This is a genomic window from Mesorhizobium sp. WSM4828 (genome assembly GCF_055811175.1).
This window is the reverse complement of the sequence record NZ_JBVVQK010000008.1, coordinates 169,998-227,668: the sequence shown is the minus strand read 5'-3', so window position 1 is coordinate 227,668 and position 57,671 is coordinate 169,998. Positions and strand designations below refer to the sequence as shown.

The following is a 57,671-nucleotide window of genomic DNA, read 5'->3' as shown; positions in this document are numbered from 1 at the left end:
CTGGCGAGCGTCGCACCGGCGATCGCCGACGTGAACGCGGCAATCGAAGCCACCACGGAGTTTCTGGACCGCCCGCGCGGCCGCCTGCGGATCGCAGTTTCGTCGATCGCAGAGGCCTTTCTGTCAGGACCGTTGCTGGCGTCCTTTGCAGAAAGGTTTCCCGAGGTGCATCTGGATATTGTCGTCACCGACGAGGAATTCGACATCGTCGCCGAAGGTTATGATGCGGGAGTGAGGCTCGGCGAAGTGATCGAGCAGGACATGATTGCCGTGCCCGTCTCAGGCGATCAGCGACAGATGGCCGTCTGCGCCCCGCGCTATCTCGAAAAGTTCGGCGCACCCGCCCATCCGCGCGAGCTTGTGGCGCATCGCTGTATCGGCTGGCGGCCGGCGCCTGGAGTTTCGCCCTACCGGTGGGAGTTTGGCGAGGACGGGCGCGAGTTCGATGTGGCGGTTGCGCCCGAGATCACGACCAATGATATGTGGCTGATGATCCGGCTGGCCGTTGCAGGCGCCGGGATCACGTTCGGCATGGCGGACACATTCCGCCCCTGGATCGACCGCGGCGAGCTCGTGCCAATCCTCGACGGCTATTTTTCGCCGTTTGCGGGTTTCTATCTTTATTTTCCCAGCCGACGGAATATCGCGCCGAACCTGCGAGCGCTCGTGGATCACCTGCACGGTGCGCGCCAGGCGCGGGACCGTGGGTGAGCGCTACGGGATCGTAGAGATCGCTTGGTGCTATTGCTCAGAAACCTGGCTGAGCTGAATGGTACCGTTGGCTGGGATCGAACCAGCGACCTCCGGATCCACAATCCGGCGCTCTAACCATCTGAGCTACAACGGCACACTTGCCCGAGCGAGATCCAGACGGAACGTTCATTCTCCGGGACCCGCTCTGTCGTTCGGCGATGCGTCCATACGGGCTATCGGAGTTTAATTCAAGGCTTTTGGCAAAGCAAAAGATCGCTCCGGCATCGCATCATTTTCGCCGGACAAAGAAAAAGGCCGGCGGGAGGAGGTGCCGGCCTTTTCCTGTTACGAGCCAGCGGGAGGAGGTGCTGGCTGGTCATCCCGGTGAGCAGAGGGAGGAGGTTCCACCCGCCGGGTATTCACTTAAACCACTATATCGCACACCTATTTGTCTGACGAAATGCGACCTTTTGATGCATCGTCAATTTGTGCGCAAATATTAGGCGATCTTGATTTCTTTCACGGCCTTCTCGAAGGCGGTCTTGATCGGCTTGGATACGTCCTCGGCCGCCTTGGCAGCAACCGCCTGGAAGTCCTTGGCCTGCTCGACGGTCATTTCGACGCCTTTGCGCAGGAACGCGGTCTGCAGTTCGACGACTTCCGACAGCGACTTGGCGCCGATCAGGGCTTCGAAATGCGAGAAGCCGGCTTCGGCATTGGCGCGCAGGGCGGCGATGGTCTTGAGCGACAGCTCGCTGGAAGCGGTCTTGGCGGTCTCGTAGGTCGACTCCAGAGCCTTCTGGGTCTCCTCGGCGCCGGTCTTCAGCTTGGCATAGGCCTCTTTCGACTGCTCGACGCCCTTTTCGGCGAAGGCACGGATCTGGTCGGTGGCCTTGGAAGCGTCGAAGCTCGGGAATTCAACGTTTTCAATCGTTTCAGCGGTCTTGGTCCTGGACATTTTCCATCCTTTTCAGCGGCAGCGACTTTGACGAAAAGCCGTCTCGTTCATGTATCATGGCAATATAAAGGCAATTTTTGTGCGATGCAACATGTTTGTTGCATCGCACCATAAATTGTTTGTTCGTGGCGTTAACCACGCGCCTAGAGATTCCATTGGTTGCACGCTATGACTTGTGGACCTTCGCGCCGTCGGCTTTTATTAACAAAGCGTTAACCGCAAATTGCCCGCTCTGTGAGGGTCGCCAAGCGCATGCCGGCTGAAAACTACTCCTTCCTCGATGTCGCCGTGCTCGACGCCGTCCGCCTGCGCTTCGCCGCAGGCGACGCGATCGCCATTCTGTCGGCAGATCTCGAGCAGGTGATCTGGGCCAACGGCCCCGGCGCAGCGGTATTCGGCTATCCCGACATCGGTGCGATCATCGGCGCCTCGGCAGGTTTGCCGCTGATCGCCAGGCGCCAGATCATGGCGACCAGCGGCTTTCCGCGGATCGGCCGCGACCGTGCCATCACGGTCCGGCTGGCGACCGGCCTGACCAGCCGCGCGGTCGGCTTCCTGGCCAGCGCGGTGACCATGCCCGATGGCGAGGAAGCAATCATGCTGGCGCTGCCGGCGGCGCAGACCGGCTCGCGCAGCGCGGCCGAGATCGCCGATCGCGCCATCGGTGGCTTTACCGAAGACGGCCACTACATCGCCTTTGTCGACGCCAAGGGCAATATCGACGCCGCATCGGACGGCTTTTCGGCGCTCGGCATCCGGCCCGAGACGCTGGCCGCGCTTGTCGCCGACGTGGCGAACGAGAGCGACCGCATCGTCAAGCGCCTGGTTCCGGGTGGATCCAGCTCCTATCCGGCGGGCCTTGCCCGGCTGACGGACGAGCGGCACCTGCTGGTGGTGATCGACGAGGACCGGCTTGACGGCGAGGCCCCTGATGGCGAGCGCGCCAGCGCGGAAACCGAGGCAGCACCGGCACCGAGCGGTGGCGATCTTCCCCAGCCAACGGATCAGGACAACGAGCAGCCAATCGCCGGCACCGGCGCGGCGGAGATCGACCTTGCAGCGATGGAAGGCACTTCGGCGTCGGCGCAGCACGAACCTGTCGACGCTGCCGACGATCAACGCACGGTTGGCGAAGCGCCGACGCAGCATGACCATTGGTACTTCAATGCCGGCGACGGCGCGCAGGTCCCGCCCGGGGCAGCTGCGTCCGGCAAAGTCGAGACCAGCCCGGACGCTTCGCAGGCCGGCGCGGATACTTCGCCGGAAAGTGCCGCAAAAGCCACCAAAGCCGCCTCCCCGGCAGAACACCGCGCTTCGGCGATCGATCGCACCGCCGCGCCCATGCGTTTCGTCTGGCGTACCGACGCGGAGGGCCGGTTCAGTGCCCTGTCGCCGGAATTTGCCGAACTCGTCGGCAAGTCTGCCGCCGACGTGATCGGCCGCCGCTTCGAGGATGTTTCGGCCGCCTATGGCCTCGATGCTTCTGGCGAGATTGCCGGCCTGCTCGAACGGCGCGACACCTGGTCCGGCCGCTCCGTGCTGTGGCCGGTCGCCGGCACCGATCTGAAGATACCCGTCGATCTGGCGGCGCTCCCGGTTTACAGCCGCAGCCGCGTTTTCGAAGGTTTTCGCGGTTTCGGCGTGGCCAGGAGCGGCGATGCGGTGGCCGATCCCGATGCCGTCGGCATGGCCCTTGTCGCCGAGGAGAAACCTGCCGCGACCATCGGGCCGAAAGCCGTCGAACCTCTCCCCGAGACACCTAAACCCGCCGATCCGTTCAGGGGCGAAGTGCCTGCATTGACCATCGTGCCAAAGCCCGAGCGGCGCTTCGCCGACAAGGTGATCCGGCTGGCCGAGCATCGGCAGCCGGCCAACGACAAGGGCCTGTCAACGCTGGAACGCAGCGCGTTTCGCGAGATTGGCGAGCGTCTCAAGAAGGACAGCACCCCGGCCGAAGAACAGCCCAGCGCCGGAAAGCAGAAGCCGGTTGAGAAAGTCGAGGCAGCCGGCAAGGCCGACGAGCCAAAGCTGAAAGAAGCCGGCCCGACGGACAAGGGTGAGATGCCGGCGCCAGCTCCGGAAAGCGAGGCTGCTGCCGCCGAACCGCCCGAGGCCGATGCCGAGGACCGGAAGGATCTTGCCCGGCTCGACGGCGAGCAGCCCGATGAGGCGGAAGCAGAGGTGCAAGCCGGCGAACCCGTCATACGCCCTGTTTCCGGATCGCTGCTCGACTATGCCGACCGCGAACCAAGCGATGAAGCACAGGAAGGCGTTGAGCCCAGCACGAACCGTCGAACGATCGTCGCCGAAGCGCCGCGGGATGACGACGACAGCATGACGGCCGAAGATTTCCGTGACGCCGAGGACAGCGAGGATTGGTCCGAGGATGGCGCAGCCGCAGCCGAAATTGCCGGCCAGGTGCCGCCCAGCGAGCGGCCGCAGGCACCACCGCTCAAACTCGACGGCTTCGTGCCGTCGGCGTTTGCCGGAGAGGACAACAAGGGGCCGGATACCTCGATCCTCGGCAAGCTGCCAGTGCCGGTGCTTATCCATTCCGGCGACCAGCTGCATTACGCGAACGACGAATTCCTCGGCTTGACCGGCTATGCAACGCTCAATGACCTGGACGAGGCCGGCGGGCTCGGCGCGCTGTTTGCCGACCCTTATGCGGACGACGGCAGTTCCGACGGCGGCGACCGCGCTCTGCGGCTGAAGACGCGCGACGGTCAGGAGTTTCCGATCGACGCGATTTTACGCTCCGTCCCCTGGGGAAACGGCAAGGCGCTGATGCTGGTCGTACGCCGTTCCGGCGACGACGAGGCAGCAGCCATTCCACATGGCGCCGCCGACGACCAGACGCAGCCGGATGTTTCCGAGCTCAAGGCACGCATTGCCGAAATGCGCACCATCATCGACACCGCCACCGACGGCGTCGTGCTGATCGGCCGTAACGGAACGATCCGTTCAATTAGCCGTCCGGCGGAGGCGCTGTTCGGCTTCGACAGCGACGAGGTGACCGGCAAACCGTTCGTCTCGCTGTTCGCGATCGAAAGCCAGCGCGCGGCGCGTGACTATCTCGAGGGCTTGTCGGAGCCCGGCGTTGCAAGCGTGATGAACGATGGCCGCGAGGTGATCGGACGCGAGGCGCAGGGGCGCTTCATTCCGCTGTTCATGACCATCGGCAGGCTGCCCAACGACAGCGGCTTCTGTGCGGTGGTGCGCGATATCACCCAGTGGAAGCGCGCCGAAGAGGACCTGACCCAGGCGCGCGCGGTCGCCGAACGCGCCTCGTCGCAGAAGACCGATTTTCTGGCCCGCATCAGCCATGAGATCCGCACGCCGCTCAACGCCATCATTGGCTTTTCCGAGCTGATGGTCGACGAGAAATTCGGGCCGGTGGCCAATGACCGCTATCGCGACTATCTGCGCGACATCAATCGTTCGGGCAACCACGTGCTCGATCTGGTCAACGACCTGCTCGACATTTCGAAAATCGAGGCCGGCCAGCAGGAGATGGCCTACGAGGCGGTGTCGCTCAACGACACGCTGGCCGAAACCGTGGCGATGATGCAGCCGCAAGCCAACCGGGAACGCGTCATCATCCGCTCCAGCTTCGCCTCGCGGCTGCCGGAAGTGGTGGCCGATCTGCGCAGCGTGCGGCAGATCGCGCTCAACATCCTGTCGAACGCCGTCCGCTACACGCAGGCCGGCGGCCAGGTGATCGTGTCGACGGCCTACGAGATCTCCGGCGATGTCGTCATGCGCGTGCGCGATACCGGCATCGGCATGAGCCAGTCCGAGATCGAGCAGGCGCTGAAGCCGTTCAAGCAAATCAATGCGCTGAAGCGCGGCCGAGGCGACGGCACCGGTCTCGGGCTGCCGCTGACCAAGGCGATGGTCGAAGCGAACCGGGCCCGGTTCACCATCAACTCGACGCCCGGCGAGGGAACCCTGGTCGAAGTCGCCTTTCCCTCGACCCGCGTGCTCGCCGGTTAGCTATGGTTGCGCAAAGAAAAAAGGCGTCCAACAGGACGCCTTGAATGATAGAATTGCTGTCACAACGGGGCTTGAGCGAATCAGATCCTCTGGGGCTGGAGGACGGGATTTCTCCCTCAAGTTACGCACGACTATCGATGCCGGGCCTTAACAAATCCTTACCGCCACGCCGGAAAATTTACCAATGTGTACCACTCATGAAATCTAGGTAAATTCCGAAGAGATAATTCGTTAACGATATCGGAGACCTCAAAACGGGCTCCACCTTGGACGCCAGGGTCAGTCGGCAAGCTGCGGCAGGTTGCGGAAGAGCTCGAGCGCTTCGGGATTGGCGAGCGCTTCCTTGTTCTTGATGGCGCGGCCATGGACCATGTCGCGTACCGCGAGCTCGGTGATCTTGCCCGATTTGGTCCGCGGAATATCGGCGACGGCGACGATCTTGGCCGGCACGTGGCGCGGGCTCGCCCCGGTGCGGATTTTCGCGCGGATGCGTTTTTCCAGCTCGGCATCGAGCTCGACGCCGGCCGCCAGCCGCACGAACAGCACGACACGAACGTCATTGTCGAAATCCTGGCCGATGCATAGTGCTTCGAGGATTTCCGGCATTTGCTCGACCTGATTGTAGATCTCCGCTGTGCCGATCCTGACACCGCCCGGGTTGAGCGTGGCGTCGGAACGGCCATGGATGATCAGGCCGCCGTGGGCGGTCCATTCGGCGAAATCGCCGTGGCACCAGACATTGTCGAAACGTTCGAAATAGGCGGCTTTGTATTTCCTGCCGTCAGGGTCGTTCCAGAAGCCGATCGGCATCGCCGGAAACGCCTTGGTGCAGACGAGCTCGCCCTTCTCCTGGCGGAGCGGCCGGCCGTCATCGTCCCAGACATCGACGGCAAGGCCGAGGCCGGGCCCCTGGATCTCGCCGGTCCATACCGGTTCGATCGGCACGCCGAGCACGAAGCAGGAGACGATATCGGTGCCGCCGGAAATCGAAGCCAGATGCACGTCCCTCTTGATGCCGTCATAGACGAAGCGGAAATCTTCCGGCGATAGCGGCGAGCCGGTCGAGGAGATGGTGCGCACGCTGGAAAGATCATGCGTGCGGATCGGCTTCAGGCCGGCCTTGCGCACGGAATCGATGAATTTGGCCGAGGTGCCGAAATAGGTCATCTTTTCGGCGTCGGCGAAGTCGAACAGCGCATTGCCGTCCGGGTAGAACGGCGAGCCGTCATAGAGCAGCAAGGTGGCGCCCGATGCCAGGCCCGACACCAGCCAGTTCCACATCATCCAGCCGCAGGTGGTAAAATAGAAGAAGCGGTCGCCGTCGAGCAGGCCGGCATGCAGCCGTTCTTCCTTAACGTGCTGGATCAGCGTGCCCCCGGCCGAATGGACGATGCATTTGGGGATGCCGGTGGTGCCTGACGAAAACAGGATGTAGAGCGGATGCGAAAACGGCAGCCTTTCGAAGGCGACGGACTTAGCGGCGAAGGGTGACAGCGCATCTTCCAGCGCGGCCGCCTTGCCGATGGTCGCCGCGACGTCGAACGAGGTGCCGAGATAATCGACGATCAGGACCTTGCGCACGGTGGCGAGCTTGCCCGCCACGGCCGCGATCTTGTCGGCGACTTCGATCGCCTTGCCATTGTACCAGTAACCGTCCGGCGCGATGAATATGACAGGCTCGATCTGGCCGAACCGGTCAAGCACCCCCTGCTCACCGAAATCCGGGGAGCAGGACGACCAGACGGCGCCGATCGAGGCGGCCGCCAGCATCGCCGCAACAGTCTCCGGCATGTTGGGCATCATCGCGGCGATGCGGTCGCCTTTCTTCACCTTGAGCGACAGGAAAAGCTGCTGCAGGCGCGAGGTCAGCGCATGCAGTTCGTTCCAGGACAGCCGCCGCTCGACCTTGTCCTCGCCGCGAAAGACGATTGCGTCGCCAGGCCCGGTTTTCTTGAGGAGATTCTCGGCGAAGTTCAGCTTCACGTCAGGGAAGAAGGTCGCGCCGGGCATCTTGTCGCCATCGACCAGCACGCGTTCGCCCCTATCGCCGACGATGCCACAAAAGTCCCAGACCAGGCCCCAGAAGGTCTCGCGGTCATCGATCGACCAGCGATGCAGGTCGGTATAGGAGGAGAAAACCTCGCCGGCCATACTCGCCGCGGCGTTCATGAAGGCGGTCATCGGCGCCGCGTCGATCTGCTCTTGCGTCGGGATCCAGAGCGGTGCGTCGTCAGCCATCATTGTTCCTCCGCAGCCTGTATCGCTTATGCATATCGCGATGCAGCAGAGCAAGATTTTGTTGGACCGTGCCGGTCAGGGTGTGCGCAAATGCCATCGCCGGGCCATAAAGACTTGAAATGCGTCAGCCGTCGGTTACACCCGTCGGGCGATTTTGTCGGAATGGAAGCATACGGGGCGATATGCCATCACCTTTGATCCGACGCGGAATATGGGCGATCGGCGCGGCCGTCATCGTCATCGCGCTGGTTGTCGCAGCCTTGCCGTTGATCGCCTCGACCCGCATCGTACGCGATCGTATCGCGTGGGAAATGAGCGCCTGGAGCGGTTTCCGGGTCACCATCGACGGCGCGCCGCGCATCGAGGTCTGGCCGAATTTCCGGGCGATCCTGAGCGACGTGACACTGTCGCAATGGACAGAGACGGATGCGCCGCCGGTGGTCGAAGCCGAACGGGTCGAGGTCGACCTCTCGGCCATGGCGGCGCTGCGTGGCGACGTGGTGTTTTCGACGGCGCGGCTGGTGCGACCGACGATCAGGGTCCAGCGTACCGCGAGCGGGTTTTTCCTGCCTGCGATTCCCAGCGGCGGGCGCATTACGCGTTCGATCGATGCTGCCCGCGCGGTGATCAACACAAATCCCGCCAAGCCGGATCTCGGCAAGCTGCCGACAGATCCGTTCGGCACAGTCGAGTTCAGGGACGGCCGCGTGGTGGCTGCCATCGGCGGCAAGGACCAGGAGATATTGAGCAGCCTGAGCGGCCAGGCGAACTGGGCGGCGATGAACAGCAATGCGACGCTGTCGGCGACCGGGATATGGCGCGGCGAAAGCGTTGCCATCGACGCCGCATCGCCGAACCCGCTCGTGCTGTTTGGTGGCGGCACAGCACCGGCCACATTTTCCTTCAAGGCGGCACCGGCCAGTTTTTCGTTCGACGGCCGCGCCAGCATGTCGGAGAACGGCTATTTCGACGGCCAGGCAAAATTCGCCGCACCTTCGCTCCGACGCGTGCTCGAATGGTCGCAGGCCGGCATCGCGCCCGGTGCCGCAATCGGCTCGATCTCGGTTTCAAGCAAGATCACGGCGACGGCCGGGCGGGTCAAATTCGAAAACACGGCCCTGACCCTCGACAACAACCCGGGAATGGGTGCGCTGGACTTCACCTATGGTGAGGCACTGCCGGTGATCTCCGGCACACTTGCCTTCGATACGCTCGACCTCAGATCGTTTCTCTCCGCCTTTACGCCGGTGCCGTCCGCCGGCGGCACCGGTCCGGGCGAAATCGACACAAGCTTCGCCGACCGGATCAATCTCGATCTCAGGCTGTCGGCGGCGCATGCCACCGCCGGCGCCATCCAGCTTGCCGACGTCGCCGCCACCGCCCAGGTCAAGAACGGCCTTGCCGTCTTCGACATCTCGGATGCATCCGCCTTTGGCGGCAACGTCCAGAGCAGCGTCCGTTTCGACCGCAAGCCCGCCGGCACGGAAGTCGAGATCCGGCTGCTTGCTTCCGATATCGACGGCGGCGCTTTCGGCACCGCGGCCGGAATGACGCGGCTGGTGCCGATCGGCACTGGAACCGTTTCGGTCATCCTCAAGGGGCCTGGCAGAACCTGGGACTCGATTTTCGACAACGCCAATGGCTCGCTGTCGGCGACGTTCGGCGCGGGTGCGCTGAGCCGGCTTAACCTGCCGGCGTTCCTCAAGCACACCGAACAGGGCGGATTCTTCGCGCTGGACGACGTCTCGGACGGAACGCTGCCGATCGACGGGGCCGAGCTCAAGGCGAGCATTTCGAACGGCGTGGCGCGCATCGACAAGGCCGAGGTGAATTCCGCGCAATACAAGATCTGGCTTTCCGGCATCGCATCCTATGCCGGACGCGGGCTGGCGCTGTCCGGCGGCATCGTCCAGCCCAGCCAGGCTGCCACGCAGACGGACGGCCAGGCGCCCAAGCAGTCGTCGTTCTTCGTCGGTGGCACGTGGAGCACGCCGTTCATCTCGCCGATAAGCCGCGGCGTCTCGGGAGAGTAGCGAGCCTTCAACCTCGCTGCGCGGCCCGCTCGTCGCGCTGGCGCTGCACCTCGCGGCGTTTGTTTGCGAGTGAAGCGATGATCACGCCAACTGCGACGACCGCGATCAAGATAGTGCAGGCCGCGTTGATTTCCGGCGTCACGCCAAGGCGAACCTGGCTGTAGATCTTCATCGGCAGCGTCGTGGCGCCGGGTCCAGAGGTGAAGCTGGCAATAACCAGATCGTCGAGCGACAGGGTGAAGGCCAGCATCCAGCCGGAGACGATAGCCGGCATGATAACCGGCAGCGTGATCTGGACGAAGGTCTTCACCGGTGGCGCGCCGAGGTCCATCGCGGCCTCTTCCAGCGAACGATCGAAAGTGATCAGGCGCGACTGAACCACCACCGCAACGAAGCACATGGTAAGCGTGGTGTGGGCAAGCGTCACCGTGAGAAAGCCGCGGTCGAGGCCGACGGCGACGAAGAGCAGCAGCAGCGACAGGCCGGTGATGACTTCCGGCATGACCAGCGGCGCAAACACCATGCCCGAAAACAGCAGCCGGCCGCGAAAGCGCGTGTAGCGTGTCAACGTGAGCGCCGCCAGCGTGCCGAGCACGGTCGCCACGGTGGCCGAGATGACGCCGACGCGGGCCGTGACCCAGGTGGCGTCCATCAGACCCCGGTTGTGAAACAGCGACACGTACCATTTCGTCGAGAAGCCGCCCCAGACGGTGACCAGCTTCGACTCGTTGAAAGAGAACACGACGAGCAGGACGATCGGCAGGTAAAGAAAGGCAAAGCCGAGCACGATCGATGTGATGTTGAAGCGGCTCCAGGTCGCGTTCATTGGTCCTGCTCCTGGGCACGCGCCTGGGCTCGCTGGAAGAGCATAATCGGCACGATCAGCAGCAGCAGCAAGATGACGGCAACCGCGGACGACACCGGCCAGTCGCGGTTGGCGAAGAACTCGTTCCACAGCGTCCTGCCGATCATCAGTGTCTGCGAGCCCCCGAGCAGGTCGGGAATGACGAACTCGCCGACGGCAGGAATGAACACCAGCAGGCAGCCGGCGATGACGCCGGGCAGCGACAGCGGAAAGGTGATCTTCCAGAAGGCGCTGGTCGGCGGGCAGCCGAGATCCTTGGCGGCCTCGATCAGTGAATAGTCCATCTTCTCCAAGGACGAATAGAGCGGCAGCACCATGAACGGCAGATAGGAGTAAACGATGCCGATGAAGATCGCCGTATAGGTGTTGAGGATGATCAGCGGCTGGCTGATGATGCCGGTGGCGAGCAGCAGCTGGTTGAGCAGGCCCTCGGGCTTGAGGATGCCAATCCAGGCGTAGACACGGATCAGGAACGAGGTCCAGAACGGCAGGATCACCAGCATCAGCAAGGTCGGGCGAATCGTCGCCGGGGCGCGCGCCATGCCATAGGCTATGGGATAGCCGACCAGCAATGTCAGGACCGTCGAGATGGCGGCGACGATGACGCTCGTCACATAGGCATTGAAATACAGCGCGTCCTGCGTCAGCCAGGTATAGTTGTCGAAATTCAGTGCGCCGAATTCCGAAACAAACCCGGAAATGCCGCTGCGGAAATCAAGCACCGGCGTGTAGGGCGGCATGGCGATCGCCGTCTGCGACAGCGAAATCTTGAAGACGATGATGAAGGGAACGAGAAAGAAGAACAGCAGCCAGAGATAGGGCACGATGATGACGAGCCGGCTAACGAGGGCCGCTCCCAGCCTGACCAAGGCGGATTTGCCGGCAGCGCTTGCCGGAGAGCTTGTTGCGGCGGTGACAGCGGACATGATCAGTCCCTACCGTGTCAGGACGACGCCGGCGTCGGGGCGGAAAGAAACCCAGGCGCGGTCGTTCCAGGTCAATGGGTCCTCGGTGAGGCGTGCCGCGTTCATGGTGCTCGCCCGCACGACCTGACCGTCATCCAGCCTGACGTGATAGACGGTCATGTCGCCGAGATAGGCTATGTCGTAGACCTCGCCCTCGATGGCGTTGACGGCACCGGCCGGTTTCATGGAGGACACCTTGATCTTCTCCGGCCTGATGGCGAAGGTGACGGATGTTCCGGCGGCGGCACTGCCCGCATTTTCGGTCCGGATAGTGATGCCGTTGCCGGCATCGATGCTCGCACTGCCGGCCTCGCCAGCCGCGATCTTGCCGTCGAACATATTCACATTGCCGACGAAGCCGGCGACGAAGCGGGAACCCGGCGCCTCGTAGACCTCGGCCGGCGTCGCCACCTGCATCACCTCGCCCTTGTCGATGATGGCGATGCGGTCGGCCATCGTCATCGCCTCTTCCTGATCATGGGTGACGACGACGAAGGTGAGGCCGAGGTTCTGCTGCAAATCCATCAGCTCGAACTGGGTTTCCTCGCGCAGCTTCTTGTCCAGCGCGCCAAGCGGCTCGTCGAGCAGCAGGACTTTCGGCCGCTTGGCCACCGAGCGGGCGAGCGCGACGCGCTGGCGCTGGCCGCCCGACAATTGGTGCGGCTTGCGCTTGGCGAACTGCTCGAGCTTGACCAGCTTCAGCATCTCGGCGACGCGCTTGTCGATGTCGGCCTTGGCCATACCTTCCTGCTTGAGGCCGAAGGCGATGTTGTTCTCGACCGTCATGTGCGGAAACAAGGCGTAGGACTGGAACATCATGTTGACCGGCCGCCGGTAGGGCGGAATGCCGCGCAGATCCTGGCCGTCGAGCAGGATGCGGCCGGCGGTCGGCTCCTCGAAGCCGGCGAGCATCCTGAGCAGCGTCGATTTCCCGCAGCCTGAGGCTCCGAGCAAGGCAAAGAATTCGCGTTCGAAGATGGTCAGCGACAGATTGTTGACCGCAGTGAACTCACCGAATTTCTTGGTGACGTTGTCGAACTGGATGTATGGCTTGGCGTTCGGATCGTTCCATGGCGCGAAATCCCTGCGGATGCTGCCAAGCGATTTCATGTCCCACTCCGTCCTGCTGCTTGCCCCACGAGAAAGCGCCCCGGCAGCCGGCTGCCGGGGCCTGGTCAGATTGTTATTGGCCGGTGACGATCTTGGTCCAGGTGCGGGTGATGATGCGCTGGGTCTTGGGATCGTAGGGCGAGACGGTGTAGAGTTTCTGCAAGGTGGCGGCGTCCGGATAGATCGCCGGATCTTCCAGGATCGCCTTGTCGATGAACTGCTGCGAAGCCTTGTTGCCGTTCGCGTAGAGCACATAGTTCGACGATTTGGCGATCACTTCCGGCTTCATCATGTAGTTCAGGAACTCATGCGCTTCGGCGACATGCGGCGCATCGGCCGGGATCGCCATCTGGTCGAACCACATCTGGGCACCTTCCTTCGGCACGGAATAGCCGATCTCGACGCCCTGCTTGGCTTCGTCGGCGCGGTTGCGGGCCTGGAAGACGTCACCCGACCAGCCGACCGCCAGGCAGATGTCGCCATTGGCAAGGGCGTTGATATATTCGGACGAGTGGAACTTGCGGATATAGGGCCGGACCTTCAGCAAGGTTTCTTCGGCCTTGGCAATCTCATCGGGCGACGTGCTGTTTGGATTGAGGCCCAGATATTTCAGTGCTGCCGGTATGATGTCGGCCGGCGAATCCAGCACATAGACGCCGCAGTCCTTCAATTTGGCCAAGCTTTCGGGATTGAAGAACACGTCCCAGCTGTCGATCTTGTCGGTGCCGAGCGCTGCCTGCACCTTCTTGATATTGTAGCCGATGCCAACCGTACCCCACATGTAGTTGATCGAATATTCGTTGCCGGGATCATATTTGGCGGTCCGTTCCATGACCGTGTCCCACATGTTTGAAATGTTCGGCAGTTTCGACTTGTCGAGCTTCTGGAACACATTCGCCTGGATCTGGCGTGCAAGGAAATTGCCGCTGGGCACGACGACATCGTAGCCGCTGCCGCCGGCGAGCAGTTTCGTTTCCAGGATCTCGTTGGAATCGAAAGTGTCGTAGACGACCTTGATGCCGGTTTCCTTGGTGAAGTCGTCGATGATCGAACTGTCGATATAGTCCGACCAGTTGAAGACGTTGACGACGCGATCCTCGGCATGCGCGCCCAAGGTAAAAGCTGCCAAAAACGCCGAAGTCGCCGAAAGCCAGAGCGCTTTGCGGATCATGCTATTCTCCTTTGATGAGTGTTCCGTCGCCAGCTCGTCGCGGCGTTCGCGCGGCTGGGCATTTGCTTCAGGGTATTGGGCTTGCAGGCAGGCGACAAGCGGGAATTGCCGGCGCCATTATGGTCCGTCGACGAGCCGACAGTGAAGATCTGGCGTGGCGTTGGTGGTGTTCCGGCGCCGTCGGAAGCTTTCGCTACGGCGCGGGCAGGAAGACGACGATGTTGTCCGGCCTCGATGCGGCCGGCATGGAGACTTGGCAAGATAAGCCTGTCTTGTTGTTGCCGTGATCGCAGCCTGCCCGCGCGGCTGCGACATTGTCAATGGTTCATCTCGCTTTGACGCGTGCGCTGCATCAATTAGGCGACGGCACACCGGTGACGCCCGCTCGCTCGGGCCGCGTCTGACGCTTGAACTCGAGCCCGATGTGGACGAGCAGCGCGGTGACGACGACCGCACCGCCGACGATGGTGCGCGCCGACGGCACCTCGGAATGGATGAGCCAGACCCAGATCGGGCCAAGGATCGGTTCGAACGTGCCGAGTAGCGCCGCGACAGCGGCCGGCACAAGCCGGGCTCCGGTGGCGAAGAAGGCGAGGCCGAGCCCCAGATTGATCACGCCAAAGGCAAAGAGGAAGCCCATATCGTGGCTGGAAACGCCGAGCGCCGACGCCTGCGATGCCGCAAAGGCGGCCGCCAGGATCGTGCCGAGGCAGGTCGCCGGGGTCATGCGCACATGGGCAAAGCGGCGCGTGATGACGGTGGCGATCGAGAACATGACAGCGATGAGCAGCGCCAGCCCGTCGCCGATCGGCGACACGGCGCCATCGAGCGATTCCGACACCATGATGGCGACGCCGGCAATGACGGCGGCGATCGCCACCCAGGTCGCCACCGCCACCCGTTCGCGAAACAGCGCCCAGGCAAACAGCGCCGCCAGAAGCGGCACGCCGGCCTGCATCAGCAGGATGTTGGCGACGGTGGTATAGGCAAGCGCCACGACGAAAGAGGTCGAGGCCGTGGCGAAGCAGAATGCCACCGCAAGACCAGCCAGGCCCATGCCGCGAAACAGCTTCAGCGTGCCACGCCAGCCATCGCGCCAGACCATGAAGCAGAGCAGGAAGGCGGCGGCCCAGACCGAACGCCAGAACACCACCGTCCAGCTGTCTCCGGCATCGATGAAACGGGCAATGGTACCGCCGAGGCTCCACATCAGCGCCGACAGGAACACCAGCAGGAAACCGATACGCTCCTCATTTCGCGGAGGCGAAACGGCGATCTGTGGTGATGATATGTCGGTCATGACTACGACTGTCGGCGATTTCGGGGCAGCACGATGAACACGACAGAAACGTGCCTTAATCGCGTAACGCAAAGACGGAGATCGGGCGTGATCCAGCGCGGTGTTCCGTTTGGGGCACCCAGCTATCAGCAGGCGTGAGAGAGGCGTGAGAGTTGAGCCGATGAAATCGATCTAGGAGGTTGTCTTGTTGCCGCGAATGAGGCGCCAGAGACCTGCCAAGGGAATCAGCAGGATAAGACCGAATTTTTTCAGCGCGATGAGCGCTACCACCAGAAATCCTGCCTTTGCCGCCAGTTTGCCGGCAATGAGGCCACCGATGCCAATAGCCGCAACCGTATCGACGCCTGGTCTGAAGTCCAAATATGTCTTGCCGGGCTTGAAGACAGCAAGATCAAGCACTTCATCGAGACTCTGCTTGATTTCCGGCAACTGGTCCACAGTTGCGATGTAGCTCATCACGAAAACGCCCTCCCTGCCGAGAAAGCGAACGTCGTAGTTAAGCGTGTGGACTGCATCGTTTCCGAACTGCAGTTCCTTGGCCCAGTGCAGACGCTTGTTGACTGCGTCGTACACGGGCGGTGATGCCCAGCCGATCAGAGTGATGGGCGAATAGCCGTCCTTTACCCTTTGATCGTTGCCCGACAAGGTATCCGCCCGCATGTTGCGCAGCAGTTCATTGTAGTCGATGGATCCCGCCTCGCTGTCGTCGACGTAACCTATCTTCTCCCATCGCAGCTCTATTCCCCAATTGTTCTCGGCAATGGGGTCATTGCTGACTGGAAAGATCATGCCGAGCGCTTCGGAAGCGGCGTCGGGTGGATTGCCCCAGGCTTCCGTCAGGACGGAGGCAGTATCTTTCTTGTTCAGAAAATAGAATTTGTCCTTGAGGTCCAGGTGCACGCCTTCGGCTAGGTCTATCGCGCCAGTCTTCGGATCGATCTTGTCCAGGAACGCTTTGCCGGCGTCATTATACTGTTGATAGGATTTGAAGAAGTCCGCGGACTTTTCCGCAAATGCGGGGCAGATCGAAAAGGCAAGCACCAAGCCAAGCCAAAAAAACGTCCTGCCCATCCCTGATCCCCCGATCGTCGCCCAATTCGTCTTTTGATATCTCACGGCCGATGCTGAATCAATACTTCGACGATCAATGTCCCAAGGGACAACTTGTTATTTTCCTGCCGTGAAACCGCGTATGATCTTCTCTGGCCAGCAAGCTGCCACGGCCTCACTGGAAATCGAAAGCCGACAGTCCCGTCACCATCTCGTCGAGGCCGAGCGGACGTGTCACGGGTGGCTCGGCGCGGGCGAGGCAGCCGATGCGCTCGCACAGCCGGCAGGCAGGGCCTATCGGCGTCGCCGGCGCGGCGGCGCTCTGTCCGCTCTTGCCGATGGCGGCCGGCCCCGGCAATGCCGCTCCATAGACGACCTCGTCGCGAAAGCCGATGTCGCAGCCGAGCAGCAGCGCCGTGCGCCGCGGTCGCTCAGCAAACGAGCCCTGCGGCCCCTCGAGCGTGCGAGCCATGCAGAGAAACGCTGCGCCGTCGGGCATTTCCACTGCCTCGACCAGGATCTGACCGGGCTGGGCGAAGGCGGCATGGACCGGCAGCTTCGGACAGCCGCCGCCGAAGCGGCTTTGCGGAAAGCCGTGGCTGCCCGCCTTGCGGAACCGATTGCCGGCACTGTCGACCTCGAGCATGAAGAACGGCACACCCGACGCACCTGGTCGCTGCAGCGTGGTCAGCCGGTTCGCCGCCTGCTCGAAGGAAACGCCGAAGCGCGACCGCAACATGTCGATGTCGTAGCGGGCACGGACCGCGGCGGTGTGAAAAGGCTGATAGGGCATCATCAGAGCGTGCGCGGCATAGCGGCCAAGCTCGAAACGCGCCAGCCGGCGGGCTTCGTCCGTGGTCAGCTTCAGCGCCTGGATCTCGGCGGCGACAGCGACGCTCATGCGGATCAGGCAGGCCTCCATAGCCACCTCGCGCAGCTGATCGAATGGCGACAGGCGCTCGGATAGGAACAGGCGCTGCGAGTGACGGTCATAGCGACGGCGCCAGTTGGGCATGGTGGCGACCGGCAGTACCTTGACGACGATGCCGAATTCACGCCGCAGCCAGGCCTTCAACGCACTGAACAGATCGTCGCCGGGATCGAGCACCGACGTGAAAGCCTCGGCTTCCTCTTCGAGCGCGGCAAAATGGTTCGGCCGGCGTTCGAAAATCTCATGCACCTCGTCGATCGGCAGCCTGGCACCGGAGAGTGCGGTGGCCTTGCCCTCGCGCGCGAGCAGCTCGTTGAGATCCGATAATCGCTCGGCCTGCTCGCGATAGGCGCGAAACAGCTTTATGACAGCGGCGGAAGCGTTTGGCGCCGCCTCGGCAAGCTCGATGAGTTCCTGGTCGCCCGGCAGTTCGCCGGCCAGCAACGGATCTGAAAACACTTCCTTCAAATCGGCCACCGACCCCCTCGCCTCGCCCTGCAATTCGTGCGGGTCGACCTTGTAGACGGATGCCAGCCTCAGGATCAGTTGCACCGTCAGCGGCCGCTGGTTGCGCTCGATGAGATTGAGATAGGACGGCGAGATGCCGAGCCCTTCGGCCATCGCCGTCTGGGTCAGCCCCTTGGCGTTGCGGATGCGGCGAATGCGCGGCCCGGCGAAGATTTTATGGTCGGCCAATCGACTGCCCTTGACAGAAATTTACATCCGCCAATGACATGGCGGTCTTTTACAATCATGACAGATTTACAGCTCTCATTAGTCAAACACAACACAGGTTTTCTCTTATTTTTTGACCAATCTGAAGCTTTTTCTCGCTTGCATCGTGCCGGCATGTAAATGGTGTCACACATATGGCGCAGTTATTTTTCCCTCTGCGGCGCCTTCCGAAATCGGCATCAAAACGGCCTGGAGTGACCAATGACCGACTTTTACAACCTTGTCCCGTCGGCGCCGCAAGGCCGCTTTGATGGCATCGAAAGGCCCTATTCGCCGGACGACGTGAAACGGCTGCGCGGCTCGGTGCAGATCCGGCAGAGCCTTGCTGAAATGGGCGCAAACCGGCTGTGGCAGCTCATCCACGGAGAGGATTTCGTCAATGCGCTCGGTGCCATGTCGGGCAACCAGGCGATGCAGCAGGTGCGGGCCGGGCTGAAAGCGATCTATCTGTCGGGATGGCAGGTCGCCGCCGATGCCAACACGGCTTCCGCCATGTACCCGGACCAATCGCTCTATCCCGCCAATGCGGCGCCCGAACTGGTCAAGCGCATCAACCGCACCCTGCAGCGCGCCGACCAGATCGAGATTTCGGAAGGCAAGGGGCTGTCGGTCGACACCTGGTTCGCGCCGATCGTCGCCGATGCCGAAGCCGGCTTCGGCGGGCCGCTCAACGCTTTCGAGATCATGAAGGCGTTCATCGAGGCGGGTGCGGCCGGCGTCCATTACGAGGACCAGCTGGCTTCGGAGAAGAAATGCGGCCATCTCGGCGGCAAGGTGCTGATCCCGACCGCCGCACACATCCGCAACCTCAACGCGGCGCGCCTTGCCGCTGACGTCATGGGTACGCCGACGCTGGTCGTGGCGCGCACCGACGCGGAAGCGGCAAAGCTCCTGACCTCCGACATCGACGAACGCGACCGGCCCTTCGTCGATTATGGCGCCGGCCGCACTGCGGAGGGCTTCTACCATGTCAGCAACGGCATCGAGCCCTGCATCGCCCGCGCCGTCGCCTATGCGCCCTATGCGGACCTGATCTGGTGCGAGACCTCCAAGCCCGATCTGGCGCAGGCCAGGACGTTTGCCGAGGGTGTGCGCAAGCATCATCCAGGCAAGCTGCTTGCCTATAATTGCTCGCCGTCTTTCAACTGGAAGAAGAATCTCGACGACGCGACGATTGCGAAGTTCCAGAAGGAACTCGGCGCCATGGGCTACAAGTTCCAGTTCATTACGCTTGCCGGTTTCCACCAGCTCAACTTCGGCATGTTCGAGCTCGCCCGCGGCTACAAGGAGCGGCAGATGGCAGCCTATTCGGAACTGCAGGAGGCGGAATTCGCCGCGGAAGCCAATGGCTACACCGCCACCAAGCATCAACGCGAGGTCGGCACCGGCTATTTCGACGCCGTCTCGATGGCGATCACCGGTGGCCAGTCTTCGACCACGGCCATGCATGGATCGACCGAGCACGCCCAGTTCAGGCCGGCGGCGGAATAGCGGAATAGCAGACAAACAGAGGGAACGCCCAAACGGGCATGGCAACACAACAGACATGGCAACACAGGGAGAAGACCAATGGCATCGATAAGCCGCGTCAAGGAACGGGCCGAAGAGCAGGCCACCAGCATGAATGTCGACCAGCAGGCGACCATCCGAATGCTGGCAAACGATCTGCACAGGCTCAATCAGTCGGTGATGAAGGCGGTCGAGGCCGGCGTCTCGGTCGAGCTGGTGCGCTCGGCACGGCACCATGGCGGCGACGGCAACTGGGGCGATCTGCTGATCCCGGTCATCGTCACGCAGCGGAGCCACGGCTGATGAACTCGATAGCACGGCGCCTCTTTTGAGCGCATGCTATCGCACCTCGCAGGCAGCGGCTGTGCCTAATCCGGCAGAGCCGCTAATGCAACGATTTCAATGACAAGATCAGGCTGCGCAAGCGCTGCAACGCCAATAACTTCCGAGGGCGGCGGGTTGTTGTAGCTGCAGTGCTTCGGGCAGTGCTCGGCAAAGAATTCGTCCAAGACGTCCAGGCGAAAATTGGGCGAGCTCAGCACGCCGCCATCGGGAAATGGCCCCTTAACAAAGAAGGTCAGCCTAATGAGATGGTCGAGCGCACTGCCAAGCTCTTCCAGATCTGATTTGATGTTGGTGAGAATTGCGCGCCACTGCGCGGCCGCATCGCCAACGGTGCCGCCGCCGCTTTTGCCGATCGGATCGTAGTCCTCGGCGGTCGCGGTGTTTCCGGAAAGGTAGACAAACCCCTTTGCGCCGGTAACGACCGTACCCTTTCCCCATGGCATCAACCGGCCATTTTTGAATTTCTTGTGAGTCACGAGTTCCATTGTCATCTCCCGTCGCTCAAAGAGACGTGCCTAGCCAACGAGGAAGGGTAGTCCGGCGAGGCGATACGACAAGCTCGCGACAGACCTGCCTCGCCTTCGTTCAACCTTACGTCAAACCGGCTACAGCTGCGAGTTGGTCGTTCGCGCTGCAAAGCCAAACTTCGCTGAAGCCTGCCCGGTTGTAGTGACAACTTCTCCTTCGGGAGGCGGCAAAGAAAAGCACTTAATTTTAATTTTAATGTTTCTTGCGATATTCTCCTGATATGCCATTTGAGCTTGACATGAGCAGTGATCTCACGCCAATTACCTCTCGAGTTTCAACCCTGCATTGAAACATTGAACAACGGCCTGCCCCCGCCATGTGCCCAGCGAATCGCGATATCGAGACTGCAAAACAGCTGCCTTTCGTTAGCCGGGACATGGAGACGCGGATGCTCCCGGATTTCTCGCGGGTGCTGGTGGTCGGAAAATCACCGATCAACCGTGTCGTGGTTTCAAAGATCGTGGAGCGGTCCGGCCTCAAACCGGTCTCGGAAACTCCCGAAACCGCGGCAAAGGCCTTGCACGCGCTGATTCCCGGGACTGTCGTTCTCGACGGCGGTGCGGAGAACGGGGACTGCGACGCCTTGCTGTCGGGTATCGATGCACTGCGAAGAGCGTCAGGCAGATCGCTTCCGTCGGTGATCCTGCTTTCAGTCAAGAGCGGCACTCCGGAGAGCCTGGGCCTGTCCAGCGTCATCGATGCAGTGGTCGTCAAGCCGATCACCACCGAACGGCTGCAGCCGGTGATCGACCGGCTGATCGCAATTAGCCGCAATTGACGCCTACCGCGATGCCTCGGCTGCAGACCTGATCAATCAGTCTCGCCGATATGCTCGATCAAGCCCGGCAGTTCACCGAGATTGGCTATCTGGCGAAAGCGTGGTGCCGAGACCGGCGGCTCGACATGTTCCAGCACCCAGGTCAGCTCATGCGGAACGTGGATGCCCCAACTGCCGGCTTCGATGGCCGGCACGACGTCCGATTTGAGCGAGTTGCCGACCATCATGCCCTTTTCCGGGCCGTCGCCGTGGCGGCTGAAGATGCGGCTATAGGTGGCCGCGCTCTTGTCGCTGACGATCTCGACGGCATCAAACAGCTCGCCCAGTCCGGATTGCGCCAGCTTGCGTTCCTGGTCGAACAGGTCGCCCTTGGTGATCAGCACCAGGCGGTAGGCGCCGGTCAGCTTTTCCACGGTTTCGCGCGCATGCGGAAGCGGCTCGATCGGATGGCTGAGCATCTCGCGGCCCGCGGCGAGAATTTCGGCGATAGTCGAGGCCGGCACCAGGCCGTTGGTGACCTCGATCGCCGTCTCGATCATCGACAGCGTGAAGCCCTTGATGCCGAAGCCGTAGACCGCGAGGTTGCGCTTCTCGGCCTCCAGCAATCTTGCCGAGATCCGGTCCGCCTCGGCGTGGTCGGCGAGCAGTGCGGCAAAGCGCTTCTCGGTCACGCGGAAGAACTGTTCGTTCTGCCACAGCGTGTCATCGGCGTCGAAGCCGATCGTCGTCAGTTTGCGGCTGTGTTGCATGCGGCCCATTAATTGCAGCGTTGCGGGGAGGCCGACCCTAAACCAGGAGGCTTTTATCCGGAAGTCGTTGTGTTCCCCGGGGTTATCGAGGCGCACGCCAGCCGGCTCCCCTTCCCTTTCGTCGTCGGCAACGGCTATACTCCACAATCTGCAACAAATCTGGTGATTGATGCCGCCTGCAAAAAAGGAAGTCCGTCCGTCGAGCCGCGGAGGACGCGCCCGCACGCCTGCCTTCGTGAAAAACCAACGTGGCGTCAAGAACTGGAAGGAAGTCAGCGCCTGGCTGGAATGGCGCGGCATCGAAGATATCGAATGCATCACACCCGACCAGGCCGGAGTTGCGCGCGGCAAGATGATGCCATCGAAGAAGTTCACCTCCAACACCTCGCTGGCGCTGCCTTCGGCGGTATTCATGACAACGATTTCCGGCGGCTATCCGGAGGACGGCAACGGCTTCCACTATCCGGAGGACGATGGCGACCTCAAGCTGATGCCTGACCTCTCAACGCTGACGGTGGTGCCGTGGGAGGAGGACCCTACCGCGGCGGTTATCTGCGACCTCGTCCACCAGGACGGCCGCTCGGTCGAATTCACGCCGCGCAACGTGCTGAAGCGCGTGCTTGCCGCCTATGACAAGCGTGGGCTGAGACCGGTCGTGGCGCCCGAGATCGAGTTCTACCTGGTGCGCAAGAACCCCGATCCGGACTACCCGCTCACCCCGCCTGTCGGGCGCTCCGGGCGGCCGATCGGCGGCGGCGCCGGCTATTCGATCGCCGGGGTCAACGAATTCGACGAACTGATCGACGACATCTACCATTTCTCCGAAAGCCAGGGCCTGGAGATCGACACGCTGATCCACGAGGAGGGCGCCGGCCAGCTCGAAATCAATCTGCGTCACGGCGATCCAATCGAGCTCGCCGACCAGGTGTTCATGTTCAAGCGCACCATCCGCGAGGCGGCGCTGAAACACGAGATCTACGCCACGTTCATGGCCAAGCCGATACAGGGGCAGCCCGGTTCTGCCATGCATATCCATCAGTCGATCATCGACAAGAAGACCGGCAAGAACGTCTTTTCGGCGGAGGACGGCTCGGAGACCGAGGCCTTCTTCCATTTCATCGGCGGTATGCAGAAACATGTGCCGAACGCGCTGGTGATGTTTGCGCCCTACGTCAATTCCTACCGGCGGCTGACGCAGTCGGCCTCGGCGCCGGTCAACAACAAATGGGGCTACGACAACCGCACCACCGCCTTCCGCGTGCCCCGCTCCGACCCGGCAGCGCGGCGCGTCGAAAACCGCATCCCCTCCTCGGACGCCAATCCCTATCTGGCGATGGCGGCATCGCTCGCCTGCGGGCTGATCGGCATGATCAACAAGATCCAGGCCGAGCCGCCGGTTCTGACGACCGCCAACGAGGACCAGATCGACCTGCCGCGCAGCCTGCTTGAAGCCGTCGACCTGTTCGAGGCAGACGAGGAACTCTGCGCGCTGCTCGGCAAGTCATTTGCCGCCACCTATGCGGCGATCAAGCGAGCGGAATTCGAGACCTTCATGGAAGTGATCAGCCCGTGGGAGAGGGAGTATTTGCTGCTGAACGTGTAGTAGGGGAGTAGGGGAGTAGGGGAGTAGGGCAATGTGGCAGTAGGGCAGTAGGGCAAGGATGACGGACAAGATCGCATCGTACGGGGATCTGATCGTTTGGCAGCAAGCCATGGACCTAACAGTTGCAATCTACCAAGTAACAAGGACTTGGCCGAAAGACGAGATCTACGGGCTGACGGGTCAGGTGCGTCGGGCAGCAACGTCGGTGCCCGCCAACATCGCCGAGGGTTACGGCCGAGAAAGCCGAGCTTCCTACCAGCAGTTTCTCAGGATCGCCCAGGGATCACTCAAGGAACTGGAGACACACCTTTTGATCGCGCAAAGGGTTGGAATTACCTCTCGCGAGGCGGTCGAGTCATTGATGCCCCACAGCGAGAGCGTAGGAAAGCTCCCTGCGGCTTCTGATCCGCAAGCTGTCGGCTGAATAGACACCTACTGCCCTACTGCCCTACTGCCCTACTGCCCTACTGCCCTACTGCCCTACTGCCCTACTGCCCTACTGCCCTACTCCCCTACTCCCCTAGCCGAGCATCATGACTTACCAATCCCCAATCTCTCCCGGCCGCTCCTGGTACGAAGACACGGCCGGACCAAGGCCCGAATATCCGGCGCTCGACGGCGACCGGACATGCGATGTGGTGATTGTCGGCGGCGGCTTTACCGGCCTGTCGGCCGCGGCTCATCTCGCCAAGACAGGCGCGAATGTGGTGCTGATCGAAACGCATCGTTTCGGTGACGGCGCATCGGGCCGCAATGGTGGCCAGCTCGGCACCGGACAACGGGCCTGGGCAGAGGAACTGGAAGCGGAATACGGCTTTTCCCGCGCCAAGGCGCTGTTCGAGCTGGCCGAAGAGGCCAAGGCGCATCTGCTCGATTTCGCCGCGATGCACGAGATCGAGATCGACTATATGCCCGGCCAGATGTCGGTGGCGCACAAGAAGCGCTATGTCGACGACTACAAGGCTCATGCCGAGATCATGGCGAGCCGTTTCGGCTATCCGCACATCTCATTCATGGATGCCGCGGAGACAGCCGAGCGGCTGGGCTCGACGCATTATTTCGGCGGCACCCGCGACACCGGCACCGGCCATATCCATCCGCTGAAACTGGTGATCGGCACCGCAAAAGTCGCGGCACAGGCCGGCGCAAAGCTTTTCGAGCAGACGCCGTCGACCGGCATCACCTTCGGCGGCGGCAAGGTGATGGTTGTGACGCCGAAGGGCACGATCACCGCCGCTAAATGCCTGATCGGGGTCAATGCCTATGGCGGCACGCTCGAACCGGTGAGTGCCGCGCATATTATGCCGATTGGCTCGTTCATCGGCGCGACGGTACCGCTAGGAGCCGATTCCAAAGTGTTGCCGGGTGGCGAGGCGGTCGACGATTCGCGCTTCGTCGTGCGCTATTTCCGCAAATCGAAGGATGGGCGGCTGCTGTTTGGTGGGCGCGAGATCTACGCGGTCAACGACCCCAAGGACATCCACATCCACATCCGCCGGCAGATCGCCGAGATTTATCCGGCATTGAAGGACGTCGAGATCACCCATGGCTGGGGCGGTTATGTCGGCATCACCGTGCCGAGAAAGCCGTTCGTGCGCGAAGTGATGCCCAATGTGATCTCGGTCGGCGGTTATTCCGGTCACGGCGTCATGCTGTCGAACTTTTTCGGCAAGCTTTATGCCGAGACGGTCGCCGGCAACCGCGACCGGCTGAAGCTGATCGAGGACCTGAAAATTCCACCCTTCCCCGGCGGCCGGCGTTTGCGCGCGCCACTGCTCTTTCTTGCGCTCAACTGGTACGCGTTGCGGGACAGAATCTAACCAGACGTTGCAGAATCCTTAACCAGGGCGCAGAATTCCCGCCAAGGGCGCAGTGATGCCACAATCGCGGGCGAAAGATGATGCTCGTGGGCAGCTGAACGGGGAATTTTTGCGGGCCTGCCCGCTTTTGGTTTGGGACCGATGCCGATCGAAATGCCGGCTCTCCGGCATCGGTCGTAAGAACATCGGCCCGCAAATGGAGGTGGCAAGAGTGAGAGAGCCCTTCAGTTTCGGCGCGCCGGAACGACGGCGCCTTGCGATGCAATTCGGTTACGATATGCGGCCGACGTTCTGGCACGGGGTCCGGTCGAACGCGCATCTGGTAATCGCCGCGCTTGGCACGGCCGCACTGCTCGGCGTTGCCGCGGTGGCGCTGTGGCTGGCATTGCCGGCAAATGAGCGACAAGCGGCCGCAAGCCCTGAGCAGATCGTTCCGACCATCCCGGTCAAGACGACGAAGATCATGCCTGCCAAGGTTGCTGCGGCGCCGAGGACGACGGGCAAGGCAGATGCAGTTTCCCCAGCGGTGGCCGCAGCGGAAGCCGAGATACCGGCGCTGGCTCCCAACAATCCGCGCTGGACGGGGCCAAAGACGGCATCGGCCGCCGCCACGGCAGCATCCGACCAGCTGGCAAGCCAGACCGAGCAGGCGGCCGATAAATCGTCTGCTTCGGTGGCATTCGCCGACCCGGCAGCAAAACCCGACGCTGCGGCATTGTTTGCCAAGGTGGCGGCTCCCGGCAGCTCGACGAAGAACACAGGGCCTGACGGCGCGCAGACCGCCGCCATTCCAACGCCCAAGCCGCAACCGGCGGCGCAGACCGCGAGCGAAGACGACAACAGCACCAAGGCAAAATCCGGACGGATCCTGAGATCCGTTACCATGCGCACCGGCCCAAAGAAGAATGCGGCCGCCATTCTCACCGTGCCGGCCAAGACCTCGGTGCAAGTGATGAGCTGCAAGCAATGGTGCCAGATCGTCTACAACGGCAAGCGCGGCTGGGTCTACAAGAGCTACGTCAAAACCGGGGCGTAGGGCCGGCAGAGCAATCGGGGGTCGCTCGCCATCAGCCCGTCCTCCGCCGGATGACTGGACCGTTCAAATACAACGCCCGCCATCGACTTCCAGCGCCACGCCGGTGATGAAAGCCGCCTCGTCCGAAGCGAGCCAAAGCGCGGCATTGGCTATGTCGAGCGGCGTCGAAAGCCGGGCGAGCGGGATCGACGCGCGGAACTTCTCGCGGATCTCGGGTGTGTCGGCGCCCATGAATTTCGCGAGCATGCCGGTCTCGCCGGCAACCGGGCAGAGGCAGTTGACGCGGATGTTCTTCGGCGCGAGTTCCACCGCCATCGATTTGGTCGCGGTGATCGCCCAGCCTTTCGATGCGTTGTACCAGGTGAGGCCAGGCCGCGGCCTGATACCGGCCGTAGAGGCCGTCGTCAGGATGACGCCACCGCCTTGCCGCTCCATCACCGGTACCACGGCAAGCGCTGCGTGGTAGATCGCCTTCATGTTGACTGATGTGATCAGGTCAAAGGTCGCCTCATCGACTTCCAGCATGTCACCGTTGCGATGGGTGTAACCGGCGTTGTTGACCATGATGTCGATGCGACCGAAGGCGCCCATTGCAGCATGGACCATGTCGTCGAATTCGGACCGCAGCGAGACGTCGGTCTGGGTCCAGATCGCGTTTTCGCCGATCTCGCCGGCGACGCGCCCTGCGCCCTTGGCGTTCAGGTCGGCGACGACTACCCGCGCGCCCTCCTCGGCAAAGCGCCTGGCCATGCCCTCGCCAAAGCCCGAGGCAGCGCCGGTGATGATGGCGACCTTGTTTTTGAGGCGCATGCTTTTCTCACTCATCGTTGAAGGCGATCGACGACGTGTTTGGCCATGGCCATCGAAAGATGTGTGTCCATTGCCGATTTCTCCTTTGGCTTTCGCCTTGATCCCGCTCTATGCTGCACCTGCGAACGCTCCCGGAAGCATCGCTTGCCGACAAGCCTCCGGCTAGCGCCCGTGTCAAGAGCACACGCGGATGTGACGCAATGGTACTGGCAAGTTTAAATCGATTAGATTATATCAGCCGCGTTATCGCGACCGGCGTCAGAGCGGACACACCATGACCAGCCAGATCATCCCCGTCGATCCTTTCGACTTCATCATCTTCGGCGGCACCGGCGATCTGTCGGAACGCAAGCTTCTGCCGTCGCTGTACCACCGGCAGCGCGACCACCAGTTTTCCGAGCCGACGCGCATCATCGGCACATCACGTTCGAAGATGACCGACGAGGAGTTCCAGTCTTTCGCCAGGCAGGCGATTGCCGATCATGTGAAGCCGGAAGATATCGACGCCAAGGAACTGAAGACGTTCCTCGCACGGCTTTCCTATGTCCCGGCAGATGCAACCACTGGCGCCGGGTTCGACAGGCTGAAGGAGGCGATCGGCAACAGCGAACACATCCGCGCTTTCTATCTGGCGGTGGCGCCGGCGCTGTTCGGCGACATCTCGCACAAGCTGAAGGAGCACGGGCTGATCACGCCCAATTCGCGCATCGTGCTGGAAAAACCGATCGGCCGCGATCTCGCTTCGGCGCGGACGCTCAATGACCTGGTCGGCGACGACTTCCATGAAAGCCAGATTTTCCGCATCGACCACTATCTCGGCAAGGAGACGGTGCAGAATTTGATGGCACTGCGCTTTGCCAATGCGCTCTACGAGCCGCTGTGGAACTCCGCCAATGTCGATCATGTGCAGATCACCGTGGCCGAGACAGTCGGCCTGGAAGACCGTGTCACCTACTACGACAAGGCCGGCGCATTGCGCGACATGGTGCAGAACCACATGCTGCAACTGCTCTGCCTTGTCGCCATGGAGGCGCCATCGTCGATGGACGCCGATGCCGTCCGTGACGAAAAGCTGAAGGTGCTGCGGGCGCTGAAGCGCATCAACGGCAACGAAGCGCCGAAGCACACGGTGCGTGGACAATACCGTGCCGGCGCCTCGGCCGGCGGGCCGGTGAAAGGCTATGTGGAGGAGCTCGGCAAGAACAGCAACACCGAAACTTTCGTTGCGCTCAAGGCCGAGATCGGCAACTGGCGCTGGGCGGGCGTGCCGTTCTACCTCCGGACCGGCAAGCGGCTGGCGACCCGCGTTTCGGAGATCGTCATCGAATTCAAGCCGATTCCGCATTCGATCTTCGGCGAGAGCGCCGGGCCGATTTCCGCCAACCAGCTGGTCATCAGGCTGCAGCCCGACGAAGGCGTCAAGCAGTTCATCATGATCAAGGATCCGGGGCCGGGCGGCATGCGACTGCGCCAGATTCCGCTCGACATGAGTTTTGCGCAATCCTTCGACGGCCGCGCCCCCGATGCCTATGAGCGGCTGATCATGGACGTCATCCGTGGCAACCAGACGCTGTTCATGCGCCGCGACGAGGTCGAGGCGGCGTGGAAATGGATCGACCCGATCCAGGACGCCTGGGAAAGCGGCAGGCAAGAGGCGCAAGGCTACACCGCCGGCACATGGGGCCCCTCGGCCTCGATTGCGCTGATCGAACGCGACGGGCGGACATGGCACGAGAGCAATTAGGCGGCGCCTACAACTGGCACGAATTTGCCGGACGCCAGGAGTTGGCGGCAGCGCTTGCCGGCCACGTCGCCGGCTGCCTGTCAAAGGCGATCGCCGAGCGCGGCACGGCACTGCTTGCGGTCTCGGGCGGCACGACGCCGGCGAAATTCTTCGCGGCGCTTTCGACCGTTCCTATCGCCTGGGAAAAGGTGACGATAACATTGGTCGACGAGCGCTTCGTGCCGCCCTCATCGCCGCGCTCCAATGCCGGCCTGGTTGCCGCCAACCTGCTGCAGAACGCCGCCGTCGCCGCGAAATTCGTGCCGCTCTATCATGACGCGGCAAGTATCGAGGGCGCAGCGGTCTCCGACAGTAAGGCGCTGCAAGCGCTGCCCTGGCCACTCGACGTCGTTGTGCTCGGCATGGGAACTGATGGCCACACAGCCTCGTTCTTTCCGGATGCCGATAACCTGGCAAGATTGCTCGACCCGTCGTCGCAAAGGATCGTGCTTCCGGTTCACGCCGCAAGCGCGGGCGAGCCACGGCTGACGCTGTCACTGGCGCGGATTATCAATGCCGGCTTCATCGCGCTGCACATCGAGGGCGCGGAAAAACGCAGCGCATTCGAGGCCGCGCTTGGAGCTGGGACACGAAAGCCCATTCGCGCCGTGCTCGATGCCACTCAAAAGCCCATAGAGGTTTTCTGGGCACCCTGATCTCAACTTGGCTGCAGGTCCCGGCAACAGCCGGAAGGTGTTTGCGGGACCTCGCCTGAAAGGACCGACCGCCATGACCGCAAGACGCGACATCGAAGCCATCACCCAGCGCATCCGTGAGCGCTCCAAGCCCGGTCGCGAGGCCTATCTCGGCCGCATCGCCGAAGCCTCGAACCGCACCGCCAACCGGGCCGTGCTGTCCTGCGGCAACCTGGCCCACGGCTTTGCCGTCTGCAGCCCTTCCGAAAAGATAGCGCTTGGCGGCGACCGGGTGCCGAACCTCGGCATCATCACCTCCTATAACGACATGCTGTCGGCGCATCAGCCTTTCGAGACATTTCCGGCGCTGATCAAGGACGCGGCGCGTGAGGCCGGCGGCATCGCCCAGGTGGCCGGCGGCGTGCCGGCGATGTGCGACGGCGTCACCCAGGGCCAGCCCGGAATGGAGCTGTCGCTGTTTTCGCGCGACGTGATCGCCATGGCCGCGGCGATCGGCCTGTCGCACAACATGTTCGACGCCGCCGTCTATCTCGGCGTCTGCGACAAGATCGTGCCGGGGCTGGTGATCGCGGCGCTGACCTTCGGCCATCTGCCGGCGGTCTTCATCCCGGCCGGGCCGATGACGACCGGCATTCCGAACGACGAAAAAGCCAAGATCCGCCAGCTCTATGCCGAGGGCAAGGTGGGGCGGGCCGAACTGCTCGAAGCCGAATCAAAATCCTATCACGGGCCGGGAACCTGCACTTTCTACGGCACCGCCAATTCCAACCAGATGCTGATGGAGATCATGGGCCTGCACACGCCTGGCGCTTCCTTTGTCAATCCCGGCACGCCGCTGCGCGACGCGCTGACCAGGGAAGCGACGAAGCGGGCGCTGGCGATCACCGCGCTCGGCAACGCCTACACGCCGGTCGGGCGGATGATCGACGAGCGCTCGATCGTCAACGGCATCGCCGGCCTGCACGCCACCGGCGGTTCGACCAACCACACCATCCACCTCATCGCCATGGCAGCGGCGGCCGGCATCGCCATTACCTGGCAGGATATTTCCGACATCTCGGAAGCGGTGCCGCTGCTGGCGCGGGTCTATCCGAACGGCCTTGCCGATGTGAACCACTTCCACGCCGCCGGCGGGCTCGGCTTCCTGATCCGCGAACTGCTCGACGCAGGCATCCTGCACGAGGATGTGCAGACGGTGTGGGGCGAAGGGCTGCGCCCCTACGCGGTCGAGGCCAAGCTCGGCGCCGACGGCGGTGTCGTGCGCGAGGCCTCGCCGCGCCAGAGCGGCGACGAGAAGGTGCTGGCGCCGTTCAAGAAGGCGTTCCAGCCGAGCGGCGGGCTGAAAGTGCTTTCAGGCAATCTCGGCCACGCCGTCATCAAGACATCCGCGGTCAAGCCGGAGCGGCGCATCATCGAGGCGCCGGCCAAGGTGTTCGACAGCCAGCAAGGGCTGAACGAGGCGTTCAAGGCGGGGTCGCTGACCGGCGACTTCATCGCCGTCATTCGGTTCCAGGGACCGAAGGCCAATGGCATGCCGGAATTGCACAGGCTGACCACCGTGCTCGGCATCCTGCAGGACCGCGGCCAGCATGTGGCGCTAGTCACCGACGGGCGCATGTCGGGCGCTTCAGGCAAGGTGCCGGCGGCGATCCACGTGACGCCGGAAGCGGCGGAGGACGGGCCGATCGCCAGGATCCATGACGGCGATATCGTCAGGCTCGACGCGGAGGCCGGGACGCTCGAAGTACTGGTGCCGGCCGGCGATTTCGCACTGCGCCGCCCCGCGGACAGCGACCTCATAGGCAATGAATTCGGCTTCGGCCGCGAGCTTTTCGCCGGGTTCCGGCAGTTGGTAGGCCGCGCCGACCATGGCGCCAGCGCGTTCGGTACGGCGTGACTTTTCGGCCAGGAGGAAGCGGCCGATGGCTGGTCTCCCTCTTTGTTTCTGCGCAATTCCGGACGGAAAACCGTTCCACACTTTTCCTGGAATTGCTCTGGATCTATTGAACCGTCAGCTCGGCTCGCGCGCCGGCCCTGACCGTTACCGTGCCTTCTTTCGAGCTGTTGTCCGATTTCTCCGAAACCACCGCATAGTCGCCGGCCGACAGGGTGGCTTCATACTTCTGGTCATAGGCGTAGCCGACCGACTTGCGGGTTCCGTCGATGGCCTTCCTGGCCTCGAATATCTCGATCTTCGAAGCCCCTGGCGCGGTTATCGTCAGCATACCGGCGTTCATCGCGATCTTCAGATCCTGATGGTCGCCAACCTTCAAGCTGAAGGGCTGCTCGGCCACTGCAAGGTCGACGGTCGCGACCATTACATAATCGTCGGGCGGCAGATCGAACTTGCTGTCCGGACCGTAGGCATAAGTCACCTCCTGCCTGGTTCCGTCGACCTGCTTTTTCGCCTGGAGCACCTTGAAACCGACGCCGGAACCCTCGGCCTTGTCGCCGCCGGCAGCATAATAGGCGTTGGCGACGATACGCCCGACGCCGACGATGATGTCCTTGTCGATGACCCTGCCAGCGGCAAGCGGGATCGTCTCGGAAACCATGCCCTGGCCGATCGTGACCGTCACCTTCTGGTCACCGGCAGGCAGCACGACTTTCGTGTCGCCGTAGTAGGTCGGCGGGGTATCGACGCCGGGATAGCCGATTACGACAGCCGCGCCGTCATCAACGTCCGCTCCTTCGCTTGGCCTGGGGTGGATGACCAGCGTGCCGGCATTCAGGTTGAAGTGCGGCTTGGCGACCTGGCCAGGCTCTATCTTGATCTTCTGTTCGGCCCTGGCCTCGCCGGCACGCGCGACGACGATATAGTCGCCCGGCTCCAGATTGCCCTTGTAGGTGCCATATTCGGTCGTGACGGGATCGCCACGCGTGCCGTCGGAATTCGCCTTATAGATCTCCCAGGCATTGCCGTCGGTGACGGGATCGCCACCCTCGGCAAGCACGACGGTGGGCACGAAATTGGGCTCCGCCGGCTGGGCAGGCGCCGGCTGGGGAGCAGGCTGCGGGGCGGGAGCCGGTTCAGTGACGGGTGGCGGGGGCGCGACGGTCTCGACGAGGGCATCGTGCAATGCCTTTTCATCCGATGCTTCGACATATTTGCCGCCGGTGTTGTCGGCGAGGCAAGCGACCTGCTTGCCTTCGGCAGCCGTCAGCCCAAAGCCGACGACATTGACGGTGAAGTCGACGCCGGCAGCCTCCAGTTCCTTGCCCAGCGCACAGGGGTCGCCATTGCATGTCTCGATGCCATCGGTGATGAGAACGACCGTCGCCTTGTCCTCGGTGTATTTCAATGCCTCCGCCGCTTGCCTGACCGCGGCGGTCAGCGGCGTCTTGCCCTGAAATTTCAGGCTGTCGGCCGCGGCTGAGATCGCACTTGCCGAGCCGGCCTGTGGTGGCACGATGAGTTCGATGTCGTCGCAACTGGCCTTCTCGCGATGGCCATAGGCCATGAGGCCGATTTCCTCGTCGGCCGGGACCGATTGCAGCACGTTCCGCAGCGATTGACGGGCGATTTCGAGCTTGGGCTTGCCGTCGATCTGCGCCCACATCGAGCCGGAGGCATCGAGAACGACGATGACGCGATCGGCGGCGAAGCCTAACCCCGTCATCCACATCAGCAGGGCTGCCGCAGCGGCGCTCCGCACGAATCCCGCCATCCAATATCTCCCCGTCAGTCGCCGCCGCTCGGCGCCGGAAAGCTATTTGACGCTGCGTCGCGACACAAGCCCGGGCGGAGCACGAAGCTCCGACGACTCTGCAAAAACCTTCAATAGGTCGTGCGGCGTTCCTCGGAAGGCGGCCGGCCGAATTGCAGCCGGTAGCTCTGGGCAAAATAGGAATGCGAGGTGAAGCCGGTGGCGATTGCCACGTCGAGGATCGGCATGTTGGTCTGGCGCAGCAATTCGCGCGCCCGCTCGAGTCTGAGCCGCATGTAATAACGCCCGGGCGTCACGCTGAGATGGCGCAGGAACAGGCGCTCGACCTGGCGCACCGACAGGCCCGCCGACTTGGCGAGCTGTACCGCCGACAGCGGCTCGTCGAGATGGTCGGCCATCAGCTCGACGATGCGCCGCAGCTTTTCCGACTTGCCGGTCAGGTCGCGCTCCGGGCCGACGCGCTGGCGGTCCCCGGCCGAGCGGATGCGCTCATGCTGGAACTGGTTGGCGACGCCATTGGAGAGGCTCGAGCCGAAATCGCCGCGCACGATCTCCAGCATCAGGTCGATCGAGGTGGTGCCGCCGGCGCAGGTGTAGCGCTTGCGGTCGATCTCGAAGACGTTGCCGGTGCAGTTGATCTCCGGAAAGCGCTCGAGGAAACCGGCGCGGTTTTCCCAATGGATGGTGCAGCGATAGCCATCGAGCTGGCCTGCCTCGGCAAGCAGATAGGAGCCGACCGACAGCGCGCCGAGCGCATTGCCGCGCCGGCCCCAGCTGCGCAGCGCTGCCAGCACCTTGCTCTTGCCGGGAAATTCCGTCGTCAGCCCGACCGAGACGAACAGGATGTCGACCGGCGGCAGATCGGCAACGGCGTAGTCGATCTTGAGCGGCAGGCCGTTGGACGCCATGACGGCATCGCCGTCGGCCGACACCGTCGTCCAGCCATAGAAATCGCGGCCGAGCAGCCGGTTCGCCGACCGGAACGTGTCTATTGCCGCCGCCAGCGAGAACATGGAGAACTTATCGACCAGCAGAAACCCGAACTGCCGGCCGCCCTGAACGGGATCATTGGTGACCGGCCGCTCTAAGGGAACAGTGAGGTTCGGCAAGGACGCTGCTCTCTGGTCAGAAGGAAGGCCGTTTCAACCCGGCTGCGAGGTAGGCGGAAGCTAGCGTGTTGGCCATCAGCATGGCAATGGTCATCGGCCCGACGCCGCCAGGCACCGGCGTGATGGCGCCGGCCGCCTTCGCTGCTTCGGCAAAGGCGACATCGCCGACGAGGCGGGTCTTGCCTTCGCCCTTTTCGGGTGCGGCGATACGGTTGATGCCGACGTCAATGACGGTGGCGCCAGGCTTGACCCAGTCGCCGCGGACCATTTCAGGCCGGCCGACGGCTGCGACCAGAATATCGGCGGTGCGGGCAAGCGCCGGCAGGTCCCTGGTGCGGCTGTGTGCGATGGTAACGGTGCAGTTGGCGGCAAGCAGAAGATTGGCCATCGGTTTGCCGACGATGTTCGAACGCCCGACGACGACCGCATTGAGACCGGACAGGTCCTTGCCGCGCACGCGTTCGATCAGCAGCATCGAGCCGGCCGGCGTGCAAGGCACGAAGGCGGTCTCGAGTTCGCCGGTGCCGAGCTTGCCGACATTGATGAAATGGAAGCCGTCGACATCCTTCTCCGGCGCTATTGCCTGGATGATCTTGCCGGCATCGACATGGCCGGGAAGCGGAAGCTGCACCAGGATGCCGTTGATGGCCGGATCGGCATTGAGCTCGCCGATGATCTTCAACAGGTCCGGCTCGGAGGTTTCGGCCGGCAGCGTGTGCTGAACCGAATGGAAGCCGCATTCCTTGGCGGTGCGGGATTTGGAGGCGACATAGACCTGGCTCGCCGGATCCTCGCCGACGATGACCACGGCGAGACCGGCCTGCCGTCCGCCCTTTTCCGCCAGTTCGGCGGTCAGGGCCTTGACCCGCCGCACCACGTCTTCGGCGACGCTTTTTCCGTCAATCAACTCAGCCATGAACCACCCTCGACGCCTATCGCGTAAGCCTGCCGCGTGAAAGCATCCATGCGGCGCGCTCCAGATATCTTTTATGCAGGCCGTTGCCCAGAACCATGCGCAGGCGGGCGGACATGCAGCGCGGCATTTTCACGAAAATCGAGCCGGGCAATCCCGTCAATGCGCCGTCCCATGCCGTTAACTCGAAACCGGCATGTTTTATTCGACGCTTAGAAATAGCGGCGGCGCGTGCGGTTTTCGGTCAGCTCGCGAACGACCTCGCGGAATTCGCGCAGGCTGGCGCGGATTTCCTCGATCTGGCTTTGCTGATCGGCGGCTTCCGAGGCCTGATTTGCCGCCTTCGACCAGGCTTGAGTATGGGCCGAATGCGGCGTGGGTTGCTGCGGATAAGGTGCCCGACCGGCATAAAGCGGCTGCGGGTGGAACGCAGGCGGCATGGCTGCGCCGGAATTTGTCGCGGCGGAAGTCTCACCGGACGCCATCTCCTCCGGCGCTCTGCCAGGCATGAGCCGGCTCAAAGCCGACAACACGGCACCGATCGGACCAGGACGTTTGGTGCGCGCGACCTCGACCGGCAGAGCGGGAGGCGGCGCTGCCCGGTATGCTGCGTGATCGGCGGAAAGGGCATCGGGGCCGCCAAGGGAGCCAGCGGGATCGAAAAACCGATCGGCCGTTGCAGCCTCTTCCATCAGCATGGTGCCGGCCTTTGGCTCATCAGGATCGGGCTGGCTGATACCGGCGGCTGCCAACAGGATCGGGCTGGCACGCGCTTCGCGGCGCGAGCGGGCGAGACGATGGCGTGTGGGGGCATCCTCGCGCCATGACGGGCCTGCACGGTCCTCTAGCGAAACCAGCGACGCTTCGTCCCCGTCGCGCGCTGCCTCGACGAACGACAGCAGGGACTGCTCGTTCCTCCAGTGTTCATGATTATTCCTATAAGCCATGGTTTCTGGAGCTTTCCCCTCGGGCTGGGACGTAGCGACCGCCACTGGTTAAGCGATGCTAAACAGGCATAGGAAATAAAAGGTTAATTTGGTCGCCGCGCGGCTGCGCGACTACATGTGCATCCCAACCGCAAAGGTCCGGGTTTCCGCCTGATCACGGTCCCAACAGGGCTTCCCCGCCCTGCCGCGAACGTCTATGGGGAAGCCATCTCTATGGGAGGCTTTCGATGACGATCAGGCTTGTTCTCGCCGGTTGCGGCAATATGGGCTACGCCATGCTCTCGGGCTGGCTGAAAGCCGGCAAGCTCGCTCCGGCTGCGGTGTTCGTGGTCGAGCCGAATGCCGAGTTGCGTAAGCGTGCCGAAGCGCTGGGCTGCTCTGCTGCCGCGGATGCCGGTGCCATCCCGGCGGACGCCGTGCCCGCCCTCATCGTCCTTGCGGTCAAGCCACAGGTGATCCGCGACGTGACCGCCGGCTACATCCGCTTCAACGATGGCCGAACCACTTTCCTCAGCATCGCCGCCGGGACGCCGGTCGCCACGTTCGAAGGCATTCTCGGCGACCGCGCACCGATCGTGCGCTGCATGCCCAACACGCCGGCGGCGATCGGCAAGGGCATGATGGTGGTGTTTTCCAACAGCCTGGTTTCCGAGGACACCAAACGCCTTGTCGCCGACCTGCTTTCGGCGAGCGGGCAAGTGGCCGACATCGACGACGAAGGCCTGATGGACGCGGTGACGGCAGTCTCCGGATCGGGGCCGGCGTATATCTTCCATTTCATCGAAGCGCTGACGGTGGCCGCCGAGAAGGCCGGCCTGCCTGGCAAGGTCGCAAAGCTCCTGGCCATGCAGACGGTCTACGGCGCCGCATCGCTGGCCGCCGAAAGCGGCGAGGAGCCGGGCGTGCTCAGACAGCAGGTGACCAGCCCCAACGGCACCACGGCTGCCGCCCTTGCGGTGCTGATGGGCGAGGACCGGCTGACGCAACTGCTCACCGAAGCGGTGGAAGCGGCGCGGCTGCGCTCGATCGAGCTGGGGAAGTAGGGGGCGGGGCTGGAAGCCGTCGGCGGAAGGCCGATCATGCGTTTCAGTGGCAATGGCCACCTGGAGAAAAGCCGCTAAGCAGCGATCCTTCGCGCCCCCCTCTGTCCTGCCGGACATCTCCCCCACGAGGGGGGAGATTGGCAGGTTGGGCGCTTCGCTCACGAACTGCGATGTTGGAGATTGGCGAAAGCCGGCATGACGTCCGATCTCCCCCCATGTGGGGGAGATGTCCGGCAGGACAGAGAGGGGCGCTGTCCCGCCGACGTCAAAGTTTCTGCACCCCACCTACCCCGCCCCATACAGCATCTCGTCCTGCAGCCGGCGCAAGGCGAATAGCCTGGTCGTCGGGTCGGGCGCGGCATTGTCGGCGGTGAGCAATTCGCCTTTCCTCACCGGTTTCAGCACCTTGCCGCCTTCGAGCAGACCGACGGGCACGGCGTGGTGAGCGCGGGCCTCCTCGATCGTCATGGTCCAGGAGCGGTAGCAGGTCTCGCCGATCGCGTCGAACGTCTCGCCTGCCGCCAGATCCCGCTTGGCCACGGCGCAGACCTCGGCCACCGGCCGCGGCAGCGGCACCATGTCGGGCTTGCCGTAAAGCGCGATGCGAGCGGCCGTCAGCGGCACTTCAAGCGAGGTCAGATGGTAGGGCCTGAAGAAGCTGTAATAGGGGCCGTGGCCGATATGCAGATCGTTCATGCGCTCGATGATGCGCGGATGCGTCGCCTCGACGATGACGAAGACACCGGGCGCCACGCCCTTGCCGACGGTGTAGTCCACGACGCCCTTCTTCGACAGGATGCCGCCCTGCTCGCGCGGGATCAGCACCTTGACCAGCTCGTCGCGATCGGCCTTGGGACCGTGCATGCCGGGAACGTCGGGCACCAGCCCGGTGGCGTTGGCAATGGCGCACATCTCGACCATGGTTTTCGAGCCGTCGACGAACTCGACCAGCATGCGCGGGTTCATGTTTCGGCGCAGCGCTTCCGCGCGGTAGTCGTCGGGAACGGCGTCGTGGTTGAGCGGGTTGTTCTTGCCCTTGCCCGCGGAGACGATGGTGTAGCCGAGCGCCGAGGCGAACTCGATCAGCTCCATGCAGCTCGACGGCTCGTCGCCGGCACCGACCGAATAGACGACGCCGAGCCGGTCCGCCTGCTGCTTCAGATAGCAGCCGATGGTGACGTCGGCCTCGACATTCATCATCACCAGATGCTTGCCGTGCTGCATCGCCATCAGGTCGAAATCGGCGGCGACGCCGGGCTTGCCGGTAGCATCGATGACGACGTCGATAAGCGGATTGGTGACCAGCATTTCGTTCGAGGTAATTGCGATCTTGCCGCTTTCAATCGCCTGGCTGACCTTCGAAGCGCTGTCCGCTTCGGCTGCCATCGCCTCGTCGCCATAGGCGATGCGGATGGCGTCACGCGCCGTATGCGGCCGGCGGGTCGAGATCGCGCAAACCGAAATGCCCGGCATCAGCATGCCTTGCGTCACCAGGTCGGTGCCCATCTCGCCCGAACCGATAACGCCGATGCGCACCGGGCGGCCTTCCGCGGCACGCTTGGCAAGATCGCGGGCAAGCCCGGTCAATGCGACATTGGTCATACTGGAACGTCCACTGCTTTTTGATTTGAAGCGGGAATAGCAGGGAACGGCAACCCATTGCCAATCGAAACCGGCCGCGGCCGCCTTTTCCTGTGCGCTATTGCAATTCGGCCAGCAAGGCTTGTGCCTCGGCAAGGTTCTTGGCGGAGCCGGCGGCAAGGTCGTCCATTTTTCGCTCCCTGAAGACGACAAGTGCGTGCTGGCAGACGGCGATCGCTTCCTCGGCCATTGCCTTCTGCTTGCGGGCAGCACCCAGATCGGTAAGCACGTCGCACAGGCTGTCCTCGGTGAAGGCGATGCCCGGCACCGAACCGATCTTCTTCTGCACGGCGATGGCCTCGCGCAGGATCGGCACCGCCTCCTCGAATTTGGCGACATTGTTTTCGGCACGGCCGGCGAGCGTCAGCTGATAGCCGATCTCGTTTTGCAGGCTCGCCCAGCGGTCGGGATCGCGGTCGCGGCCGACCTCGTCTGCCAGCGCCCGGTTGACGGCGACCGCCTCGGCGAACAGAGCCGGCGAAGGCTCTTTCGCGCCGATCATGCCAAGCACATTGGCCAGGCTTGCCTGCGTGCTGGCCCAGGGTTCGGGGGCGCGGTCGCGCGTGCGCACGCTCTGGATCGAGCGATAGATGCCGGCCGAGCGCTGCAGCAGGGCGACGTCGTCGCGCCAGTAGCCCAGCGTCGACAGCGCACTGGCCAGATTGGCCTGGTTGCGCAGCCATTCGTCGGCATCCCTGTCGCGGCTCATCACCGTCAGTGCCGCCTCATAGGCGTGGACCGATTTGGCCATGGCGTCCGGCTCGGAACTGGCGTTTGCCTGCATCATGCGGGCATTGCCGAGGTCGCCTTCGACCGAAGCCCAGAGCGAGCGGTCGGGCAGCGTGGCATAGACGGCCAGCGCCTTTTCATGCGCGGCGGCCGCCTTCTGGTAGAGCGATGGGTCATTGGCGCTGCCAGCAAGGTAGTAATAGGCGCTGCCGAGTTCGTTCTGCAGCTGGGCGTGGTCTTCCGGCACCGTGGCGAGGTCGTAGAAGGGCAGCGCCGCTTCGAGCGCCGTCGCCGACTGGCGGAACGCTTCGCCGTCCTGCGTCCGGTCGCCCAGCACCAGGAGCACGTGGCCGAGGCCCCATTGCGTTGCCGCCCAGGCGTCAGGATCGGCGTCGCGGCTCTGCACCTCGAGCGCCGCGCGATAGGCCGCCGCCGAGCGCTTGAGCGCCTCGTCCGAACCGCCATTGGCCTTGCCGAGCATGGAAAGCGCTGCGCCCAGCCGGTACTGCGTCTTCGCCCAGTCCTTCGGGGCGCTCTGCTTGCTTCGCACGGTGAGCGCTGCATCATAAGCGGCGACCGCCCCTTCGAGCACCGCTTTGTCGCGGGCGCGGTCGCCCCAGGTCGACGAAGTGTTGCCGAGACTGTGCTCGATCGAAGCAAACTCGATTGGAGCAGCGGTGGCGGTATAGATCTGCGAGGCCTCGCGATAGGCGGACGCCGACTTCCGGAGATAGTCGATGCCGGTGTCCCGCTCGCCAAGCGTCGCATAGACCGAGCCCAGATTCTGCTTCAGCGAGGCCCAGTCGAGCGGCAGCTTTTCGCGCGGATATTCAGAAAGTGCGGCCTCATAGGCAGTGATCGCCTTGAGCAGCGCGTCGTTGCCGTCCTGCCTGGCGCCCAGGCGCTGCAAGGCATTGCCAAGCGTCAACTGGCCGTTCGCCCAGCTCGCCGGCGCACGCTCGCGCGTCCAGACCGTCAGTGCCGCCTCTGCCGCCTCCCGAGCGCGTTGCAGCGTGGCGATGTCGCCATTGATCTGACCGATCGATTCCAGCGCCGAGCTCAAATTGTTCTGGATCGTCGCCCATTGCGCCGGGGCGCGCTCGCGCGTCATTTCCTCGGTGGCAGCCTGATAGGCGGCCACCGCCTGCTCAAGCGTCGGCACGTCTTTTTCACGCTCGCCAAGGCGAAACAAGGCCGCGCCGAGATTGACCTGGCTCAACGCCCAGTCGAGCGGGACACGCTCCCTGCGGTATTCGGTCAGCGCGGCGCGATGCGCTTCGATCGAAGCGCGGAAACTGTCGGTCGTGGCCTGGCGCTCGCCGATCTCGGATAGCACGATGCCGAGATTATTCTCAGTCGCCGCCCATTCGAGCGGCATTTTTTTCGCCGCTTGCACCGCGAGCGCCGCGCGAAAGGAGGCGACCGCCTTGTCGAGCAGTGCGGTACCATTCTCGCGCTGGCCGAGCCGCCAATAGACGGTGCCGAGATTGCCAAGCGTCGAGGCCCAGTCGTCCGGATCGGCGTCGCGTGTGTAGACGCTCAGCGCCTGGTCGAAGGCGGCAGCCGCCCTGTCGAGGTTTTCGCGACCGGCCTCGCGTTCGCCCAGCGTCGAGAGTGTGGTGGCGAGATTGTTTTGCGTGGCCGCCCATTGCCGCGGACTGTTTTCGCGCGACACATAGGTCAGCGCCTTTTCATAGGCAGCGACCGCCTGCGCCAGAAAGGCGTTGTCGCCAGAGAAAGAACCGTGCGCGGAGAGCGCCTGGGCCTCGGCTGCCTTGTAGAACCAGGCTTCATGGTCGTCCCATTTCTCGACCTGCTCATAGGCCTTGGCATAGTCCTGGGCTGCCGCCTGATAGCTGAAGGAAATTTCGTAGGTTTTGGCGCTGTCGCCGAAGACCTCAGCAAACTCGAAACGACGCGCCTTGAGGTCGGCTTCGGCCTGGTCGACGGTCTTTGACAGTTCGCCAACGCGGGCCTTGGCCTGTTCATGGATTTTCTGCGCTGCTTCGAGTGCGCCTTCCTGCACCGCCTGCTCGGCCAGTCTTGAAAGCCGCACGATTTCCGGATCCTGGCTCTTCAGCGTCGCCTGCTCGGCCAGCACCTGTTTCAGCCGCTCGGTCTGGCCACGCAGCAATTGGTCGAGTTCGGCCGCGCCCCTGGGTGTCTCGGTGCCCAGCGTCTTCAACATGGCGTAGAGCGCGTCCATCGGTACGCCGCCATCGCGGGCGATCGTCTCGATCTGGCGGCGTTGCGGGTCGGGCAACGTCGAGATCGTCACCAGCAGCCGGCGGCGCTCGCTGAGGATCTCGCCCTCCTCGCCTTTCGGCACCTCGGCGGGCGTACCGAAATAGAGCAGCCGGCGCAGGCTCTCATTGACCCACGGCCGCTGCCGGCCGCCGGTCTTGAGATAGACCTCCTCGCCGATCATGCGCAGCACGGTGCCGAATTCCTCGCCGCCCATCGTGTCGATGTGACGCAAAATGGCTGCCGCATAGGGGCTGTTGCCATCGGCGGGACCGTCGAGGGCCACCTTGCCGGGCTCGGCGGCAAAACCGATGACCTGGCCCAGGCTGTCATCGGCCGAACCCTTGGCCGGCGCGCTGCCGTTCAGCGCCACGACGCTGCGCGTTTCGCCGAGGCCGCCGGCGCCGATCGGCTTGCCCGCTTCACCCGGCTCGAGTTTCAAAAGCGTGCCCGGTGGAAACGGATCGTTGCGGCAGGCATCGAGCAGCACGATGGTGACCGGCACCTTGGCCTTCAGCTCGGCCACGATCGACGACAGCGGCACCAGATTCTCGCCGGCATCGTCGAGCGCTGTAATGTCGGCATCGACCGGCACCAGGAAATTCTCGCCGCCGGCTTCGATGCCGTGGCCGGAATAGTAGATAATGGCGACGTCGGCACCCTCGGCATCGTCGACGAAGCCTTCGAGGTCACGCCGCAATTTGCGCGCGTCGCGATTGGTCGCGACATCGGTTTCGAAGCCGAGCCTGTCGAACATCTCCTCGATGGCGCGGGCGTCGTTTTCCGGATTGGGCAGCTTGCCGACGTGCTCATAGTCGGACTGCCCGATGACGAGCGCGACGCCTTTCAGCGCCTTCGGCTCTTCAGCCCGCGCAGGAACCAGCGCGCACAAAAGTGCAAGCAGCGCGGCAAACGCCACGCTTATGCGCCCCGTTGCCCCTGGAAACAGCATCGTCGCCCACCCCAAACCCAGCGCGCCATCTTCCGCAACGGCATGGCATCATGATGGCCGGCGCGTGGCAAGTGTTCGGGCAAGAGGTGTTCTTGTCGTGGGGACGGGAGGCAGGAATGTCATGCTGTTCCACGCCCCCTCCTGTCCCGCCGGCCTCTCGCCCCTCGCCCAGCGCTGCGCCGCCGCTACTTGTTTGTTGACAGGCATGCGAGGCCCACATGTGGATTTTGGCAGCAGAGGGCTGGAGGCTTCTCAAGCAGAGCGTCCTCGGCTTCATTGATGACAATGCGCTGAGCCATGGGGCGGCGATAGCGTTTTATGCCACGACCTCGCTCGCGCCGATCCTGCTCATCATTGTCGCTATCGCCGGCATGGCCTTCGGGCACGAGGCGGCGCAACTCGCGCTTTCGGCACAGATCGCCGGCCTGATGGGGCCGCAAAGTGCCGAGCTGCTGCAGGCGACGATCGAAAACGCTTCGCAGAAGGAAGCGGGAACCGTTGCCAGCATTCTGGGGCTGGTCACGCTGTTCGTTGCCGCATCCGGCGTGTTCGGCGAGATGCAGCTGGCGCTGAACGAAATCTGGAAAGTCAAACCGAGCGGGGCAACGATTTCACGGCTGGTCCGGGCACGCATTGCAAGCCTGGGCCTGGTCGCCGCCCTCGGCTTTCTGCTCTTGGTGTCGCTGGTTGTGAGCGCCGTGATTTCGGCGCTCGGAGACATCATCAACGCCTATCTGCCGTTCGGCACCATCATCCTGAGCGCCATCAACGGGATCGTGTCGTTTGCCCTGATCACGCTGCTGTTTGCCGCGATCTACAAGGTGCTGCCCGACCGCAGCCTGCAATGGCGCGATGTCGGCATCGGCGCGGTGGTCACCGGGTTTCTGTTCACCATCGGCAAGTCGCTGATTGGCTGGTATATCGGAACCAGCGCCATCTCATCATCATACGGCGCGGCCGGCGCCCTGCTCGTCGTGCTGTTATGGGTCTATTATTCGGCGGAGATATTTCTGCTGGGCGCCGAATTCACGCGAGCCTATTCGGTTCGACACGGCAGCCGGTCCGATTTGAAGAACAAGGTGGAATCGCATCACAAATGAATTCACGCCGATATTCGACCTGGCCGGTAAGGTGGTGCTGGTCACCGGCGCCTCGCGAGGCAGCGGAGGCAGCGGCAGGCGGACTGCACCGATCAAACCTAGTGTCCAGCTTTCTCATTCATTGCCGGCGAGCCAACGGACCATGTTCGCCATCAGTCTTCCGTAGAACGGCCATCCGAGGAAATCCTGCGAGAGCCAATGCGGGCCGATATCGGTTGCCCAGGCAATCGTGCGGCCGCGGCCATGGCTGCCGACGGCAAGGAGCGGCCAGTCGGTGCCGCGATGGTGGCAGGTCGCCAGAAGCCGGGACGAACTGTCGCGCCTGAATTCCAGCTTGTTCATGCCGAGAATCGGCGGCAACGGCCCCTCCACCCCGGAAAAAATCGGATGTGACGACTGCAGGATGGAGGCCTGCAGTCCTTGCGGCACCTCCATGCCGTCGCAGTAGGGCAGGCAACGGACCGGCAGAACGTCCTCGACCGGGGTGTCGTGGAAACGCGCTGTCCCGAACATGCCCTGAAAGCCCATATAGCCGCCGGCCAGCATCAGACCGCCGCCAGCTTCGACATAGGCTTTGAGCAGATCGAGGCGGTTGACGCCGACACGCCCGGCGCGGGCATCCGGCGTCACCAGCAATGTCAGGGCGCCGACATCGGAGATCACCACCGCCTGATATTGGGCGAGCCCATCGAGGTCATAGGGAAACTCCGCGCTGCAACGCTCGCCGCCGATCTGCGTGACGGCGATGCCTTCAGTGGCCAGCGCGGCATTGAAGGCCGTTGCACCATTTGTCGAGGCCGCACTTGTAAGCACATCACTACCGATGGCGACCGAGGTCGTCGCCGCAAAGGTTTCGCCTGCAAGCAATATCTTCATTGCCGTCCGCACTGTTTTCATTCGAGAGGTTTTAGGAAGGGCGCCGGATGGACCGGCGCCCCTAGAATTCAAGATCTATAGGATCAGAACTTGAACTCGGCCAGATTTTCGGGGGTCACGATCTTGGCCGGACCAAGGATCAGTTCGCCGCCGGCGCCAATCGTGTATTCGCCGAGCCTGCCTGCCGTGAACTTCTCACCCTCCTTGCCGGTGATCTTGCACTGCGCAAGCGCCTGGGCCGTCTGATAGGTAAGGTAGCCAAGATCGGTGACGTTCCACCAGATATCCTGAGCCGCCCCGTCCTTGATGTATTTCGAGATCAGAGTGGCCGGCGCGAGGCCGGTCAGCTTGACCTTGCCGATCATGCCCGCCTCCTCGAGTGCTCGCGCGGCCGCCGGAAGGCCGATGCCAGCCGGGACGATGATCACCTTGAGATCCGGAAACGCCTGGACCAGCGCCAACGCCTGTTGCTGGTTGATTTGTTCGCTTTCTTCGCCATAGGCCACCTGCACCAGCTTCATCTTGGAGAACTTCGGCTCGGCCGCCATCTTCGCCTTCATGAAGTCGATCCAGGCGTTCTGGTTGGTTGCCGTCGGCGTCGACGACAGGATCGCGAATTCGCCTTCACCGCCGCTGAGGGCGAATGCACTTTCCAGCATCATCTCGGCGAGACTGTCGCCCTTCACCTGATTGACAAATGCCGCGCGGGCATCGGCGGCCACATCGGAGTCATACGAAATCACCCTGACGCCCTGCTGAACGGCGCGCTTCAGCGCAGGCGCAACGGCATTGGCGTCGTTGCCGGCGATTGCGATGACCCCGACCTTCTGCGACACGAGGCTGTTGATGAATTCGATCTGCGCCTCGGCGGTCGCCTGCGATGGGGCGACCTGGGTAGCGGTGCCGCCAATTTCCTTGGCTGCCTCTTGTGCGCCTCCGAAGGCCACTTTGAAGTAGGGGTCTGTGTCGAGCTTGGGCAGGAAACCGACCGTTACGGGTTCCTTGGCGCACTCCTGGCTGAAGGCCAGCGACGTTGGCGCAAGCAGAACCGCGGATGCGAGCAGGGCTAATCTAAACGCTTTCATTGTGACTCCTCCGTCAAAATTCGGGCTTGAAGGAAGGGGCCCGAGATCACCCCTTTGTCTCGCGCATTGCGCGGGATCTGCTGAGCATCTCCTGTGTGGAGCGCCAGTAATTGCCGACCAGCAGCGAGCCGATCAGAAGCAGGCCGATAATCATGCCCTGCGCGTCGCCACCGATCTGGTTCAGCGCCAGCACGTTGCGGATGATGGCGATCAGGACCAGTGCCAGCATGACGCCGGTCAGGCGGCCCTTGCCGCCAAAGACGCTGACGCCGCCAAGCAGCACGATGGTGATGACGTCGAGCTCCATGCCGAGCGCATTGTTGGCGCGGGCGTTGGAAAGGCGCGCGGTATAGACGATGCCGGCTATCGCCGCGACGACGCCCGAGACGACGAACAGGTTCAGCACCATCCGGCGCGTGTTTATGCCGGAATAGCGCGCCACTTCAGGGCTGCCGCCGAGCGCGTAGATGCGCTTGCCGGTCGGCGTCTTCTGCAGCACGACCGCAAAAACCGGCGCCAGCACCAGGAAGGGGACGATGGTCCACGGTATCTCGGTGCCAGGCAGGCTGTTGATGCCGAAATCGACGACCGCGGGCGGCAGGATGTTGACCGAGCCGGTGCCGAGCAGGATGTAGCCAATGCCTCTATAGAGCGCCATGGTGCCGAGCGTCACAACCAACGACTGCAGTCCAAGGCCCGAGACCAGATAGCCGTTGAAAGCACCGAGCAGGCCGCCGATGGCGAGCGTCAGCGGGATTGCGGCAAGCGTCGGCACACCGGCCTGGACCAGCAAGCCAAAGACGACGGAGGTCAGCGCCAGCACCGAGGCGATCGACAGGTCGATCTCGCGGGTGATGATGAGCAGCGTCATCGGCAGGATCAGCAATGCCTTTTCCGAGGCGCTGGCGGCGAGCTGCGAGAGATTGAAGCCGGAAACGAAATTCGGCACGAAGATCGCGGCATAGAGGAAGATGGCCAGGCAAGAGGTCGCCAACAGCAGATCCCAGAAGTCGATCGAACGGAGGAACTTTTTCACCGCGCCCTCGCCTGTCTTGCCTGCTCGGCGCGCCGCACGATGAAGGTGTCGATGCCGATGGCGACCAGGATAACCAGACCGTAGACGCCCTGCAGCCACAGCGGATCGACGCGCACCAGCGTCAGCCCGTTCTTGATGACGAGCAGCGTGAGGGCTCCAAGGATGATACCGAGCAGCGTGCCCGAACCACCGCGGATGGCGACGCCACCGACCACCGCCGACGCGATCACCGTGAGTTCGAAGCCGAGCGCGACGCGGGCGTCGATGGTCGCATAGCGCGATGCCCACAGCGCGCCGCACAGGCCGCCGAGCAGGCCGGCCATGCCAAAGGCCAGCAGGATGCGCCGGTCGACGGGGATGCCGATGAGACGCGCGCCGTCGGGATTGGAGCCGGCGGCGAACAATTCGCGCCCGATGGCGGTGCGATAGAGCAGCACGTAGCCCAAGCAGAGGATGACGACCGCAATGACGACGATCAGCGGCACGTCGGCGATCTTCAGGCCGGTCATGTCGAGCCAGGCTTGCGTGACTTCGTCGGCGCTGATCTGGTCGCCGGCTGCCCAGATCGAGTTGAAGCCACGGAAGATCGACATCGAGGCCAGCGTGACGACGATCGCCGGGATCTTTCCCCTGGTGACGACGAGGCCGTTGATCAGGCCGGCGACGCCACCGACGGCGCATGCGGTTATCAGGCCGATGCCGATGTCGAGCCCCGGATAGGCCTGGACCATGCTGGCCGCCATGTAAGCCGACAGGCCGATCACCGCTGCGATCGAAAGGTCGATGTTGCGGGTGATCAGCACCAGCATCTGCGCGAGTGCTGCAACGACGAGCAGGGCGGCATCCATCGACACGGCGGTCAGGTTTGCAGCGCTCACCATGCGCGGGTTGATGATGGTGACCGGGATGGCGACCGCCAGCATCGCGGCGAGCAGGCCGAACTCCCGCCGCTTCAGTATGTCGAGCGGTCCTTTTCTTGTCTCCTGGCCGGCGGCCTGTGCCGCCGCATCGGCGCCTTGGCCGGCCTTGGTCGCTGCTTCCAGCACCTTTTCCTGAGTGGCTTCGCCCCTGGTGAATTCGGCCGTCCGATGGCCTTCGCGCAGGACGATGATGCGGTCGCACATGCCGATGAGCTCGGGCATTTCGGAGGAGATCAGGATGATCGCCATGCCCTGCCCGGCAAGGTCGGCGATCATCGCATGCACTTCAGCCTTGGTGCCGACATCGATACCTTGCGTCGGCTCGTCGAGGATGAGGACGCGCGGCTCGGTGCGCAGCCATTTGGCCAACACCACCTTCTGCTGGTTGCCGCCCGACAGTTCCTTCACCGGCTGCGCGTAGCCGGAAAAGCGAAGCTTCATGCGCTTCAACCAGTCCGAAATCAGTCCGATCGCGCGGTTCGTGCCGTAGACGCCGGAGCGGGCTGCCTTGTCGAGGACTGGCAGCACGGCGTTGTCGAGGATGGAAAAATCCATCACCAGGCTCTGGCCCATGCGGTCTTCCGAGACATAGGCGATACGCGCATCCATGGCGTCGCGTGCCGATGCGAAGCGCACAGCCTCGCCGTCGATCAGGATTTCGCCGGCATCGGGCCGGTCGATGCCGAACAGCACGCGCGCGATCTCGGTCCGCCCGCTGCCGACCAGGCCGCCGAGCCCGAGCACCTCGCCGGCATGGAGCTTGAGGTCGATATTGGAAAAGCCGCCGGCGTGCGAAAGCCCCCTCGCCTCCAGCACGAGTGCGCCGGCGGCGTGGTTTCGCTGCGGATAGAGGTCGGTCACCTCGCGGCCGACCATCATGCCGATGGCGGCGGCGCGGCCAAGCTCGGCCTTCGGCTTGACACCAATGAGACGCCCGTCGCGCAGCACCGCGATGCGGTCGGCGATGCGGAAAATCTCGTCCATGCGGTGGCCGACGAACATCATCGCCACGCCGTGCAGCCGCAGGTCGGCGACGACAGTGAACAGCCGCTCGACCTCGCGCTGCGACAGGGCGGCCGTCGGCTCGTCCATGATCAGCACCCGCGCGTCGAGCGACAGGGCGCGGGCGATCTCGACCAGTTGCTGTTCGGAGGTGCGCAACGTTCCGAGCCGGGTTTCGGCCGGCACGTCGAGGCCGACTGTCGCCAGCACCCTGCGCGCGCCGGCAAGCATGGCGGCGTTGTCGATACCGCCGAAGCGGTCGCGCGGCATATGGCCGAGATAGATGTTTTCCGCCACCGAAAGATCCGGGAAAAGACCGGGATGCTGGTGCATGACCGAGATGCCGGCAGCCTGGGCGTCGTGCGGCGAATGAAAGACCACAGGCTTGCCATCGACTTCGACATGGCCGCCGGTCGGGAGATACACGCCGGCCAGCAGTTTTACGCAGGTGCTCTTGCCGGCGCCGTTTTCGCCAAGCAGAGCCAGCACCTCGCCTGAGCGCAATTCGAAGGACGCGTCCTTGAGGGCAATCGTGCCGCCGAAGGCTTTTGTCGCCTGAACCAGGGCAACGGGGACAGCCGCGTCGCTCTTCACCATGGCATCGGCTTCGCCTAATGCGCCCAAGTGCAGCACCTTTCCTCCATAGTCCTTTTTTTCAATTTGCTATATTAAATGGCTGAATGCCGCAACTGGAAAATTGACTTCCATGGCCGCGAAGGGCACTGTCGCGTCGCGCACGGGTGCGATTGGAGTGCTCGACCCCGCGGCAGCCTCAACGCTGCAAGCGACTGGAGTGGCTCTGCGGGAATGAATGGGGAGGCGCCGGTTTTGTCCGGAAAAGGCAGCAATTCGGTCAAGGTGCGGCATTATAACGAGCGCTTCGTGCTTGATGCCATTCGCCGCCTGAAGGAGGCATCCAAGTCCGATCTGGCGCGCGCCGCAAATCTGACGCCGGCCGCGGTCGCCACCATTGTCGACGGGCTGGAATCGTCCGGATTCGTAAAGCAAGTGGGAAAAAGGTTCGGACAACGCGGATCGCCATCCACTCTCTACCGACTTGCACCGGAGCGCATCTACAGCGTCGGCATCAAGATCGGCCGGCGCGCGCTGGAAGCCGTGCTCGTCGACTTTGCCGGCGAGGTCCGCTCGCGCGAGTCGCACGAATATCGCTTTCCGGATCCCGACATGGTGCTCAAGGCCGGCAACATGTCGCTGGCCAATTTCGACAAGCTGGTCGAGGGGCTTGGCGATGCCAGCATCGTCGGCGTCGGCATCGCCTCGCCATATTTCCTCGGCGGCTGGAGTGAAGAGCTCGGCTTTCCCGACGATCTCGGCAGCCGCTGGGAAGCAATCGATCTGACGACGTTCTTCGCCACAAAGCCGAAGACCCCGGTCTTCGTGGAAAACGACGCATCATCGGCCGCACTCGCCGAACTCATCCAGGGGACCGGCGCGCGCTTCCGCGACTTCATGCATATTTCGATCGACACCTTTGTCGGCGGCGGACTGGTACAAGGCGGCAAGGTCCATACCGGGCCGCACGGCAACAGCGCCGCGCTTGGTCCTTTGCCGGTCTCGCCTTCAAGCCTCGATTCGGTGGCGGCCAAGCCGGCGCGCTACCAGAGCCTGCTGCATCGCGCTTCGATCTATGTGCTGGTCAATCATCTCAAATCGCGCGGCATCGAGATCAACCGCGTGCGCGAACTCGATCCCTTGCCGCCGGGGGCGCGCGAACCGCTGTCCGAATGGATCGACGATTGCGCCAATGCGCTGGTCGAGGCGATCATCGCCATCACCTCCGTCATCGACATCGAGGCGATCGTTCTCGACAGCATCCTGCCGCGGCCGATCCATCTCGAGCTGCTGGCAAAGGTGCAGACCCAGTTCAACAGGATCAGCGCCATCGGCATCGTGGCGCCGGAAATCGTCTCGGGACAATTCGGCCCCGAGGCTTCGCCGATCGGCGCGGCGATGCTGCCGTTCTCGGCCCTGCTGGCGCCCGACAGCGGCGTGCTGATGATCGGCAAGGACAGAACAATGCTGCCGGGCAGCCTTTCGCGGCTTGCCGGCCAAAGCCAGCCAGCAAGAAGTCCGGCGACTTCAACGGGATAGGATGGCGCTGCGAACGGCAATCAAGCTCTGGATAGCATCAACATCAGCTCGCAGTCCGGCACGGGCACGGCGGGCTTTTTGCGCCGGCACCGGAACTTTTAGCGGCTGCTAATCTTCATTCGTCACCGACATTGAAATGCCGATCGGTCCGCGCTCCGCTTAGTGCGGGCCCAGGAAGCAAGGAGGAACATATGAACTGGGATCAAATCAAGGGAAAATGGACGCAGTTCAAGGGCAAGGCGAAAGAGCAGTGGGGTGACCTCACCGACGACGATCTTGATCGTATCGAGGGCAACCGGGACCAGCTCTTGGGACGCATCCAGGAGCGATATGGCATCGCCAAGGAAGAGGCGGAGCGCCAGGTTGATAACTGGTCCAGAAGCATCAGCTGAGCCTTGGACGCAAGGCCGTCTGCTGCTCACCACCGGTGAAACGTTGCACTCAAGCAGGTCAGACTTAGGTCCCAAGCAAGATACTCCAGGATTGGACCGAAGCCCCGGCTGAGGAACGTAGCCCGCTGGCTCACGTTGTGGTGAGCTTTGGCGCGACGAAGATGCGTCCGGGCGGAAGAGTTCAAAGCCAGGGAGGAGAGGCCCGACGCTCCGAACGAGCGCCGGGCCTGGGCGTAAATGCAAACAATCAGCAGACTGTTCAATTCCCATGCCCAGGCAGCACGTGCCGTGGCCAGACTTCAGGCTGCCGGGATTCGCCGCCGCCAGATCAGCGTCGTCGGATCTTACAACGACAATGATGAACCGATCAGCGTTGCTGGATATTACGACGATGAGATGAGCGCTCTCTGGCGGGGTGCGGTTGCTGGTGCCGCACTTGGCGCGACGGCCGGTCTGTTGGCCGGCTTAAGCGCTTTTGGAGCTCAAGGCGTTGATCCTGCGGGGATGACGGGGATGGCCCTGGTCGGTGCGGCGTGGGGCGGCTTTGCCGGCGTGCTTCTCGGAACTTTTGCCGATTTTGCCCAGAAATCGCGCAAGCCGAAGATCGCAGAGGGTGTCGTACTGGTGATGGCCCGCGTCGATGAAAAGCAGGCCGGCGCCGCGCATACGGTGCTCCGGAGTTTCGCGGAGATGCCTTCCGGGCCGATGAAGAGGAGCGCTTTGCCGAATTCAAGCCGGCTCCGCGTCCGATCTGGTGCCCGATGAAGTTTGTTTCGCGAAACAGGAATTCAAACCGGAGGCGCCCGACGAAAGCTTGGCAAACCAACGCTTTGGAAGCATGCGGGCTACTTGCCGTCGTGCTGTCCTTTATTCTTACCGTTCTGTTGGTTGGTCTCATCCTTGGCTGAACCCATGCCCTTGCCACCGGCGACACGATGCCCGGCAATTGGCGAAGGTATGGCCAGTTCGAAGGATTGAACCATTCGTGCTAAGCGTTAATAGCTTGTAGCCATAGGAGAGGACGCCAACGTGGACAAACGGGCTGAAGGAGACGCGGGGAAATTGGCTCGAGGCGAGTTCGAGCTCAAAGCCGAACGATATGGCGTGAACGCCTTTCTTCTCATTGTCGAACTTGTAAATCTGCTGGAGAAGCGCGGAACGATCAGCAGCAACGACGTCGCGAAAATAGCCGAGGCCGCCGCACTTGCCGTTGCCGCATCCAGTGAACCCGACGTGAACAGCATCAATCTGTTGCAGGCCATCGCTGCCGCCCGCCGGCCCAAATAGGCTCACATCAAATCCGCCAGCAATCGGCGCGAAACGCTATATTGAACTGATCTCGGTCGAGCGTGCGGAGCCCTTTCATGTGCAATGACTACGAGCAGCACATCGCCTGGGCCGAATATTGCCGGATGATGGAATCGCTGGCGCTCAAAATCCCCAGCCATCAAACCGAACTGGATCTGCCGCAGGCGGATGACATCCACATCAACGACCCCGCGCCGGTAATGCGCGCCGCCGGCGACACAGGCGACACAATCGAACTGGCGTCGATGACGTTCGGCTTTCCCCCGGCCGGACCAAAAGGCGGACCTGTATTCAACTTTCGCTCGGAGGGCCGGCAGTTCGGCAACAGCAAGCGCTGTCTCGTTCCGGCGTCGGCATTCTTCGAATTCACGGGAGCGAAATATCCAAAAACCAAGCACAGATTCACGCTGAATGGCCATTCGTTCATGGCGATTGCCGGGCTGTGGCGCGAGGGCGTCGGCAACAAGCCGCCGACGTTCACGATGCTGACGACCGAGCCGGGCCCGGATGTCGCGCCATATCACAACCGGCAAGTGGTTGTGCTGCGGCCATCGGACTGGGCGGCGTGGATCCACCTGACGAGGTCCGAGGCTGAACTCCTGCGACCGCTGCCGGAAGGGTCGCTCCAAGTGGAGACAGCTCGGGCAGGTTCGGAGTAGGAACCATCGGATAATTGCCCGCTGAGCTGCGGCCGCGCTGCATAGTCACAGCGACGCGCGCCATGCTCAGAACGAATGCCCATACGGTATAGACGCTTCAGCCCGGCTTGACGTAGCCGGCGGTGACCTCGTCCTTGTGGGCGGCGAAAGCTTCCAGGACCTCGGTTTTCTCAGGCTTCGGAATCTTGAAATGATCCAGGGTCCGCCCGAGTTCCGCTGCGACCTCATCGAATTCCGCAGGGGAGATCCGCAGGTCGCGATGCGCCTCCTCGAGGCCGAGCGGCGTCGTGCCGGGCTTGGTGGCGACGAACTTGAAGGGCCCACCGGAAACGTCGCAGACCCACAGCGTGCGCATGAACTTGAGGCCGGGCAACCTTTCAAGGTTCTTGGTGTGCCATTTGCGCAATTGTGGGTTCTTGGACTTCTGGCCGACGATGGGGTTCTTCACGACGGCGTCGCTGAAATGATCGATCACCGCTGCGATGGCGAACACGCCCCCCAGCCGCTCATACAGACTTTTCTCGGATGTGGTTTTCTTCGTCTGCGCGAGCGCCTTGTCGGCAGGCAATACCGATGTCGATGCGGCGGCCAGCGCCAGCCCGGCGACAACACTTCGTCTCGTCAAAGAGGTCGAAATTTTCATCCCTGGTTCCCTTCGAGGTTAGGCCAGAGCGAGCCGCAGCCGGTCTGGCGGCATGAAGTGACATTCGGACACTTTGCCATATTTAGCATCGTCTAATGAACTAACGAGCCCCGCGACGGGATTATTCCGGTTGGCCGCATTGTCATGGTCAACATGCGTAGAAAGGGCGAAGGCGGCGCGGATGAGGAAGGGTTAAGCACGCGTCGCTGCACGCGGCAGAGGTCGCGAAGGCACTTCGGCCGCATCGGCGGCCCTATCGATCTTTGCGGGCACCGTAGTGTTCCTGGCCTCGCTGGCGGCGGTCGCCTGCGACCAATAGCCTGTGCTTTTCGAAGATCGCTAGCTTCTGCGGATAGGTGATCCGCACCTTTGCGTTGCACCCGTCGCATTTGAAGTGCGCGATCGCTCTTAGTGCAGAGCCCTTTCTTACCGCCGGATGCGAGCAATCCGGACATTCGAATGTGAGCGCGACATCCGATAAGTCTTCGGCTAAGCCCATTTCCATCCCCTTCGCAAGCTCGGTGGCTACACTCTGGCTAGTTTCAATGAGCAATTCAGATGCCAAACGGCCGTGCCAAAGCGGCACCAGACCAATTCGCCCCCGGAACGCTGCAAGCTAGTGCGCCTTCTCTGTGCCTTTCGAGCGACGAAGAGACCTAACTTCCTCCAGCAGTTCGCGCTCATTGGTGGTCACGTTTCGGAAGATTGCGACAATCATCACCGCTAAGGCTTCGGCATCCAGGCTTAGAGGGTCAATGTGCTCATCTGCGCAAACCTGATCAAACACGCGTTCACAAATAGCCAAATCGTGAGGGCTGAGGCGAGTGCGATTGAAACGCCGGCGCGACATTTGCGAGCCTTCGAGGCCCGCTGCCCGTGGAAATGAGGCGGGTCTTGGCAAGAAACGCGAGGGTTGAGTGATTGTTCCCGGCTGCAAGCTTTGTTACGCCGCCTGCGGCAGGGGCAGACCAGAACGCTTTCCCCGCGCGCATCATGGCGCGTGCGAGCGCGAGCTGTGCCTCGACCTTGGCATTTTCCTGGCATGGCGAGATGCTTGGCACCTCAGGCATTTTCGAGCGCCCGCCCGAACGGCTCTGGCTGCCATGTGCGGACCGATTTTTGGACGGCTGGACCGTTGGACTCACGTCAGACACAGCAGCCTGGGCAAGACTGCTTCGAACCCTAAACGGGGCCGTCGACTACCGTTTTGCTTCGAGATCAGCCTGGCCGATTTTTGGATCCCCCCAAAATCGCTCGAACCTTTCTTAGCTTCGTCGGGCAGACCGCAGGATCCGTCTAAGAACGTGCTTTGCCGGAGGCGGAACTCACTTCTCGAATTAACTTCCTGATTATTGCCGATTGAAAGGCAGCGGCACTGTCGGCGGGAATGACGAACGAGCCGGGTCCTCCGATCACGTGCCTCGAATAATATTCCGTCGTCGTCTCACCATTTTCAACGTCAGCGCCAATTGGAAGGCCATTAATTACAATGGCTTTCTGGAGTGCTCTCTGACGGCTGTCCTCGACGGACGTTCCGTCATTGTTTGATCCGTCGCCTGAAATATCGATGATTCTGCGCAACGTTGGGACAGGCAGTTTGTCAAAGGCGTCCACAGAGGCGTCGATCGCGTATGAGATCGACGTATTCGATCCGCGCGGACCAGAGCGTCGCCTTTCCGACTTCTTCCGGAGTGCCTCAGCGATGACGGCCGCATCATTTGCATCGGAAAGAATGGTCCAGCCCACCCTGGTTTCCAAGGAGCCGCGGCTCGACCATTCGACAAAGGTGACGGCGATCTTGCCGTGCATACCCTCTTTGATCACGTTAAGCACGGTTGCTGATTCCAAAGCAGCGGCATAGCTCTCGCGCTGTAGCTTGGCCTCTATGTGGTTGATGGAGCCGGACATGTCGGCCGCAAGAACGATTGCGACGTCGACTTCGTTAATCGGATCGTCAAAGACAACCTTCTCGCGATTTTCATCAGGAGAGAGACCGTTCGTATAAGGATTAGCGTGAGTATACTGGACAGAGACCAGCACAATTTTCAGCAATCCTGCGACCAGTGCGCTAAAGGATAGGACATGCATCTGCCATCTATCCTCATGAGCTTATGAAACTCTGGGGGACGGTTGATCGCTGACTTCTATTAATTCTGAAGGGAACTCAAGTAGTTGAGATAAAAGGGGGTTACTCTCCTAACATTAGCTTTCTCTATACTATTTCAAAAGTCAACAAAATGGAGGGAGAGACACGGGGTAGGCAGCATGCCGGAGCGGAACGCGAGAACGGCTGCACAGGAGGACGCTCCAGCACTAGTGCTAATTAGCAGGCATATGATCTTCAACATGTGGCCGAAGCGGCAACCGGAAAAGGGAATGGCGCGGCGCCGAGCCACTGCCGCGGTCGTCCTTGCGGCACTTTCGTCGCCAGGGTTTTTGGTTCCCTCGAGGGCGCATGATGCCCCCTCAGGGTGGAGCTACCCGCTGGCCTGCTGTCACGGCGACGCGGAACACGGCGAGTGTCAGCGAATCCCAGCGCGGGCGGTTCATGTTCGTCCCGGTGGCTGGGTTGTCATCCTGAGGCCTGGGGATCATCGGAAGATCACGCGGCAGCAGCGATACTTCATTCCGTATGGTGATGAGATTCCGTCGCAGGATGGCAATTATCATATTTGCCTTCATCCGACCGAAGAGCATGAGAACTGTTTTCTTGCACCGCCCGATGCCATGTGACCCAGGAGCGGCGCTGCGTCCGAAAAATCGCGAGATGCGGGAACGGCGCTGCAAGCCGGGTCCAGGAGCATGCTGGGTCGGCGCGCCCTAAAGGCCGCAAAGACACGGCGAGTCAAAGGGCAATGAAATTCAGGCGCAACACAAATCCTCGGTGACCGAAAATCTGGTGCTGCGAGAGAGGATTGAACTCTCGACCTCTCCCTTACCAAGGGAGTGCTCTACCACTGAGCTACCGCAGCCGCCGATGGCGGGGCTTCTGCCATATCGAACCGGCAAGCGCAAGGCCAAGACAAGCGGCACAAACGGGGGCCGGGTTGAAAGGCCGCACCGGGCGGTTGCTGCGGACATGGCCGTGCCACAATGTTGGCTATCCCTTGATCCGCACCGGCGGGTCGCCGGCCGGGGACGGAACGATGAACGGCAAGACAGTTTCTCCGAACAAGGATGGATCACCGGAGAAGGATGGTTCAGCGAAAAAGGGCGGAACGGGCCGCAAGGACCGGCTGGCCGAGCAACTGCGCGCCAACCTGCAGAAGCGCAAGGCGCAATCGCGCTCGCGAAGGACTGGCGACGCCGACGAGCGGCCAGAGGGGCTGCAGGCGGCGATGAAAAAAGATTAACGCGAATCGGCTATGTTTGGCGCCGGTACTTTGGCCAAAGTCGGCGTGGGCCAAAGTGGGGAGTAGCCTGTTTCTTGAACCAAGCCGGCCAATGGTCTAGATGGCCGCAACAGACTCAACCGATTTAAACCGGCCTTGGCGCCGAGGGGACGCTCTTCATGGATCGCATCAGAATTGTCGGCGGCAATAAGCTTGCCGGAAGCATCCCGATCTCGGGCGCGAAAAACGCCGCGCTGCCGCTGATGATCGCCTCGCTTTTGACCGACGACACGCTGAC

45 protein-coding genes, 2 tRNA genes and 1 pseudogene (2 of these 48 cut by a window edge) are annotated in these 57,671 nt (G+C 62.7%); 22 read left to right on the top strand and 26 right to left on the bottom strand.

Annotation, left to right across the window (positions count from 1 at the left end; genetic code table 11):
• On the top strand, nt 1-711 hold the 3' portion of the coding sequence (locus AC0L2X_RS12475) for a LysR family transcriptional regulator (protein WP_352488334.1). The gene continues 198 nt to the left of window position 1, outside the view; only the last 711 of its 909 coding nucleotides appear in the window; the start codon falls outside the window, past its left edge; its stop codon occupies nt 709-711.
• Between the two features lie 59 nt (nt 712-770).
• Here the strand turns inward: AC0L2X_RS12475 and AC0L2X_RS12470 are convergent.
• Nucleotides 771-847, bottom strand: a tRNA-His gene (locus tag AC0L2X_RS12470).
• Nucleotides 848-1,192: 345 nt separating this feature from the next.
• On the bottom strand, nt 1,193-1,651 hold the full coding sequence (locus tag AC0L2X_RS12465; protein ID WP_352488333.1) for a phasin: 459 nt from the start codon (nt 1,649-1,651) through the stop codon (nt 1,193-1,195).
• A gap of 252 nt (nt 1,652-1,903) precedes the next feature.
• On the opposite strand from AC0L2X_RS12465, the gene AC0L2X_RS12460 reads away from it, so the two are divergent.
• On the top strand, nt 1,904-5,647 hold the full coding sequence (locus AC0L2X_RS12460; protein WP_473559547.1) for a PAS domain S-box protein: 3,744 nt from the start codon (nt 1,904-1,906) through the stop codon (nt 5,645-5,647).
• A gap of 279 nt (nt 5,648-5,926) precedes the next feature.
• On the opposite strand, the gene AC0L2X_RS12455 is transcribed toward AC0L2X_RS12460, so the two are convergent.
• A complete protein-coding gene (locus AC0L2X_RS12455; RefSeq protein WP_473599832.1) occupies nt 5,927-7,885 on the bottom strand; it encodes an acetoacetate--CoA ligase in 1,959 nt (652 codons plus the stop codon).
• 182 nt (nt 7,886-8,067) lie between these two features.
• On the opposite strand from AC0L2X_RS12455, the gene AC0L2X_RS12450 reads away from it, so the two are divergent.
• Nucleotides 8,068-9,918, top strand: coding sequence for an AsmA family protein (locus tag AC0L2X_RS12450; protein WP_473559543.1), 1,851 nt, complete (start codon nt 8,068-8,070; stop codon nt 9,916-9,918).
• A 7-nt stretch (nt 9,919-9,925) separates the two neighbouring features.
• On the opposite strand, the gene AC0L2X_RS12445 is transcribed toward AC0L2X_RS12450, so the two are convergent.
• The 7 genes from AC0L2X_RS12445 to AC0L2X_RS12415 all read right to left on the bottom strand — a co-directional run bounded on the left by AC0L2X_RS12445 (nt 9,926) and on the right by AC0L2X_RS12415 (nt 18,006).
• Nucleotides 9,926-10,744 carry an ABC transporter permease gene (locus tag AC0L2X_RS12445; protein ID WP_473559541.1) on the bottom strand — a complete coding sequence of 273 codons (819 nt, stop codon included), beginning with the start codon at nt 10,742-10,744 and terminating at the stop codon, nt 9,926-9,928.
• Entirely contained in the window at nt 10,741-11,709 is a 969-nt protein-coding gene (locus tag AC0L2X_RS12440; RefSeq protein ID WP_473559539.1) for an ABC transporter permease subunit, read from the bottom strand. The genes AC0L2X_RS12445 and AC0L2X_RS12440 overlap by 4 nt, the downstream gene beginning before the upstream one ends.
• 9 nt (nt 11,710-11,718) lie before the next feature.
• Entirely contained in the window at nt 11,719-12,858 is a 1,140-nt protein-coding gene (locus AC0L2X_RS12435; protein ID WP_473559537.1) for an ABC transporter ATP-binding protein, read from the bottom strand.
• 73 nt (nt 12,859-12,931) lie between these two features.
• Complete coding sequence (locus AC0L2X_RS12430; RefSeq protein WP_473559535.1) at nt 12,932-14,029, bottom strand: polyamine ABC transporter substrate-binding protein; 1,098 nt, start codon at nt 14,027-14,029, stop codon at nt 12,932-12,934.
• A gap of 352 nt (nt 14,030-14,381) precedes the next feature.
• Nucleotides 14,382-15,329 carry a DMT family transporter gene (locus AC0L2X_RS12425; protein WP_473559532.1) on the bottom strand — a complete coding sequence of 316 codons (948 nt, stop codon included), beginning with the start codon at nt 15,327-15,329 and terminating at the stop codon, nt 14,382-14,384.
• A 171-nt stretch (nt 15,330-15,500) separates the two neighbouring features.
• The gene (locus AC0L2X_RS12420) at nt 15,501-16,400 is read right to left on the bottom strand and encodes a DUF2167 domain-containing protein (protein ID WP_473559530.1); all 900 of its coding nucleotides are present in this window, start codon (nt 16,398-16,400) and stop codon (nt 15,501-15,503) included.
• Nucleotides 16,401-16,554: 154 nt separating this feature from the next.
• Nucleotides 16,555-18,006: a helix-turn-helix domain-containing protein gene (locus tag AC0L2X_RS12415; protein ID WP_473559528.1), complete on the bottom strand. Its 1,452-nt coding sequence runs from the start codon at nt 18,004-18,006 to the stop codon at nt 16,555-16,557.
• Between the two features lie 240 nt (nt 18,007-18,246).
• Here AC0L2X_RS12415 and aceA point away from each other — a divergent pair, with 240 nt between their 5' ends.
• Together aceA and AC0L2X_RS12405 are read left to right on the top strand one after the other, a co-directional pair.
• Nucleotides 18,247-19,536: an isocitrate lyase gene (gene aceA, locus AC0L2X_RS12410; protein WP_473559526.1), complete on the top strand. Its 1,290-nt coding sequence runs from the start codon at nt 18,247-18,249 to the stop codon at nt 19,534-19,536.
• A 78-nt stretch (nt 19,537-19,614) separates the two neighbouring features.
• Nucleotides 19,615-19,857, top strand: a complete 243-nt coding sequence (locus AC0L2X_RS12405; RefSeq protein ID WP_352526326.1) for an SMc00767 family acetate metabolism repressor — start codon at nt 19,615-19,617, stop codon at nt 19,855-19,857.
• Between the two features lie 65 nt (nt 19,858-19,922).
• Here the strand turns inward: AC0L2X_RS12405 and AC0L2X_RS12400 are convergent, their stop codons facing one another.
• Nucleotides 19,923-20,384, bottom strand: coding sequence for a RidA family protein (locus AC0L2X_RS12400; protein ID WP_352488318.1), 462 nt, complete (start codon nt 20,382-20,384; stop codon nt 19,923-19,925).
• Between the two features lie 431 nt (nt 20,385-20,815).
• Between AC0L2X_RS12400 and AC0L2X_RS12395 the strand changes: the two genes are divergently transcribed.
• Nucleotides 20,816-21,205 (top strand): ANTAR domain-containing protein, encoded by a 390-nt coding sequence (locus tag AC0L2X_RS12395; protein ID WP_473559524.1) that lies wholly within the window; start codon nt 20,816-20,818, stop codon nt 21,203-21,205.
• A 32-nt stretch (nt 21,206-21,237) separates the two neighbouring features.
• Here AC0L2X_RS12395 and AC0L2X_RS12390 read toward each other — a convergent pair whose 3' ends face one another.
• Nucleotides 21,238-21,954: an HAD family hydrolase gene (locus AC0L2X_RS12390; RefSeq protein ID WP_352488577.1), complete on the bottom strand. Its 717-nt coding sequence runs from the start codon at nt 21,952-21,954 to the stop codon at nt 21,238-21,240.
• Nucleotides 21,955-22,123: 169 nt separating this feature from the next.
• Here AC0L2X_RS12390 and AC0L2X_RS12385 point away from each other — a divergent pair, with 169 nt between their 5' ends.
• The 4 genes and pseudogenes from AC0L2X_RS12385 to AC0L2X_RS12370 all read left to right on the top strand — a co-directional run bounded on the left by AC0L2X_RS12385 (nt 22,124) and on the right by AC0L2X_RS12370 (nt 26,413).
• Nucleotides 22,124-23,557: a glutamine synthetase family protein gene (locus tag AC0L2X_RS12385; protein WP_352488315.1), complete on the top strand. Its 1,434-nt coding sequence runs from the start codon at nt 22,124-22,126 to the stop codon at nt 23,555-23,557.
• A 58-nt stretch (nt 23,558-23,615) separates the two neighbouring features.
• Nucleotides 23,616-23,985 (top strand): annotated as a pseudogene (locus AC0L2X_RS12380) (four helix bundle protein).
• A 105-nt stretch (nt 23,986-24,090) separates the two neighbouring features.
• Nucleotides 24,091-25,377, top strand: a complete 1,287-nt coding sequence (locus AC0L2X_RS12375) for an NAD(P)/FAD-dependent oxidoreductase (RefSeq protein WP_473559521.1) — start codon at nt 24,091-24,093, stop codon at nt 25,375-25,377.
• A gap of 259 nt (nt 25,378-25,636) precedes the next feature.
• Nucleotides 25,637-26,413 (top strand): SH3 domain-containing protein, encoded by a 777-nt coding sequence (locus tag AC0L2X_RS12370; protein ID WP_473599831.1) that lies wholly within the window; start codon nt 25,637-25,639, stop codon nt 26,411-26,413.
• Between the two features lie 63 nt (nt 26,414-26,476).
• On the opposite strand, the gene AC0L2X_RS12365 is transcribed toward AC0L2X_RS12370, so the two are convergent.
• Nucleotides 26,477-27,223: an SDR family oxidoreductase gene (locus tag AC0L2X_RS12365; protein WP_473559517.1), complete on the bottom strand. Its 747-nt coding sequence runs from the start codon at nt 27,221-27,223 to the stop codon at nt 26,477-26,479.
• A 274-nt stretch (nt 27,224-27,497) separates the two neighbouring features.
• Between AC0L2X_RS12365 and zwf the strand changes: the two genes are divergently transcribed.
• The 3 genes from zwf to edd all read left to right on the top strand — a co-directional run bounded on the left by zwf (nt 27,498) and on the right by edd (nt 31,559).
• Complete coding sequence (zwf, locus tag AC0L2X_RS12360) at nt 27,498-28,967, top strand: glucose-6-phosphate dehydrogenase (protein ID WP_473559515.1); 1,470 nt, start codon at nt 27,498-27,500, stop codon at nt 28,965-28,967.
• Nucleotides 28,949-29,662, top strand: coding sequence for a 6-phosphogluconolactonase (pgl, locus tag AC0L2X_RS12355; RefSeq protein WP_473559514.1), 714 nt, complete (start codon nt 28,949-28,951; stop codon nt 29,660-29,662). The genes zwf and pgl overlap by 19 nt, the downstream gene beginning before the upstream one ends.
• A gap of 73 nt (nt 29,663-29,735) precedes the next feature.
• Nucleotides 29,736-31,559 carry a phosphogluconate dehydratase gene (gene edd, locus AC0L2X_RS12350; protein ID WP_473559512.1) on the top strand — a complete coding sequence of 608 codons (1,824 nt, stop codon included), beginning with the start codon at nt 29,736-29,738 and terminating at the stop codon, nt 31,557-31,559.
• A 103-nt stretch (nt 31,560-31,662) separates the two neighbouring features.
• Here edd and AC0L2X_RS12345 read toward each other — a convergent pair whose 3' ends face one another.
• The 4 genes from AC0L2X_RS12345 to AC0L2X_RS12330 all read right to left on the bottom strand — a co-directional run bounded on the left by AC0L2X_RS12345 (nt 31,663) and on the right by AC0L2X_RS12330 (nt 36,299).
• On the bottom strand, nt 31,663-33,330 hold the full coding sequence (locus tag AC0L2X_RS12345; protein WP_473559510.1) for a vWA domain-containing protein: 1,668 nt from the start codon (nt 33,328-33,330) through the stop codon (nt 31,663-31,665).
• A gap of 110 nt (nt 33,331-33,440) precedes the next feature.
• The gene (locus AC0L2X_RS12340; RefSeq protein WP_473559508.1) at nt 33,441-34,439 is read right to left on the bottom strand and encodes a GlxA family transcriptional regulator; all 999 of its coding nucleotides are present in this window, start codon (nt 34,437-34,439) and stop codon (nt 33,441-33,443) included.
• A gap of 16 nt (nt 34,440-34,455) precedes the next feature.
• The gene (folD, locus tag AC0L2X_RS12335) at nt 34,456-35,355 is read right to left on the bottom strand and encodes a bifunctional methylenetetrahydrofolate dehydrogenase/methenyltetrahydrofolate cyclohydrolase FolD (protein ID WP_473559506.1); all 900 of its coding nucleotides are present in this window, start codon (nt 35,353-35,355) and stop codon (nt 34,456-34,458) included.
• Between the two features lie 209 nt (nt 35,356-35,564).
• Nucleotides 35,565-36,299 (bottom strand): hypothetical protein, encoded by a 735-nt coding sequence (locus AC0L2X_RS12330; RefSeq protein ID WP_473559504.1) that lies wholly within the window; start codon nt 36,297-36,299, stop codon nt 35,565-35,567.
• A gap of 227 nt (nt 36,300-36,526) precedes the next feature.
• On the opposite strand from AC0L2X_RS12330, the gene proC reads away from it, so the two are divergent.
• Entirely contained in the window at nt 36,527-37,342 is an 816-nt protein-coding gene (gene proC, locus AC0L2X_RS12325; RefSeq protein WP_352488299.1) for a pyrroline-5-carboxylate reductase, read from the top strand.
• 285 nt (nt 37,343-37,627) lie between these two features.
• Here the strand turns inward: proC and AC0L2X_RS12320 are convergent, their stop codons facing one another.
• Both AC0L2X_RS12320 and AC0L2X_RS12315 read right to left on the bottom strand, forming a co-directional pair.
• A complete protein-coding gene (locus AC0L2X_RS12320) occupies nt 37,628-38,944 on the bottom strand; it encodes an NAD(P)H-dependent oxidoreductase (protein ID WP_473559502.1) in 1,317 nt (438 codons plus the stop codon).
• A gap of 97 nt (nt 38,945-39,041) precedes the next feature.
• Complete coding sequence (locus AC0L2X_RS12315) at nt 39,042-42,875, bottom strand: caspase family protein (protein WP_473559501.1); 3,834 nt, start codon at nt 42,873-42,875, stop codon at nt 39,042-39,044.
• 251 nt (nt 42,876-43,126) lie between these two features.
• Between AC0L2X_RS12315 and AC0L2X_RS12310 the strand changes: the two genes are divergently transcribed.
• Nucleotides 43,127-44,008: a YihY/virulence factor BrkB family protein gene (locus AC0L2X_RS12310; RefSeq protein ID WP_352488295.1), complete on the top strand. Its 882-nt coding sequence runs from the start codon at nt 43,127-43,129 to the stop codon at nt 44,006-44,008.
• A 114-nt stretch (nt 44,009-44,122) separates the two neighbouring features.
• On the opposite strand, the gene AC0L2X_RS12305 is transcribed toward AC0L2X_RS12310, so the two are convergent.
• From AC0L2X_RS12305 to AC0L2X_RS12290, 4 genes are all read right to left on the bottom strand, one after another.
• Nucleotides 44,123-44,884 carry a glutamine amidotransferase gene (locus AC0L2X_RS12305; RefSeq protein WP_352488293.1) on the bottom strand — a complete coding sequence of 254 codons (762 nt, stop codon included), beginning with the start codon at nt 44,882-44,884 and terminating at the stop codon, nt 44,123-44,125.
• Nucleotides 44,885-44,967: 83 nt separating this feature from the next.
• On the bottom strand, nt 44,968-45,969 hold the full coding sequence (locus AC0L2X_RS12300) for a rhamnose ABC transporter substrate-binding protein (protein ID WP_352488291.1): 1,002 nt from the start codon (nt 45,967-45,969) through the stop codon (nt 44,968-44,970).
• 46 nt (nt 45,970-46,015) lie between these two features.
• Entirely contained in the window at nt 46,016-47,005 is a 990-nt protein-coding gene (locus AC0L2X_RS12295) for an ABC transporter permease (RefSeq protein ID WP_473599830.1), read from the bottom strand.
• The gene (locus AC0L2X_RS12290; RefSeq protein ID WP_473559496.1) at nt 47,002-49,560 is read right to left on the bottom strand and encodes an ATP-binding cassette domain-containing protein; all 2,559 of its coding nucleotides are present in this window, start codon (nt 49,558-49,560) and stop codon (nt 47,002-47,004) included. Before AC0L2X_RS12290 ends, AC0L2X_RS12295 begins: the two co-directional genes overlap by 4 nt.
• 195 nt (nt 49,561-49,755) lie before the next feature.
• Here AC0L2X_RS12290 and AC0L2X_RS12285 point away from each other — a divergent pair, with 195 nt between their 5' ends.
• The 5 genes from AC0L2X_RS12285 to AC0L2X_RS12265 all read left to right on the top strand — a co-directional run bounded on the left by AC0L2X_RS12285 (nt 49,756) and on the right by AC0L2X_RS12265 (nt 53,398).
• Entirely contained in the window at nt 49,756-51,039 is a 1,284-nt protein-coding gene (locus AC0L2X_RS12285; protein ID WP_473559494.1) for an ROK family transcriptional regulator, read from the top strand.
• A gap of 191 nt (nt 51,040-51,230) precedes the next feature.
• On the top strand, nt 51,231-51,431 hold the full coding sequence (locus AC0L2X_RS12280; protein WP_023719429.1) for a CsbD family protein: 201 nt from the start codon (nt 51,231-51,233) through the stop codon (nt 51,429-51,431).
• 288 nt (nt 51,432-51,719) lie between these two features.
• Entirely contained in the window at nt 51,720-52,196 is a 477-nt protein-coding gene (locus AC0L2X_RS12275) for a hypothetical protein (RefSeq protein WP_352488284.1), read from the top strand.
• Between the two features lie 264 nt (nt 52,197-52,460).
• Nucleotides 52,461-52,718: a hypothetical protein gene (locus tag AC0L2X_RS12270; protein WP_473559492.1), complete on the top strand. Its 258-nt coding sequence runs from the start codon at nt 52,461-52,463 to the stop codon at nt 52,716-52,718.
• A gap of 77 nt (nt 52,719-52,795) precedes the next feature.
• Nucleotides 52,796-53,398: an SOS response-associated peptidase gene (locus tag AC0L2X_RS12265; protein ID WP_473559489.1), complete on the top strand. Its 603-nt coding sequence runs from the start codon at nt 52,796-52,798 to the stop codon at nt 53,396-53,398.
• Between the two features lie 97 nt (nt 53,399-53,495).
• Here the strand turns inward: AC0L2X_RS12265 and AC0L2X_RS12260 are convergent, their stop codons facing one another.
• The 3 genes from AC0L2X_RS12260 to AC0L2X_RS12250 all read right to left on the bottom strand — a co-directional run bounded on the left by AC0L2X_RS12260 (nt 53,496) and on the right by AC0L2X_RS12250 (nt 57,013).
• Entirely contained in the window at nt 53,496-54,041 is a 546-nt protein-coding gene (locus AC0L2X_RS12260; RefSeq protein ID WP_473559487.1) for a group I truncated hemoglobin, read from the bottom strand.
• 1,296 nt (nt 54,042-55,337) lie between these two features.
• Complete coding sequence (locus AC0L2X_RS12255; protein WP_473559485.1) at nt 55,338-56,129, bottom strand: DUF1194 domain-containing protein; 792 nt, start codon at nt 56,127-56,129, stop codon at nt 55,338-55,340.
• An 809-nt stretch (nt 56,130-56,938) separates the two neighbouring features.
• Nucleotides 56,939-57,013: transfer RNA gene (locus AC0L2X_RS12250), tRNA-Thr, on the bottom strand.
• 135 nt (nt 57,014-57,148) lie between these two features.
• Here AC0L2X_RS12250 and AC0L2X_RS12245 point away from each other — a divergent pair.
• Both AC0L2X_RS12245 and murA read left to right on the top strand, forming a co-directional pair.
• Complete coding sequence (locus tag AC0L2X_RS12245; RefSeq protein ID WP_473559483.1) at nt 57,149-57,394, top strand: hypothetical protein; 246 nt, start codon at nt 57,149-57,151, stop codon at nt 57,392-57,394.
• 158 nt (nt 57,395-57,552) lie between these two features.
• Nucleotides 57,553-57,671, top strand: partial view of a UDP-N-acetylglucosamine 1-carboxyvinyltransferase gene (gene murA, locus AC0L2X_RS12240; RefSeq protein WP_292662909.1) — the 5' portion only. 1,174 nt of this gene lie beyond the right edge of the window; 119 of the gene's 1,293 nt are visible here — the first part of the coding sequence; it begins with the start codon at nt 57,553-57,555; its stop codon lies beyond the right edge, outside the window.

Coding starts and splice junctions, on each gene's coding strand:
- AC0L2X_RS12465 (WP_352488333.1), bottom strand. CDS start 1,651: ATGTCCAGGACCAAGACCGCTGAAACGATTGAAAACGTTGAATTCCCG.
- AC0L2X_RS12425 (WP_473559532.1), bottom strand. CDS start 15,329: ATGACCGACATATCATCACCACAGATCGCCGTTTCGCCTCCGCGAAAT.
- AC0L2X_RS12265 (WP_473559489.1), top strand. CDS start 52,796: ATGTGCAATGACTACGAGCAGCACATCGCCTGGGCCGAATATTGCCGG.
- AC0L2X_RS12365 (WP_473559517.1), bottom strand. CDS start 27,223: ATGCGCCTCAAAAACAAGGTCGCCATCATCACCGGCGCTGCCTCGGGC.
- AC0L2X_RS12385 (WP_352488315.1), top strand. CDS start 22,124: ATGCCGCCTGCAAAAAAGGAAGTCCGTCCGTCGAGCCGCGGAGGACGC.
- AC0L2X_RS12310 (WP_352488295.1), top strand. CDS start 43,127: ATGTGGATTTTGGCAGCAGAGGGCTGGAGGCTTCTCAAGCAGAGCGTC.
- AC0L2X_RS12370 (WP_473599831.1), top strand. CDS start 25,637: ATGCAATTCGGTTACGATATGCGGCCGACGTTCTGGCACGGGGTCCGG.
- AC0L2X_RS12455 (WP_473599832.1), bottom strand. CDS start 7,885: ATGGCTGACGACGCACCGCTCTGGATCCCGACGCAAGAGCAGATCGAC.
- AC0L2X_RS12260 (WP_473559487.1), bottom strand. CDS start 54,041: ATGAAAATTTCGACCTCTTTGACGAGACGAAGTGTTGTCGCCGGGCTG.
- AC0L2X_RS12395 (WP_473559524.1), top strand. CDS start 20,816: ATGCTCCCGGATTTCTCGCGGGTGCTGGTGGTCGGAAAATCACCGATC.
- folD (WP_473559506.1), bottom strand. CDS start 35,355: ATGGCTGAGTTGATTGACGGAAAAAGCGTCGCCGAAGACGTGGTGCGG.
- AC0L2X_RS12345 (WP_473559510.1), bottom strand. CDS start 33,330: ATGGCGGGATTCGTGCGGAGCGCCGCTGCGGCAGCCCTGCTGATGTGG.
- AC0L2X_RS12450 (WP_473559543.1), top strand. CDS start 8,068: ATGCCATCACCTTTGATCCGACGCGGAATATGGGCGATCGGCGCGGCC.
- AC0L2X_RS12405 (WP_352526326.1), top strand. CDS start 19,615: ATGGCATCGATAAGCCGCGTCAAGGAACGGGCCGAAGAGCAGGCCACC.
- AC0L2X_RS12445 (WP_473559541.1), bottom strand. CDS start 10,744: ATGAACGCGACCTGGAGCCGCTTCAACATCACATCGATCGTGCTCGGC.
- AC0L2X_RS12460 (WP_473559547.1), top strand. CDS start 1,904: ATGCCGGCTGAAAACTACTCCTTCCTCGATGTCGCCGTGCTCGACGCC.
- pgl (WP_473559514.1), top strand. CDS start 28,949: ATGGCACGAGAGCAATTAGGCGGCGCCTACAACTGGCACGAATTTGCC.
- AC0L2X_RS12320 (WP_473559502.1), bottom strand. CDS start 38,944: ATGACCAATGTCGCATTGACCGGGCTTGCCCGCGATCTTGCCAAGCGT.
- AC0L2X_RS12400 (WP_352488318.1), bottom strand. CDS start 20,384: ATGGAACTCGTGACTCACAAGAAATTCAAAAATGGCCGGTTGATGCCA.
- zwf (WP_473559515.1), top strand. CDS start 27,498: ATGACCAGCCAGATCATCCCCGTCGATCCTTTCGACTTCATCATCTTC.
- AC0L2X_RS12300 (WP_352488291.1), bottom strand. CDS start 45,969: ATGAAAGCGTTTAGATTAGCCCTGCTCGCATCCGCGGTTCTGCTTGCG.
- AC0L2X_RS12280 (WP_023719429.1), top strand. CDS start 51,231: ATGAACTGGGATCAAATCAAGGGAAAATGGACGCAGTTCAAGGGCAAG.
- AC0L2X_RS12305 (WP_352488293.1), bottom strand. CDS start 44,884: ATGAAGATATTGCTTGCAGGCGAAACCTTTGCGGCGACGACCTCGGTC.
- proC (WP_352488299.1), top strand. CDS start 36,527: ATGACGATCAGGCTTGTTCTCGCCGGTTGCGGCAATATGGGCTACGCC.
- AC0L2X_RS12390 (WP_352488577.1), bottom strand. CDS start 21,954: ATGCAACACAGCCGCAAACTGACGACGATCGGCTTCGACGCCGATGAC.
- AC0L2X_RS12255 (WP_473559485.1), bottom strand. CDS start 56,129: ATGCATGTCCTATCCTTTAGCGCACTGGTCGCAGGATTGCTGAAAATT.
- edd (WP_473559512.1), top strand. CDS start 29,736: ATGACCGCAAGACGCGACATCGAAGCCATCACCCAGCGCATCCGTGAG.
- AC0L2X_RS12440 (WP_473559539.1), bottom strand. CDS start 11,709: ATGTCCGCTGTCACCGCCGCAACAAGCTCTCCGGCAAGCGCTGCCGGC.
- AC0L2X_RS12435 (WP_473559537.1), bottom strand. CDS start 12,858: ATGAAATCGCTTGGCAGCATCCGCAGGGATTTCGCGCCATGGAACGAT.
- AC0L2X_RS12420 (WP_473559530.1), bottom strand. CDS start 16,400: ATGGGCAGGACGTTTTTTTGGCTTGGCTTGGTGCTTGCCTTTTCGATC.
- AC0L2X_RS12430 (WP_473559535.1), bottom strand. CDS start 14,029: ATGATCCGCAAAGCGCTCTGGCTTTCGGCGACTTCGGCGTTTTTGGCA.
- aceA (WP_473559526.1), top strand. CDS start 18,247: ATGACCGACTTTTACAACCTTGTCCCGTCGGCGCCGCAAGGCCGCTTT.
- AC0L2X_RS12330 (WP_473559504.1), bottom strand. CDS start 36,299: ATGGCTTATAGGAATAATCATGAACACTGGAGGAACGAGCAGTCCCTG.
- AC0L2X_RS12375 (WP_473559521.1), top strand. CDS start 24,091: ATGACTTACCAATCCCCAATCTCTCCCGGCCGCTCCTGGTACGAAGAC.